Origin of the sequence: Streptomyces sp. NPDC087440, from assembly GCF_044744005.1 — a bacterium.
Taxonomy (GTDB): Bacteria; Actinomycetota; Actinomycetes; order Streptomycetales; family Streptomycetaceae; genus Streptomyces.
In genome coordinates this window covers 56,545-113,613 of record NZ_JBIUXN010000016.1, presented here as the reverse complement: position 1 = coordinate 113,613, position 57,069 = coordinate 56,545, and the positions used below count along the sequence as shown (strand labels likewise).

The 57,069-nt window shown below is 71.8% G+C and carries 50 protein-coding genes and 1 tRNA gene (1 of these 51 only partly in view); 31 read left to right on the top strand and 20 right to left on the bottom strand.

From position 1 onward, the window contains the following. The 8 genes from ACIO3O_RS28340 to ACIO3O_RS28305 form a co-directional block, all read left to right on the top strand. On the top strand, positions 1-1,170 hold the 3' end of the coding sequence (locus ACIO3O_RS28340; RefSeq protein WP_401750605.1) for a sodium-translocating pyrophosphatase. 1,287 nt of this gene lie to the left of the window's left edge; 1,170 of the gene's 2,457 nt are visible here — the last part of the coding sequence; its start codon lies off the left edge, out of view; its stop codon occupies positions 1,168-1,170. A gap of 212 nt (positions 1,171-1,382) precedes the next feature. Beyond that, on the top strand, positions 1,383-1,904 hold the full coding sequence (locus tag ACIO3O_RS28335) for a small secreted protein (RefSeq protein ID WP_401750602.1): 522 nt from the start codon (positions 1,383-1,385) through the stop codon (positions 1,902-1,904). Positions 1,905-2,011: 107 nt separating this feature from the next. After that, positions 2,012-3,541 carry a methyltransferase gene (locus ACIO3O_RS28330; RefSeq protein WP_401750598.1) on the top strand — a complete coding sequence of 510 codons (1,530 nt, stop codon included), beginning with the start codon at positions 2,012-2,014 and terminating at the stop codon, positions 3,539-3,541. A 690-nt stretch (positions 3,542-4,231) separates the two neighbouring features. Then, positions 4,232-7,048, top strand: coding sequence for a type I DNA topoisomerase (gene topA / locus ACIO3O_RS28325; protein WP_401750596.1), 2,817 nt, complete (start codon positions 4,232-4,234; stop codon positions 7,046-7,048). A 308-nt stretch (positions 7,049-7,356) separates the two neighbouring features. Next, a complete protein-coding gene (gene tmk, locus ACIO3O_RS28320; protein ID WP_401750593.1) occupies positions 7,357-10,491 on the top strand; it encodes a dTMP kinase in 3,135 nt (1,044 codons plus the stop codon). Between the two features lie 445 nt (positions 10,492-10,936). Next, the gene (locus ACIO3O_RS28315) at positions 10,937-12,142 is read left to right on the top strand and encodes a DNA polymerase III subunit delta' (protein WP_401750591.1); all 1,206 of its coding nucleotides are present in this window, start codon (positions 10,937-10,939) and stop codon (positions 12,140-12,142) included. A gap of 144 nt (positions 12,143-12,286) precedes the next feature. After that, the gene (locus ACIO3O_RS28310) at positions 12,287-13,849 is read left to right on the top strand and encodes an alpha/beta hydrolase (RefSeq protein ID WP_401750587.1); all 1,563 of its coding nucleotides are present in this window, start codon (positions 12,287-12,289) and stop codon (positions 13,847-13,849) included. Between the two features lie 144 nt (positions 13,850-13,993). Then, positions 13,994-14,067 (top strand) — tRNA-Thr (locus ACIO3O_RS28305). Between the two features lie 121 nt (positions 14,068-14,188). On the opposite strand, the gene ACIO3O_RS28300 is transcribed toward ACIO3O_RS28305, so the two are convergent. The 4 genes from ACIO3O_RS28300 to ACIO3O_RS28285 all read right to left on the bottom strand — a co-directional run bounded on the left by ACIO3O_RS28300 (position 14,189) and on the right by ACIO3O_RS28285 (position 16,554). Next, positions 14,189-14,824 (bottom strand): GNAT family N-acetyltransferase, encoded by a 636-nt coding sequence (locus tag ACIO3O_RS28300; RefSeq protein ID WP_401750584.1) that lies wholly within the window; start codon positions 14,822-14,824, stop codon positions 14,189-14,191. A 52-nt stretch (positions 14,825-14,876) separates the two neighbouring features. Next, positions 14,877-15,506: a DsbA family protein gene (locus ACIO3O_RS28295; RefSeq protein ID WP_401750582.1), complete on the bottom strand. Its 630-nt coding sequence runs from the start codon at positions 15,504-15,506 to the stop codon at positions 14,877-14,879. A gap of 116 nt (positions 15,507-15,622) precedes the next feature. Next, complete coding sequence (locus ACIO3O_RS28290; protein ID WP_401750837.1) at positions 15,623-16,087, bottom strand: Dps family protein; 465 nt, start codon at positions 16,085-16,087, stop codon at positions 15,623-15,625. Positions 16,088-16,236: 149 nt separating this feature from the next. Beyond that, positions 16,237-16,554 (bottom strand): DUF6479 family protein, encoded by a 318-nt coding sequence (locus ACIO3O_RS28285; protein ID WP_401750580.1) that lies wholly within the window; start codon positions 16,552-16,554, stop codon positions 16,237-16,239. A 104-nt stretch (positions 16,555-16,658) separates the two neighbouring features. Between ACIO3O_RS28285 and ACIO3O_RS28280 the strand changes: the two genes are divergently transcribed. Both ACIO3O_RS28280 and ACIO3O_RS28275 read left to right on the top strand, forming a co-directional pair. Beyond that, positions 16,659-17,171: a SigE family RNA polymerase sigma factor gene (locus ACIO3O_RS28280; protein ID WP_401750577.1), complete on the top strand. Its 513-nt coding sequence runs from the start codon at positions 16,659-16,661 to the stop codon at positions 17,169-17,171. 80 nt (positions 17,172-17,251) lie between these two features. Continuing rightward, on the top strand, positions 17,252-18,601 hold the full coding sequence (locus ACIO3O_RS28275) for a hypothetical protein (protein WP_401750575.1): 1,350 nt from the start codon (positions 17,252-17,254) through the stop codon (positions 18,599-18,601). 28 nt (positions 18,602-18,629) lie between these two features. Here the strand turns inward: ACIO3O_RS28275 and ACIO3O_RS28270 are convergent, their stop codons facing one another. Together ACIO3O_RS28270 and ACIO3O_RS28265 are read right to left on the bottom strand one after the other, a co-directional pair. Further along, positions 18,630-20,327 carry a bifunctional 3'-5' exonuclease/DNA polymerase gene (locus ACIO3O_RS28270; protein ID WP_401750573.1) on the bottom strand — a complete coding sequence of 566 codons (1,698 nt, stop codon included), beginning with the start codon at positions 20,325-20,327 and terminating at the stop codon, positions 18,630-18,632. 129 nt (positions 20,328-20,456) lie between these two features. Beyond that, the gene (locus ACIO3O_RS28265) at positions 20,457-21,767 is read right to left on the bottom strand and encodes a LuxR C-terminal-related transcriptional regulator (RefSeq protein WP_401750572.1); all 1,311 of its coding nucleotides are present in this window, start codon (positions 21,765-21,767) and stop codon (positions 20,457-20,459) included. A gap of 142 nt (positions 21,768-21,909) precedes the next feature. Here ACIO3O_RS28265 and ACIO3O_RS28260 point away from each other — a divergent pair, with 142 nt between their 5' ends. From ACIO3O_RS28260 to ACIO3O_RS28250, 3 genes are all read left to right on the top strand, one after another. Then, positions 21,910-22,821 carry an NADP-dependent oxidoreductase gene (locus ACIO3O_RS28260; RefSeq protein ID WP_401750570.1) on the top strand — a complete coding sequence of 304 codons (912 nt, stop codon included), beginning with the start codon at positions 21,910-21,912 and terminating at the stop codon, positions 22,819-22,821. 82 nt (positions 22,822-22,903) lie between these two features. Beyond that, positions 22,904-23,743 (top strand): nitrilase-related carbon-nitrogen hydrolase, encoded by an 840-nt coding sequence (locus ACIO3O_RS28255; protein WP_401750568.1) that lies wholly within the window; start codon positions 22,904-22,906, stop codon positions 23,741-23,743. A 63-nt stretch (positions 23,744-23,806) separates the two neighbouring features. Then, complete coding sequence (locus tag ACIO3O_RS28250) at positions 23,807-25,024, top strand: DUF2786 domain-containing protein (protein WP_401750566.1); 1,218 nt, start codon at positions 23,807-23,809, stop codon at positions 25,022-25,024. A 60-nt stretch (positions 25,025-25,084) separates the two neighbouring features. Here ACIO3O_RS28250 and ACIO3O_RS28245 read toward each other — a convergent pair whose 3' ends face one another. Genes ACIO3O_RS28245 through ACIO3O_RS28235 form a run of 3 tightly spaced genes read right to left on the bottom strand, consistent with a single transcriptional unit; the run spans position 25,085 to position 27,866 of the window. Continuing rightward, the gene (locus tag ACIO3O_RS28245) at positions 25,085-25,615 is read right to left on the bottom strand and encodes a hypothetical protein (RefSeq protein ID WP_401750565.1); all 531 of its coding nucleotides are present in this window, start codon (positions 25,613-25,615) and stop codon (positions 25,085-25,087) included. Further along, the gene (locus tag ACIO3O_RS28240; RefSeq protein ID WP_401750563.1) at positions 25,615-27,177 is read right to left on the bottom strand and encodes an ATP-binding protein; all 1,563 of its coding nucleotides are present in this window, start codon (positions 27,175-27,177) and stop codon (positions 25,615-25,617) included. The genes ACIO3O_RS28245 and ACIO3O_RS28240 overlap by 1 nt, the downstream gene beginning before the upstream one ends. Beyond that, positions 27,174-27,866 (bottom strand): response regulator, encoded by a 693-nt coding sequence (locus ACIO3O_RS28235; protein ID WP_401750561.1) that lies wholly within the window; start codon positions 27,864-27,866, stop codon positions 27,174-27,176. Before ACIO3O_RS28235 ends, ACIO3O_RS28240 begins: the two co-directional genes overlap by 4 nt. Positions 27,867-27,998: 132 nt before the next feature. On the opposite strand from ACIO3O_RS28235, the gene ACIO3O_RS28230 reads away from it, so the two are divergent. From ACIO3O_RS28230 to ACIO3O_RS28210, 5 genes are all read left to right on the top strand, one after another. Continuing rightward, a complete protein-coding gene (locus ACIO3O_RS28230; RefSeq protein WP_401750559.1) occupies positions 27,999-28,676 on the top strand; it encodes a hypothetical protein in 678 nt (225 codons plus the stop codon). Further along, positions 28,673-29,782, top strand: coding sequence for a peptidoglycan-binding protein (locus ACIO3O_RS28225; RefSeq protein ID WP_401750558.1), 1,110 nt, complete (start codon positions 28,673-28,675; stop codon positions 29,780-29,782). Before ACIO3O_RS28230 ends, ACIO3O_RS28225 begins: the two co-directional genes overlap by 4 nt. A gap of 167 nt (positions 29,783-29,949) precedes the next feature. Further along, complete coding sequence (locus tag ACIO3O_RS28220; RefSeq protein ID WP_401750557.1) at positions 29,950-30,633, top strand: ABC transporter ATP-binding protein; 684 nt, start codon at positions 29,950-29,952, stop codon at positions 30,631-30,633. A gap of 119 nt (positions 30,634-30,752) precedes the next feature. Then, positions 30,753-31,919 carry an ABC transporter permease gene (locus ACIO3O_RS28215; RefSeq protein WP_401750836.1) on the top strand — a complete coding sequence of 389 codons (1,167 nt, stop codon included), beginning with the start codon at positions 30,753-30,755 and terminating at the stop codon, positions 31,917-31,919. Between the two features lie 211 nt (positions 31,920-32,130). After that, positions 32,131-34,338: an FUSC family protein gene (locus tag ACIO3O_RS28210; protein WP_401750554.1), complete on the top strand. Its 2,208-nt coding sequence runs from the start codon at positions 32,131-32,133 to the stop codon at positions 34,336-34,338. Between the two features lie 19 nt (positions 34,339-34,357). Here the strand turns inward: ACIO3O_RS28210 and ACIO3O_RS28205 are convergent, their stop codons facing one another. Beyond that, positions 34,358-34,870: a hypothetical protein gene (locus tag ACIO3O_RS28205; protein WP_401750551.1), complete on the bottom strand. Its 513-nt coding sequence runs from the start codon at positions 34,868-34,870 to the stop codon at positions 34,358-34,360. 290 nt (positions 34,871-35,160) lie between these two features. Here ACIO3O_RS28205 and ACIO3O_RS28200 point away from each other — a divergent pair, with 290 nt between their 5' ends. Then, positions 35,161-35,400 (top strand): DUF397 domain-containing protein, encoded by a 240-nt coding sequence (locus tag ACIO3O_RS28200; RefSeq protein ID WP_189826919.1) that lies wholly within the window; start codon positions 35,161-35,163, stop codon positions 35,398-35,400. Between the two features lie 99 nt (positions 35,401-35,499). Here the strand turns inward: ACIO3O_RS28200 and ACIO3O_RS28195 are convergent, their stop codons facing one another. Further along, positions 35,500-35,991 (bottom strand): ATP-binding protein, encoded by a 492-nt coding sequence (locus ACIO3O_RS28195; RefSeq protein WP_401750548.1) that lies wholly within the window; start codon positions 35,989-35,991, stop codon positions 35,500-35,502. Positions 35,992-36,331: 340 nt separating this feature from the next. Here ACIO3O_RS28195 and ACIO3O_RS28190 point away from each other — a divergent pair, with 340 nt between their 5' ends. The 4 genes from ACIO3O_RS28190 to ACIO3O_RS28175 all read left to right on the top strand — a co-directional run bounded on the left by ACIO3O_RS28190 (position 36,332) and on the right by ACIO3O_RS28175 (position 40,296). Continuing rightward, positions 36,332-37,195 carry a helix-turn-helix domain-containing protein gene (locus tag ACIO3O_RS28190; RefSeq protein ID WP_401750546.1) on the top strand — a complete coding sequence of 288 codons (864 nt, stop codon included), beginning with the start codon at positions 36,332-36,334 and terminating at the stop codon, positions 37,193-37,195. A 139-nt stretch (positions 37,196-37,334) separates the two neighbouring features. Beyond that, entirely contained in the window at positions 37,335-38,792 is a 1,458-nt protein-coding gene (locus ACIO3O_RS28185) for an aldehyde dehydrogenase family protein (RefSeq protein WP_401750544.1), read from the top strand. A gap of 106 nt (positions 38,793-38,898) precedes the next feature. Further along, positions 38,899-39,423: a DinB family protein gene (locus tag ACIO3O_RS28180; protein ID WP_401750541.1), complete on the top strand. Its 525-nt coding sequence runs from the start codon at positions 38,899-38,901 to the stop codon at positions 39,421-39,423. A gap of 114 nt (positions 39,424-39,537) precedes the next feature. Then, complete coding sequence (locus tag ACIO3O_RS28175) at positions 39,538-40,296, top strand: MerR family transcriptional regulator (protein WP_401750538.1); 759 nt, start codon at positions 39,538-39,540, stop codon at positions 40,294-40,296. 51 nt (positions 40,297-40,347) lie between these two features. On the opposite strand, the gene ACIO3O_RS28170 is transcribed toward ACIO3O_RS28175, so the two are convergent. Next, a complete protein-coding gene (locus ACIO3O_RS28170; RefSeq protein ID WP_401750535.1) occupies positions 40,348-40,713 on the bottom strand; it encodes a YbjQ family protein in 366 nt (121 codons plus the stop codon). A 177-nt stretch (positions 40,714-40,890) separates the two neighbouring features. Between ACIO3O_RS28170 and ACIO3O_RS28165 the strand changes: the two genes are divergently transcribed. Next, a complete protein-coding gene (locus ACIO3O_RS28165; protein WP_401750532.1) occupies positions 40,891-41,682 on the top strand; it encodes a DedA family protein in 792 nt (263 codons plus the stop codon). Between the two features lie 72 nt (positions 41,683-41,754). Here the strand turns inward: ACIO3O_RS28165 and ACIO3O_RS28160 are convergent, their stop codons facing one another. Continuing rightward, complete coding sequence (locus tag ACIO3O_RS28160) at positions 41,755-43,476, bottom strand: threonine/serine exporter ThrE family protein (protein ID WP_401750834.1); 1,722 nt, start codon at positions 43,474-43,476, stop codon at positions 41,755-41,757. A 566-nt stretch (positions 43,477-44,042) separates the two neighbouring features. After that, positions 44,043-44,537, bottom strand: a complete 495-nt coding sequence (locus ACIO3O_RS28155; RefSeq protein WP_185034151.1) for an inorganic diphosphatase — start codon at positions 44,535-44,537, stop codon at positions 44,043-44,045. A gap of 181 nt (positions 44,538-44,718) precedes the next feature. Here ACIO3O_RS28155 and dacB point away from each other — a divergent pair, with 181 nt between their 5' ends. The 6 genes from dacB (at position 44,719) to folE (ending at position 52,211) form a co-directional block, all read left to right on the top strand. Then, entirely contained in the window at positions 44,719-46,131 is a 1,413-nt protein-coding gene (dacB, locus tag ACIO3O_RS28150; protein WP_401750530.1) for a D-alanyl-D-alanine carboxypeptidase/D-alanyl-D-alanine-endopeptidase, read from the top strand. A gap of 87 nt (positions 46,132-46,218) precedes the next feature. Beyond that, a complete protein-coding gene (locus ACIO3O_RS28145) occupies positions 46,219-47,358 on the top strand; it encodes a zinc-dependent metalloprotease (RefSeq protein WP_401750527.1) in 1,140 nt (379 codons plus the stop codon). A gap of 187 nt (positions 47,359-47,545) precedes the next feature. Next, positions 47,546-48,580: a tRNA lysidine(34) synthetase TilS gene (gene tilS / locus ACIO3O_RS28140; protein ID WP_401750524.1), complete on the top strand. Its 1,035-nt coding sequence runs from the start codon at positions 47,546-47,548 to the stop codon at positions 48,578-48,580. Between the two features lie 29 nt (positions 48,581-48,609). After that, the gene (gene hpt / locus ACIO3O_RS28135; RefSeq protein WP_266664910.1) at positions 48,610-49,170 is read left to right on the top strand and encodes a hypoxanthine phosphoribosyltransferase; all 561 of its coding nucleotides are present in this window, start codon (positions 48,610-48,612) and stop codon (positions 49,168-49,170) included. Positions 49,171-49,412: 242 nt separating this feature from the next. Further along, on the top strand, positions 49,413-51,446 hold the full coding sequence (gene ftsH, locus ACIO3O_RS28130; RefSeq protein ID WP_401750520.1) for an ATP-dependent zinc metalloprotease FtsH: 2,034 nt from the start codon (positions 49,413-49,415) through the stop codon (positions 51,444-51,446). A 159-nt stretch (positions 51,447-51,605) separates the two neighbouring features. Further along, the gene (gene folE, locus ACIO3O_RS28125; RefSeq protein ID WP_189827004.1) at positions 51,606-52,211 is read left to right on the top strand and encodes a GTP cyclohydrolase I FolE; all 606 of its coding nucleotides are present in this window, start codon (positions 51,606-51,608) and stop codon (positions 52,209-52,211) included. A 28-nt stretch (positions 52,212-52,239) separates the two neighbouring features. On the opposite strand, the gene ACIO3O_RS28120 is transcribed toward folE, so the two are convergent. From ACIO3O_RS28120 to ACIO3O_RS28095, 6 genes are all read right to left on the bottom strand, one after another. Next, positions 52,240-52,725 (bottom strand): DUF3180 domain-containing protein, encoded by a 486-nt coding sequence (locus ACIO3O_RS28120; protein ID WP_401750517.1) that lies wholly within the window; start codon positions 52,723-52,725, stop codon positions 52,240-52,242. Positions 52,726-52,811: 86 nt separating this feature from the next. Further along, positions 52,812-53,411 (bottom strand): 2-amino-4-hydroxy-6-hydroxymethyldihydropteridine diphosphokinase, encoded by a 600-nt coding sequence (folK, locus tag ACIO3O_RS28115; protein ID WP_401750514.1) that lies wholly within the window; start codon positions 53,409-53,411, stop codon positions 52,812-52,814. Then, positions 53,408-53,767 (bottom strand): dihydroneopterin aldolase, encoded by a 360-nt coding sequence (folB, locus tag ACIO3O_RS28110; RefSeq protein ID WP_401750511.1) that lies wholly within the window; start codon positions 53,765-53,767, stop codon positions 53,408-53,410. The genes folK and folB overlap by 4 nt, the downstream gene beginning before the upstream one ends. A 212-nt stretch (positions 53,768-53,979) precedes the next feature. Further along, entirely contained in the window at positions 53,980-54,423 is a 444-nt protein-coding gene (locus ACIO3O_RS28105) for a nuclear transport factor 2 family protein (protein WP_401750509.1), read from the bottom strand. Further along, entirely contained in the window at positions 54,420-55,253 is an 834-nt protein-coding gene (folP, locus tag ACIO3O_RS28100) for a dihydropteroate synthase (RefSeq protein WP_401750831.1), read from the bottom strand. The genes ACIO3O_RS28105 and folP overlap by 4 nt, the downstream gene beginning before the upstream one ends. Before the next feature lie 121 nt (positions 55,254-55,374). Then, positions 55,375-55,860 carry a MarR family winged helix-turn-helix transcriptional regulator gene (locus ACIO3O_RS28095; protein WP_401750506.1) on the bottom strand — a complete coding sequence of 162 codons (486 nt, stop codon included), beginning with the start codon at positions 55,858-55,860 and terminating at the stop codon, positions 55,375-55,377. A 111-nt stretch (positions 55,861-55,971) separates the two neighbouring features. On the opposite strand from ACIO3O_RS28095, the gene ACIO3O_RS28090 reads away from it, so the two are divergent. Continuing rightward, entirely contained in the window at positions 55,972-56,898 is a 927-nt protein-coding gene (locus tag ACIO3O_RS28090) for an NADP-dependent oxidoreductase (RefSeq protein WP_401750503.1), read from the top strand. The last annotated feature ends 171 nt before the right edge of the window (positions 56,899-57,069 follow it).

The following is a 57,069-nucleotide window of genomic DNA, read 5'->3' as shown; positions in this document are numbered from 1 at the left end:
ACCGCGCTGCTCATCGGACTCGGTGTGTACGGAGCCTTCCTGCTCGGCGGCACGTCGATCATCCTGGCCCTCTTCGCGGTCGCCCTGGCCGGGACCGGGCTGCTCACCACCGTCGGCGTCATCGTCGCCATGGACACCTTCGGGCCGGTCTCCGACAACGCGCAGGGCATCGCCGAGATGTCCGGCGACGTGACGGGTGCGGGCGCGCAGGTGCTCACCGACCTGGACGCCGTCGGCAACACGACGAAGGCCATCACCAAGGGCATCGCCATCGCGACGGCCGTGCTCGCCGCGGCCGCGCTCTTCGGCTCGTACCGGGACGCCATCCTGGGCGCGGCGAAGAAGGCGGGCATCGTGACCGGCGGCCAGGGCACCCCGGTCAACCTCTCCATGGACATCTCGCAGCCCAACAACCTGGTCGGGCTGATGCTCGGCGCCGCGGTCGTCTTCCTCTTCTCAGGGCTGGCGATCAACGCGGTGTCCCGATCGGCGGGGGCCGTGGTCTACGAGGTGCGCAGGCAGTTCCGCGAGCACCCCGGGATCATGGACTACACCGAGAAACCGGAGTACGGACGGGTCGTCGACATCTGCACGAAGGACGCGCTGCGGGAGCTGGCGACGCCCGGACTGCTGGCCGTCATGGCGCCGATCGCGGTCGGCTTCACCTTCGGCGTCGGCGCGCTCGGCTCGTACCTCGCGGGCGCGATCGGCGCGGGCACGCTGATGGCGGTCTTCCTGGCGAACTCCGGCGGTGCCTGGGACAACGCCAAGAAGCTCGTGGAGGACGGGCACCACGGCGGCAAGGGCAGCGAGGCGCACGAGGCGACGGTGATCGGCGACACCGTCGGCGACCCCTTCAAGGACACCGCGGGCCCGGCCATCAACCCGCTGCTGAAGGTGATGAACCTGGTGGCGCTGCTGATCGCGCCCGCCGTGGTGCAGTTCAGCTTCGGCGTCGACGCGAATCCGTGGGTACGGGCCGTCGTCGCGGTCATCGCCTTCGGGGTGATCGTCGGTGCGGTGTACGTGTCCAAGCGGCGCGGCATCGTGATGGGCGACGAGGCCGGCGGCGACACGGCCGCCGGCGGTGCGGCCGGTGGTGACGAAGGCAACTCGGCGGCCGTTCCCGTGCAGGCCGAGCCCTCCGTGACGACGAAGGCGGTGCCGTAGAGGATCACGTAACGGCAGGTCAGAGAGCGGGCGGGCGGCGCGTGTTGACGTGCCGTCCGTTCGTGCGTCCGGGAGCACGGAAGGGGGCGCGCACCCGGCGCACTCTTGGTGCAAATGGCTTCAATGCCGGAGGAATGGGAAGCCCGACACGCGGGCGTAGGCCACTTGGCGTGTATGTTCCGGGGCCGAGAACCTTGGAAGGGACCAATCCGGTGAACAAGAAGCTTGCGGCCGCGCTGTCCGGCGGTGCGGTACTCGTGATGATGGCGACCCTCTCGGGCTGCGGGGACGACGCCGAGGACAAGGCCAAGGAATGGTCCAAGTCGTACTGCCCCAAGGAGAAGGCGGCCGTCGAGAAGGCCACCAAGGCCGAGAAGCTGATCAGCTCCGTCGCCGCCGACGGCAAGCCCGAAGAGCTCAAGAAGGTCGACATCCAGGCCTTCCAGATGTACGGCGACGCCGCCCGGGACAGGATCAAGGCGCTCAAGGAGGCCGGGGTTCCGCCGGTCGACAACGGTGAGCGCGACCACAAGGAAATGATCAAGAACCTGGACGCGAAGGCGAAGGCCTACGACGAGCTGAAGAAGCAGGCCGAGGCGCTGGACCCGGCGTCGAAGGAGTTCCCGAAGGCGCTGGACAAGATCGGCGCGGACCTCGGCAAGGCGGACAAGCTGCCCGCGCCGAAGATCTTCTGCCCGAGCTCGAACGCGGGGGCGACGACGAGCCCGTCGTAGCCCGGGGAGCCGTGGCAGGGCTCCTTCGTGGCCCTTCGTGGCCCGAGGGGCCGTGGCAGGGATGCGGGCGTACCGCGATTGTCAGTGGCAGCGGCGACAATGGCCGGGTGAGTCAGACCAGCCTTTCCGCGCCCCTGCCCGAGTCCCTGCCCGCCGCCGGGAGTGCCGCCCGCCTCCGGGAGGCCCTGCTCGCGGCGGCCTTCACCGCCGACGGGCTGCTCGACCTGCTCGGCGCGCCCGCCTACAGTGCGCTGGCGCGCGGCGAGACCGTGCCCGCGCTGCGGGCGACCAGGGCGGAGGGGGCCCTCTCGGCTCTCGTACGGGTCTTCCTGCTCCAGGAGTCGGTCCCGGCCGCCCGCCTCGCCGGGGTGCTCCCGGTGGACCTGTGCGTGGCCGACGGCTGGCTGGTCCGCGAGGGCGACGAGCTGCGCGCCACCGTCGACGTCCGGCCGTACGGCGGGGACGAGGGCCAGGACTGGTTCATCGTGTCCGACCTGGGGCGCGCGGTCGGTGGTGCGGGCGGCGCCGGGACCCGTCAGGAGGGCGTCGTGCTCGGCGTCGGCGGCGCGTCCACCACGCTCGCCGGAATCACCGTACGCACGCCTGTCGGCTCCGCCCTGGACCTCGGTACGGGCTCGGGCATCCAGGCGCTGCACGCCGCGCAGCACGCGGTGCGGGTCACCGCCACCGACCTCAACCCCCGTGCGCTGGACTTCACCCGGCTGACCCTGGCCCTGTCCGGGGCGACGGAGGCCGAGCTGGTGGAGGGCTCGCTGTTCGAGCCGGTCGGGGAGGCGACGTACGACCTGATCGTCTCGAATCCGCCGTTCGTCATCTCGCCGGGTGCCCGACTGACGTACCGCGACGGCGGCATGAGCGGCGACGACCTGTGCCGGACGCTCGTCCAGGAGGCGGGGGCGCGGCTGAACGAGGGCGGGTACGCGCAGTTCCTGGCCAACTGGGAGCACGTCGAGGGCGAGGAGTGGAAGGACCGCCTCCGCTCCTGGGTGCCGCGTGGGTGCGACGCGTGGGTCGTGCAGCGGGAGGTCCAGGACATCACGCAGTACGCGGAGTTGTGGCTGCGGGACGGGGGCGATCACCGCAGCGATCCGGCCGAGTACGCGGCGCGGTACGAGGCGTGGCTGGACGAGTTCGAGGCGCGCAAGACGGTGGGGGTCGGCTTCGGCTGGATCACGCTGCGGAAGTCGGCTGCGGCGTGGGACACGCCGTCGGTGGTGGTGGAGGAGTGGCCGCATCCGGTCGAGCAGCCGCTCGGGGAGGTCGTACGGCGGCACTTCGAGCTCCAGGACTACCTGCGGGCGCACGACGACGCGGCCCTGCTGGCCGGGCACTTCGAGCTGGCCGACGAGGTCGTGCAGGAGCAGATCGGGGCGCCGGGGACGGAGGACCCGGAGCACGTGGTGCTGCGTCAGCACCGGGGGATGCGGCGGGCGACGCGGGTCGACACGGTCGGGGCGGGCTTCGCGGGGGTCTGTGACGGGTCGCTGAGTGCGGGGCAGATTCTGGATGCGATCGCGCAGTTGCTGGGGGAGGACGAGGTGGTCCTGCGGGACCGGACGCCGGAAGCGATCCGGTCCCTGGTGGAGGAGGGCTTCCTACTCCCCGTGCCCCGTTGAGGGGCGCGGGGAACTGCGCGAGCAACCACGACGGATCTGCACGGAACCGTGCAATAGCCGCGCGGCGAGCGCTTTAGGGAAAGGGGCGGGTCCGGGGCCTCTCTTGCCCGGGCCGGGCGGGGCCGCATGTCCGGTACGGGGGCGGGCCGGGCCCCTTTGGACGCGCGTCCGGTACAGGGGCTGGGCCAGGGGCGGCACCCGGGTGGGCCGGGAGCGGGAGGGGCCGCCCCCTTGCCCGCCCGTCCCGCCCCCGGGGGGCGGCCCCGCCGCCCAAGGGGGCTACGGGGGAAGCGGGGGGGAGGGTGGCCCCGCCGCCCAAGGGGGCTAGGGGAAGAGGGGGGCGGAGCCCAGGGAGGATGGCGAACGGGAGCCCGAGGGGGATGAGGGCGGAGCCCGAGGGGTGGTGTGGCCGTGTCGGAGCGGCCGTGATGAGGGGGCTTGCCCTCCTGCGGCGGGCCGCCCAGGAGGGACCCGTACGGGGGCGGTGGGGCGGTCCGGGCGGCAGGAATGGCGATTGTCGGGTTACCGTCTCTCAGGTGGCCGTTGCGGGCTTTCGGGCTTTTGCCGTTTGACACGAGGACGGGATGTACCGTCACACTCCGCAGCGTTAAGCGTCCGGACGGGTCCGTCCGCCGGGCGCACACGACCACGACTGTGACCACTGAGTGTCGACCGGAGAGAAGAGCCAAGTTGTCCCCGACCAGCGAGACCGCACAGGGCGGCCGCCGACTCGTCATCGTCGAGTCGCCTGCCAAGGCGAAGACGATCAAGGGCTACCTCGGCCCCGGATACGTAGTCGAGGCGAGCGTCGGGCACATCCGTGACCTCCCGAACGGCGCCGCCGAGGTGCCCGACAAGTACACGGGCGAGGTGCGCCGCCTGGGCGTGGACGTCGAGCACGACTTCCAGCCCATCTACGTCGTGAACTCCGACAAGAAGGCACAGGTCAAGAAGCTCAAGGACCTGCTGGCCGAGTCGGACGAACTCTTCCTCGCCACCGATGAGGACCGCGAGGGCGAAGCCATCGCGTGGCACCTGCAGGAAGTCCTGAAGCCCAAGGTCCCGGTCCACCGGATGGTCTTCCACGAGATCACCAAGGACGCGATCCGCGAGGCGGTGTCGAACCCGCGCGAGCTGAACAAGCCGATGGTCGACGCCCAGGAAACGCGCCGCATCCTCGACCGGCTGTACGGCTACGAGGTCTCGCCGGTCCTGTGGAAGAAGGTCATGCCGAAGCTCTCGGCGGGCCGTGTCCAGTCCGTCGCGACACGCCTCGTGGTCGCCCGGGAACGCGAGCGCATCGCTTTTCGTTCTGCTGAGTACTGGGACCTCACCGGTACGTTCTCCACCGGACGCGCCGGGGACGCCTCCGACCCGTCCTCTCTGGTCGCCCGCCTGACGACGGTCGACGGCAGGCGCGTCGCCCAGGGCCGTGACTTCAGCGCGGCCGGACAACTGAAGAGCGACGTCCTGCACCTGGACGAGGCGAACGCCCGCGCGCTGGCCGCCGCCCTCGCCGACTCCTCCTTCGCGGTGCGCTCGGTCGAGTCCAAGCCGTACCGCCGCTCGCCGTACGCCCCGTTCCGTACGACGACCCTCCAGCAGGAGGCGTCCCGCAAGCTCGGGTTCGGCGCGAAGTCGACCATGCAGGTGGCCCAGAAGCTGTACGAGAACGGCTTCATCACCTACATGCGTACGGACTCCACCACCCTGTCGGACACGGCGATCACCGCCGCCCGCGCCCAGGTGACGCAGCTCTACGGCGCCGCGTACCTGCCGGACAAGCCGCGCACGTACGCCGGGAAGGTCAAGAACGCGCAGGAGGCGCACGAGGCGATCCGCCCGTCGGGTGATCGTTTCCGCACCCCCGCCGAGACGGGTCTGACCGGCGACCAGTTCAAGCTGTACGAGCTGATCTGGAAGCGGACCGTCGCCTCCCAGATGAAGGACGCGGTCGGCAACTCGGTCACGGTCAAGATCGCTGGGCAGGCCTCCGACGGCCGCACCGCCGAGTTCTCCGCCTCCGGCAAGACGATCACCTTCCACGGCTTCATGAAGGCGTACGTCGAAGGCGCCGACGACCCGAACGCGGAGCTGGACGACCGCGAGCGCCGGCTGCCGCAGGTCGCCGAGGGCGACGCGCTGGCCGCCGAGGAGATCACGGTCGACGGCCACGCGACCAAGCCGCCTGCGCGGTACACCGAGGCCTCGCTGGTCAAGGAGCTGGAAGAGCGCGAGATCGGGCGTCCTTCGACGTACGCCTCGATCATCGGGACGATCCTGGACCGCGGGTACGTGTTCAAGAAGGGGACGGCGCTGGTTCCGTCGTTCCTGTCGTTCGCCGTGGTCAACCTGCTGGAGAAGCACTTCGGGCGGCTCGTCGACTACGACTTCACCGCCAAGATGGAGGACGACCTCGACCGCATCGCGCGGGGCGAGGCCCAGTCCGTGCCGTGGCTGAAGCGGTTCTACTTCGGTGAGGGCGAGGCCACGGGCGCCGCCTCGGACGCCGGGAACGGCGACGGCGACCACCTCGGCGGTCTCAAGGAGCTGGTGACGGACCTCGGGGCGATCGACGCCCGCGAGATCTCGTCGTTCCCCGTCGGCGACGGGATCGTGCTGCGCGTCGGCCGGTACGGGCCGTACATCGAGCGTGGTGAGAAGGACGCCGAGGGCCACCAGCGCGCCGACGTTCCGGACGACATGGCTCCGGACGAGCTGACCGTGGAGTACGCGGAGGAGCTGCTGGCCAAGCCGAGCGGCGACTTCGAGCTGGGCGCGGACCCGGAGACCGGGCGGCAGATCGTCGCGAAGGCCGGGCGTTACGGCCCGTACGTGACGGAGATCCTGCCCGAGGGAACGCCGAAGACCGGCAAGAACGCGGTGAAGCCGCGGACCGCCTCGCTGTTCAAGTCGATGTCGCTGGACACGGTGACGCTGGTCGAGGCGCTGAAGCTGATGTCGCTGCCGCGCGTGGTCGGTGCCGACGCCGAGGGCGTCGAGATCACCGCACAGAACGGGCGGTACGGGCCGTACCTCAAGAAGGGCACGGACTCGCGGTCGCTGGAGACCGAGGACCAGCTCTTCTCGATCACGGTCGAGGAGGCCCTCGCGATCTACGCGCAGCCCAAGCAGCGCGGGCGGGCGGCCGCGAAGCCGCCGCTCAAGGAGCTGGGCACGGACCCGGTGAGCGAGCGTCCGGTCGTGGTCAAGGACGGTCGTTTCGGCCCGTACGTGACCGACGGCGAGACGAACGCGACGCTGCGGTCCGGCGACAGTGTGGAGGAGATCACTCCCGAGCGCGGGTACGAGCTGCTGGCGGAGAAGCGGGCGAAGGGGCCGGCGAAGAAGGTCGCCAAGAAGGCGGCGAAGAAGGCTCCGGCGAAGAAGGCTGCCGCGAAGAAGACGGCGGCGAAGAAGACGGCCTCTTCTGCGACGGCGGCGAAGAAGACCGCTGCCGCGAAGAAGGCGCCGGCGAAGAAGGCGACGGCGGCGCCCGCGGAGTAGGGCTCGGCCCCCTGTGGGGTGCGGGCAGAGGGCGGAATCGGGGCGGGCCCGTATCGGGCGGGCCGCCCCCTTGCCCGCCCGTCCCGCCCCCGGGGGGCGGCCCCGCCGCCCAAGGGGGCGGGGGATGGTTGCCCGGAGGGCATGCCATCAGGGGCGCGGGGATCTGCGCGACCAGCCACGGCGCACCCGCACGGAACCTCCGCCCCGTGCAGCGGCCTGAACCGCACCCCGCCCCACCCCACTCCGCACGCACACATCCGTTCGAAGACCCGCGCATGTGCCCCGCGCACTGCGGATAGGCTGGCGGGATGACGCGAGCCGAGCAGCCAACGGTCGTGAGCCCCACCTCCGACGCACTAGCCGCAGACTCACGCGAGCGAGCCGTACGGGCTCTTCTGCGCCACCAGCCGTTGAAACGGCTGTGGAGCGCACAGCTCGTCAGCGGTGTCGGGGATGCTCTCGCCCTACTCGTACTTGTCCTGCTGACGCTGGAGGCCGCCGGCCCCCGGGCGGTGTTCGGCGGTGACTATCGCGGTGCCGCCTTCGTGGTCGCCGCGGTCTTCGGCGCGCGTCTGCTCGCCACGTTGCTGTTCGGCGCCGTACTGCTCGGCCCCGTCTCCGCACTGGTCGCCCCCGGCGGCCCGCTCGACCGGCGCTGGGCCATGCTCGCCGCCGACGGCCTGCGGCTCGCGCTGCTGGTGGTCGCGCCGCTGTGGATCGGCTGGATGCCGGACAGGGCGACGCCGATGCTGCTGGTGACGGTGTTCATCGCGGGTGTCGCCGAGCGGTTCTGGTCGGTGGCGCACGAGAGCGCCGCCCCGGCCCTGCTGCCCACCCCGCCCATCGAGGGCGATGCGGTACGTCCGCTTCCGGATCACCTGGGGGCGCTGCGCCGCCTCACGCTCCGTACGAACTTCGCGGCGATCCCCCTCGCCGCAGCCGCGCTCCTCGTCGCGACGCTGCTCGGACGACTGCTCGGCACCGGGCTCGGGTGGTTCTCCAGCCACCAGGCGGCCCTTGCCTCGTACGTCGCGGCGGGCCTCTTCGCGGCCTCCCTCTCCACCCTCGTCTTCCTGGAGCTGCCCGACGCGCACACCCCGCGTCCGCGCTCCCCGCTGGAGGGCCTGCGCAGGCCCAGCACCGGCAACGGCCCCGACAAGGGCCGCACCGGCGCCATTCCGCTTCTGGTGCTGGCGGGCGGTGCCGTGACCGGGGCGATCGCCGCCGCGGCCGCCGTCTCCGTACTGCACGCGCAGGACCTCGGCGGCGGGGGCGCGACCTTCGCGCTGCTGGTGCTGGCGCTCGCCGCGGGCACCGGGCTCGGCATTCGTACGGCCGCCAAGGTCCTCCCCACGTTCTCGCGCCGCCGTCTGCTGTCCCTCGCGGTCGCCGTCGCCGGTGTCGCGCTGCTGGCCATGGGCCTGGTGCCGGACACCACCACCGTGCTCCTCCTCGCGCTGCTCGCGGGGTACGCCGCCGGGGTCGCCGCCAACAGCGCGCACACCCTGCTCGACCTGGAGACCGAGGACTTCCGGCAGGCCCGCACCACCGAGCACCTCCAGGCCGTCGTACGGGTCAGCGGGGCGCTCGGCATGCTCGCCGGGCCCCTGCTGGCCGCCGCGATCGGGCTGCACCGGCTGGAGAGCGGAAGCTTCGTCTTCGTACAAGGAGGCGGGGCCGGGTACACGTTGATGCTGGTCGGGGCGTTGCTCCTGCCCGTGGCCGCACTCGTACTCGCAAAAACGGACGACCGGCAGGGCGTACCGCTGCGCCGGGACCTGCGCGAGGCGCTGCGGGGCGGCGAGCCCGAGCAGGCACCGTCCACGACCGGGTTCTTCATCGCCCTGGAGGGCGGCGACGGTGCCGGAAAGTCGACACAGGCGAAGGCGCTGGCCGACTGGATAAGGGCCAAGGGCCACGAGGTCGTCGTCACCCGGGAGCCGGGCGCGACGCCGATCGGCAAGCGGCTGCGGTCGATCCTGCTGGACGTGTCGAGCGCGGGCCTGTCGAACCGCGCGGAGGCGCTGCTGTACGCCGCCGACCGGGCCGAGCACGTGGATTCCGTCGTACGTCCGGCGCTGGAGCGCGGTGCCGTAGTGATCACCGACCGGTACATCGACTCGTCCGTGGCCTATCAGGGCGCGGGCCGTGACCTGGCGCCGACCGAGATCGCCCGCATGTCGCGCTGGGCGACCCACGGACTCGTACCGCATCTGACGGTTCTGCTGGACGTGTCGCCGGAGACGGCGCGCGAGCGGTTCACCGAGGCGCCGGACCGGCTGGAGTCGGAGCCGCCGGAGTTCCACGCGCGCGTGCGCGCCGGATTCCTGACGCTGGCGGCGTCCGACGCGAGCCGCTACCTGGTCGTCGACGCAGGTCAGGAGCCCGAGGCGGTCACCACGGTGGTACGTCACCGGCTCGACCGGATGCTGCCGATGTCGGAGCAGGAGATCGCCGCCGCCGAGGCCGCGCGCAAGGCCGCCGAGGAGGAGGCGCGACGCCTCGCCGAGGAGGAGGCCGCCCGCAAGGCCGAGGAGGAGCGCATCGAGCGCGAGCGGCAGGAACAGCTCGCCCGGCTGCGCGCCGAGGAGGAGGAGCGCAAGCGCCGCGAGATCGAGGAGGCGCGGCGCCGCGAGGCGGAGCGTCAGGCCGAGGAGGCCAGGCAGCGTGCCGAGGAGGCGCGTCGGCAGGCCGAGGAGGAGCGGGTGCGCCGCGAGGCCGAGGCCAAGGCGCGCGCGGCCGAGCAGGAGCGCCTGCGCAAGCAGGCCGAGGAGGAGGCGCGGCTGCGCGCCGAGGCGGAGGAACGCCGCCGGGAGAAGCAGCGCAAGGCGGAGGAGGCGCTGCTGAAGGCGGAGGAGGCCCGCGCGGCTGCGGCCGCTGCGGCGGCGGCCTCCGCGGCTGCGGCGACTGCTTCGGCGACGGCGGCCGCTGTGGCGCCCCGCCCCCAGCAGCGGGTGCCGGAGACGGACAACGAGACCACCGTGCCGACGCCGATCGTCCGGCTGGACCTGACGAAGGGCCCTGCGGACTCGGCGACGGAGACGACGGTGCTTCCTGCGGTACGGGACGGGGGTGCGGCGGACGAGACCACCGTGCTTCCTGCGGTACGGGAGGGGGGACCGGCGGCGGACGAGACCACGGTGCTGCCTCCCGTACGGGACGCGGGCCCGGCGGCGGACGAGACCGCCGTGCTGCCTCCTGTACGGGACGCGGGACCGGCGGACCGGGTGCCCCCGGGGTACTTCCGGGACGAGCCCGAGGAGGACCGTACGCGGGAGCTGCCGCAGGTCGACCCGGACGAGGCGGAACGTCGGCCGCGGCGGCGCTCGGACTGGGCGGAGGAGACCCCGCTGGACGACCTGCCGTCGCTGGCGGACGAGCTGCTCGGAGGGTCCCCGAAGGACGACGAGGGCAAGGGCCCCAAGGGCCGCGGCCGGAGGTAGGTGCGGCGCTGCCCGGTGCCTGCGGGGTGTGGGTGGGCTGCTGTTCCTGATGGGGCTACGCCCTGATGGGGCTAAGCCCCCCACGCCCTGCCCGGGCTGATGTGCCTGGCGCCCCTGGAATGCCGCCCGAAGGGCAGGCATTCCAGGGGCGCGGGGAACTGCGCGACCAGCCACAACGCACCCGCACGGAACCGTGCAACAGCCCCGCAGGGTTACGGGAAGGGGCGGGGAGGGGAGAAATCCGCCCCGGCACCGGGTGCCGCCCCGACCGAGCCCTCACGCAGCATCCCGCCCCGACCCGGGCCCCCGCCCCACCCGGGCCCCGGGGGCCCTCGGGGTGCCACCGAACCGCCCGCGCCCAAGCGGCCCGTCCCCGACTGTCAGTGCCGTCACCCACAATGGGAACCCAGCCCCACCCCGGGGCCCGCAAGTGCAGGGAGCGGCCATGACCGTATGGGACGACCTCGTCGGCCAAGAGCGCGTCCAGAAGCAGCTGGCCGGCGCGGCCAAGGACGCCGACGCCCAGGTCACCGCCCAGTCCGCGGGCGAAACGGCCGCCGAGGCGTCGAAGATGACACACGCCTGGCTGTTCACCGGCCCCCCCGGCTCCGGCCGCTCCACCGCCGCCCGCGCGTTCGCCGCCGCCCTCCAGTGCACGAGCCCGGACCGCGCCCTGGGCGCCGACCCGGGCTGCGGGTTCTGCGACGGCTGCCACACCACCCTCATCGGCACGCACGCGGACGTCGAGATCGTCCGCACCGACCTGCTCTCCATCGGCGTCAAGGAGACCCGCGACCTGGTCCGCCGCGCCCAGCTTTCCCCTGCAGTGGGCCGCTGGCAGGTCATCGTCCTGGAGGACGCCGACCGCCTCACCGAGGGCGCGGGCAACGTCCTCCTGAAGGCCGTCGAGGAGCCCGCCCCCCGCACGGTGTGGCTGCTCTGCGCGCCCTCCCTCGAAGACGTGCTGCCCACCATCCGCTCCCGCTGCCGCCACCTCACCCTCACCACCCCCTCCGTCGCCGCCGTCGCCGACGTCCTCGTCCGCCGGGACGGCATCGAGCCCGACGCCGCCATGACCGCGGCCCGCGCCACCCAGGGCCACATCGGCCGCGCCCGCCGCCTGGCCACCGACGAACGGGCCCGCAGCCGCCGCGCCACCGTCCTGCGCCTCCCGCTGCGCGTGGACGACATCGGCGGCTGCCTCAAGGCCGCCCAGGAGCTGGTCGATGCGGCCGGTGAGGACGCCAAGCAGGTCGCGGAGGACGTGGACGAGAAGGAGACCGAGGACCTGAAGGCCGCCCTCGGCGCGGCCGCCGGGGGCCGGATGCCGCGCGGCACGGCGGGCGCGATGAAGGAGCTCGCCGACCGCCAGAAGCGCCGCTCCACCCGTACCCAGCGCGACAGCCTCGACCTGGCCCTCTCCGACCTCACCGGCTTCTACCGCGACGTCCTCGCCCTCCAGCTGGGCTCCTCGGTCGCCCTCGCCAACGAGGACGTACGCGAATCGCTGGACCGCATCGCCCGCGACTCCACCCCCGAGCGCACGCTGCGCCGCATCGAGGCGATCATCGCCTGCCGCCGCGCCCTGGACCGCAACGTCGCCCCCCTCCTCGCCGTCGAAGCCATGGCGGTGTCCCTGCGGGCGGGCTGAGGAGGCACGGGCGGCGGGCCCGGACGGACGACGCCCCGGACCGACGACGCCCCAGCTTCGGCCCCGGGTTGACGGCCTCACTCGTACGGGCAACTGACCGCCTCCAGGACGCACCCCAGGTAACAATCCCACTACGCTCCGAACATGAACTCCAGGCGCCTGCTCCGCTCCTCCGCCACCCTGTTCGCCGCGACCGGTCTGCTGATCGCGGGCTGCTCCACCGGTTCGGGGGCCTCGTCGCCGCCGAGCCGGACGGTGTCGACCGCCGCGCAGAGTACGGGGAAGGCCGTCGACCGGGCGGCCCTGGCCCCGTACTACTCCCAAAAGCTGAGCTGGCGGGAGTGCGGCGCCCCCGGTTTCGAGTGCGCGACGATGAAGGCGCCGCTCGACTACGCGAAGCCGTCCGCCGGCGACATCAAGCTGGCGGTCGCCCGCAAGAAGGCCACCGGGCCCGGCAAGCGGATCGGATCGCTGCTGGTCAACCCGGGCGGACCGGGCGGTTCCGCGATCGGCTACCTCCAGGCGTACGCGGCCCTCGGCTACCCGGCACCGGTCCGCGCCCGCTACGACATGGTCGCCGTCGACCCCCGCGGCGTCGCTCGCAGCGAGCCCGTCGAGTGCCTGACCGGCCCCGAGATGGACGCGCACACGCAGGTCGACCAGACGCCGGACGACGCGGCCGAGGTGACGAAGCTGACCACGGCGTACGAGAAGTTCTCGAAGGGCTGCGAGGAGCGCTCCGCGAAGATCCTCCCGCACGTCTCCACCGTCGAGGCGGCCCGCGACATGGACGTCCTGCGCGAGGTGCTCGGCGACAAGAAGCTCCAGTACGTCGGGGCCTCGTACGGCACCTTCCTGGGCGCGACGTACGCCGAACTCTTCCCCGACCGCACCGGCCGCCTCGTCCTCGACGGCGCGATGGACCCCTCCCTGGCCGCCCGGGACATGAACCGCGACCAGACCGCCGGGTTCGAGACCGCCTTCCAGTCCTTCGCCGCCGACTGCGTCAAGCAGAAGGACTGCCCGCTCGGCACCGGCACCCCCGCCGAGGCCGGCACCCGCCTGAAGACCCTCTTCAAGGCGCTCGACGCCAAGCCCGTCCCCACCAAGGACAAGAACCGCCCGCTCGGCGAGGCCCTCGCCACCACGGGCGCGATCGCCGCGATGTACGACGAAGGGGCCTGGCCGCAGCTCCGCGACGGCATCGCCTCCGCCCAGCAGGGCGACGGCAACGGCCTGCTCGCCCTCGCCGACAGCTACTACGAGCGCGACGGCAGCGGCAAGTACGCCAACCTCATGTACGCCAACACCGCCGTCAACTGCCTCGACCTGCCCCCCGCCTTCACCTCCCCCGACGACGTGAAGTCCGCCCTCCCCGCCTTCGAGAAGGCCTCCCCGGTCTTCGGCGAGGGCCTCGCCTGGGCCTCCCTGAACTGCGCGTCCTGGCCGATCAAGCCCACCGGCTCCGCCCACCGCATCGAGGCGAAGGGCGCCGCCCCGCTCGTCGTGGTCGGCACCACCCGCGACCCGGCCACCCCGTACAAGTGGGCCAAGTCCCTCGCCAACCAGCTCGCCACCGGCACTCTCCTCACCTACGACGGCGACGGCCACACCGCGTACGGCCGGGGCAGCGACTGCATCGACACGGCGATCAACACCTACCTCCTGGAGGGCACCCCTCCGAAGGACGGCAAGCAGTGCTCCTGACCCGCCACTGACCCGCCACTGAGCCGTCAGTGACCCGTCACTGACCTGCACGGAGTCCCCGATTCCGGGGGTGTGCGGAGCACCCCCGGAAACTGTGTAGACTTGGCTCCGCTGCTGATCGCACCATGGTGTGAACGCAGCGGTGCCGCCTTAGCTCAGTTGGCCAGAGCAACGCACTCGTAATGCGTAGGTCTCGGGTTCGAATCCCGAAGGCGGCTCAGAAGAACCCCAGGTCGGAAGTTTCCGACCTGGGGTTTTCTGTTGTGTGCCGGTTGTGTGCCGGAGCGCCACCCAGTGCGGCCCGGGTCGGGGGCGGCGGGGTTTTGCCCGCTGTGCCGGTCAATGCTGGGTGTGGGGGCGGGGCGGGCGGGTCCAGACTTCCAGGGCGGGGCGGCCGTTGGCGGCGGGGAGGGTGTCGGTGGGGTGCCAGTGCCAGGATTCGTAGGCCGCTTTGGCCACCGTGTTGGTGGGTTCGATGAGGGTGGTGACGAGCTCGGCGTCGACGCGTACGAGCAGGCGGTCCTGGAGTTCCTCGGCCACGCCTCGGCGGCGGTGGGAAGGGGCGACCATCAGTTCCGCGACGTTGAAGATCCGGCCGGAGTCGGCGAGTTGGCCGAGCGTTGCGGGGGCGATGTCGTGGCGGCCGTACCACCAGGAGCCCTGTCGGTCGGGCAGGTAGCCGTAGATGCAGCCGACCAGCACGGTCGCCGAGCTCGCGATGAGCATGTCGAAGCCGGGGCGTTGGACGTCGGCGGAGAAGCGGTCGAGGAAGGCGGTGCGGTCGTGGAAGGCCTGGGTGGGGGCGGTTGCGCGGGGGCTTTTGTCGTATGAGATGCGGGCGCCTGTGGACGGCGGACGGGGCGGGGCGCCGGTCTCGCGGTACGTTTTCTCGTACAAGTCGGCGATGGATTCCCGCTGTTGGTCCGCCTGCCACCTGCTCAGCCGACGGAAGAAGACCTCTGCCACTGCTGCCATGTACACAGAGTGTCAGGGGGCGGCGGGGAGTGGAACAGCCCGGTGCCTCTCCCTAGCGGGTCAGTGCCGCCTCGATCTGGGTGGTGATCTCGGGTGCCGGGAGCGGTCGGCCCGTGCGGTCGAAGCCGTGGATCGACGTCTCACCCAGGCGGACGGTCGGCGTGCCGCGTACGCCGCTGCGGCCGAAGGCGTCGGCGACGGACGCGGCCCACGGGGCGTAGGTGCCGGACGAGACGGCTTCGCGGAAGGCGGGGGCGGTGAGGCCCGTCGATTCCGCGACGCGGAGCAGGACGGACGGGTCGCCGTAGGAGTCGACGCTTTCGTCGGGCTGCTGGGCGTAGAGAGCCTCGTGCAGGGTCTTGAAATCGGCCTGGCTCTCGTTGATCGCGGCGCCCGCCGCACTCAGGGCCGTCGCGGAGCCGCGCCCGCCGAGCATTCCGTCCAGGAACGCCGCGAAGTGGTACTCCAGGCGCAGCCGCCCCGCGTCCGCGAAGCCCCGGATCACCTGGCCCGACGTCTGCTCCAGGGCGGCGCAGTACGGGCAGCGGAAATCCTCGTACAGGGCGAGAACCGGCAGGTCACCGGCCTGTCCGTACGGGATTACCAGGCCGGAGTCGCCGGTGGTGTGGGCGGGGACCAGCGGTTGCTGCGGCAGGGGCTGCGAAGACGTCTGCTGCGACATGGGGCGGGCTCCTTTTCCGTCCCTCCCAGGTACGCACAGGGGCGTGGGCCGCGCATCCTCAGCGTGCGCGGCCCACGGGGCGAGGTGCTGCGGGCGGGGGCCTGCTGCCCGGTGCCTCAGCGGTTTTCCGCCTGGAACATCCAGTGCTGCTTCTCCAGCTCTGCCGTCAGGGAGATGAAGAGGTCCTGGGTCACCGGGTCCTGCTTGTCGGTCGCGGCGATGCGCTCGCGCATCCGCTCGATGATGCCGCCCAGTGCTTCGACCAGCAGGGATACCACGTCGTTGTCGGCTATCCAGCCCGCCTCGGGCTGCGGCAGCTTGCTGCTCGCGGCGACGGATCCCGCCCGGCCGTCGGGGGCGATGCCGATGGCGGAGGCGCGTTCGGCGACGGTGTCCGCGTAGGAGCGTGCCGTGGCGACGATCTCGTCGAGCTGGAGGTGCAGCGAGCGGAAGCGCGGGCCGACGATCGTCCAGTGCGCCTGCTTGGCCAGCAGGGAGAGGTCCAGCAGGTCGACCAGCGCGCCCTGGAGCGCGATGCCGGTGATCTGGCGGGCGGTCTCGGGGAGCGTGCTCTTGATCATGGGGGCGGTGTGGGTGGGGCGGGTGGTGTGGGCGGGGGTGTGGGTGGAGGTGGTGGGAGTGTGGGTGGGGGTGGCCATGGTGGTGGTCCTCCTGTGGTTCGTGTTGTTCGTGTCGTTCACGTTGTTGGGCTTGGGCCCGGGGCGGCCGGTCAGGCGTCGGGGCCGGGGCCGCCCAGATGATGCGGGGTGCGGCGGACGCCGTCCTGCGGGAGCTCGTGCGGCTCCGGGTGCTCGTGCACCACGCCGGGCGGATGGTCCCGCTCGGGGGCGCGCGGCTGTTCCTCCGGGCGCGGTGCGGCGGGCTCACGCTTCTTGACGCGGATACCCAGCACCACGGCACCTATGAGCACCGCCACGATCACAAGACCGATCACGAACGGGGCGATGCCCACCATCAGGTCGCGGGACGCGGCGAGCCCGGTGGTGGCGAGCTCCGTTTGGATGCTTTCGGTGCCGTGTGCGTGCATGCGTCCCGCGTACCCCACACGTCGCCGCGAATGCGGGTGAAACATTCCGCCGGGCCCATCGCGTCAATGAAGTGTGGGCGGGCGGCGCGGAAGGGTGGGGACCGATGCGGGGGATGCGGCGCGACGCGGAGTATCTGGAGTTCGCGACGGTCAGGAGCGGTCATCTCTACCGGTCGGCATGCCTGTTGACCAGCGGTGACACCCACTTCGCCGAGGACCTCACCCAGGAGACGCTGGGTCGGATGTACGCCCTGTGGGGCCGGATCTCGCGGATAGACAATCCCGCGGCGTACGCCCAGACCGTTCTCGTACGGACCTTCCTCAGCCAGCAGCGACGGCGCGCGGCGTCCGAGCGTCCGGTGGGCGAACTCCCGGACGGAGCGGGCCCTCCGGGTGGTGATCCGGAGCTGCGGCTGACCCTCCTTGAGGCGCTGGGGCGGCTCGCGCCGAAGGACCGGGCGGTGATCGTGCTGCGGTACTGGGAGGACTGCAGCATCGAGGAGACCGCCAACGCGATGAATGTGAGCTCGGCGGCGGTACGGACCCGGACCACGCGGGCGCTGGCGAAACTGCGCGAGCAGCTGGGCGGCAGCCTGGTCGCGTTCGCCTCGGGGTGACGGGACCCCGCCCCACCCACTTCCCGACCAGGGCTTTCCATGACGACAGGACGACACGACACCCATGACGGGGGTTTGCCATGCCACCTTTCGAGGACGAACTCGGTCAGGCGCTGCGGCGCACCGGCGACAGTTTCCCCACCGACCAGCAGCGCCTCGCCGACACCGGCCTGGCCAAGGGCCGGCGCACCCTGCGCCGCCGCCGGGCCGGCGCGATCGCCGGCAGCGTGGCCGCGCTGGCGCTGGTGGGCGTGGGCGGGGCGTGGGCGGGCGGCCTGATCGGGGGCTCCGGCGGTCGGGGGGAGGTGGCGGCACCCGTGCCGTCGGTGGAGCGGACCTCGGGCGAGGGCAAGGCCGAGGGGGGCGGCAGGAACGAGACGGGTAAGGCCGAGGGCTCGGGCAAGGGCGACGGCAACGGCGACGGCAAGGGCGACGGCAAGGGCGACGGCAACGGCAAGGCGGACAAGGCGACCGGCACCACGCACCCCATCACTCGCGCCTGGATGACCGACACCTTCAAGCGCCTGATGCCGCGCGGCGAACTGACCCAGGTGGAGGCCCGGGGGACGGAATCGACGCAGGGGATCGCGGACAGCCCGATGGTCTCCGCGGTCTTCGACGAGGGGAAGGGCAAGGCGGCCGTCATGCTCGGCATCACGCGGACCGACCCCAAGAGCCAGATGGCCCGAGACATGGTTACCTGCCCGGCCAGGGCCTACGTGCGCTTCGACGCGTGCAGGAGCGAAAAGCTCTCCGACGGCTCGGACTTCATGCTGCTCCAGAGGTACGTGCGCAACACCGGCGAGGCCAAGGAGTGGCGGGCCACCCTGGTCACCCCGGACGGTCTGGTCGTCGACGTGAGCGAGCACAACGCGCCCGCCGAGAAGGACAAGCCGGTCAGCCGCATCGACCCGCCCCTGGACCCGGGCCGGTTGAAGAAGCTGACGACGGACGGTGCGTGGCGCACCGTCACGGACGCCCTCCCCGCGGCGAAGCCCGCAGGTGACGTCGGTATACCGGGCGAGCCGAGCGTCGAGAAGATGCAGAGGTCCCTGGCCGCCCTGTTGCCGCAGGGGATGACGCTCAGCGACAAGTCCGGCCAGGACGGGTTCGCCAGTGTGGTCGTCAACGACGGCAGGGGCGGCAGCCTCGTCGAGGTCAACGCGCAGGTCGGCATGGGCGACGCGCTCGGCGGCCAGACCCCGACCGAGCCGGACGGTACCGCCGTCACCGTGACCCGGGGCGACGGCGACAAGGGCGTCCCGGGGATCGTGCAGCTCACCGTCGACACCATCAAGCCGGACGGCCGACGCGTCGTGATCTCCGCCTTCAACTCCGACACCCAGCACTCCGCGCCCACCCGCAAACAGCCCGCACTCACCGCCGAGCAGCTCAAGGCGATCGCGCTCAGCTCCACCTGGTGGAAGTGACCGTCGCACCGGGGATGGCCGTACGAGCTCACTTGGCGTCGGCATAACACTCCACCTCCGCCACCGTGAACGGGAACCGCACCGGTGTCTCCCCGAAGGCGATCCGTCCGGCCAGATCACCGGCCGCGCGGATCGCCTCCGCGACCGCCTGCGCCTCCTCGGCGGGGCAGTGCACGATCACCTCGTCGTGCTGGAAGAAGACCAGCTGGGCCTTCATCCCGGCCTGGTGCAGTGACTGCCGCAGGGCCGCGAGCACCAGCAGCGCCCAGTCCGCAGCACTGCCCTGGACGACGAAGTTGCGGGTGAAGCGGCCCCGGGCGCGGTTGTTCCGGGAGGCGTATCCCGGGGTGAACTCCGCATCCCCCGAGGCTGGTTCGAGGTCGGCCTCCTGAGGCAGGCCCGCCTCGCCGACATCGTCGTCCGCCCCCGCCGCCGGAGGGCAGGTCCGGCCGAGCCAGGTCCGTACGAGACGGCCCTCCTCGCCCGCGCGGGCCGCGTCGTCCACGTACGCGACGGCGCGCGGGAATCTTCGGCGCATCGCGGCCAGGTTCTTCAGGCCGTCGCCCGAGGTCTGGCCGTATATGGCGCCCAGCACCGCGATCTTGGCCGCTTCGCGGTCGCCGGAGAAGGCCCGGTCGGAGACCGCCTTGTAGAGGTCGCCGCTCTGTCCGGCCACGTCCATCAGGCCGGGGTCGCGGGAGATCGCGGCCAGCACGCGCGGCTCCATCTGGTCGGCGTCGGCCACCACCAGCCGCCAGCCGGGGTCGGCGACCACCGCACGGCGGATCACCTTGGGGATCTGGAGGGCGCCGCCGCCGTTGGTCACCCAGCGTCCGGTGACCGTGCCGCCCGGCAGGTATTCCGGGTGGAAGCGGCCGTCGCGCACCCAGTCCTGGAGCCAGCCCCAGCCGTGCGCGGTCATGATGCGGTAGAGCTTCTTGTACGCGATCAGGGGCTCCACCGCCGGGTGGTCGACGGACTCCAGCTCCCAGCGCCGGGTCGACTTCACCTTGATCCCGGCCTGCCCGAACGCCTTGATCACGTCGGCCGGCAGCTCGGGCCGCACCCGGCGGCCGAACGCCCGCGACACCTCGTCCGCCAGTTCCGCCATCCGGCGTGGGTCGCCGCCGCCCGTGTACCGCTCGCCGAGGAGTTCGTCCAGGAGGGCCCGGTGGACGTCGGCCCGCCAGGGCAGGCCGGACCGGTTCAGCTCGGCGGCGACGAGCATCCCGGCGGACTCGGAGGCGGTCAACAGGCGCATCCTGCCGGGGTGTTCGGCCTCGTCGTGGCGTCGGTGCTGGTCGGCGTACACCTCCAGGAGGGCGTCGAAGGGTACGTGCACGGGCTGCGGCTCGAAGAGGGAGGACTGCGAGCCGGGGTCGACGGAGCGCACCGGCGGGTCGGGCGGTACGGGGCGGTGGTGCAGCCGGGCGTGCGCGGCGGCGGCCGAACGGGGCTCGCCCCAGCGGCCCGCGTGGCCCAGCAGGAGGAGCTCGGCGTCCTCGATGTCGTAACAGCGCTCCACCCGCACCCCGGCGGCCAGCAGGCGCGGGTAGATCTCGGCGGTGGACCGCCACACCCAGCGGCCGACCTCCGGGCGGGAGCGGACCGCCTCGGCGAGGTCGCTTTCGTGGCGCACCTCGGCGGCGGGGCGGCCGTCCCGGTCGAGCGGGACGAGCAGTGCCCCGCCCCCCTCTGCCGCGGCGACGGCCCACCGGTCGTTCATGGGTGCGAGTGTGGCAGGGGGGTCTGACAATCGGGCCGAAGCTGCGCGTTTGCGCAGGTCAGGCCGGTCAGGTAGGTGAGGTGGGTCGGGCGGGCAGGCAAGTGGTCAGGGTCAGGCGAGTGGTCCGGGTCAGGCGACCACGTGGAGCGTGTGGGCCAGGGCCGCCGCCTCGCCCCGCGTCGCCACGCTCAGCTTGCTGAGGATGTTCTTCACGTGGAACTTCACGGTCGACTCGCTGATGTGCAGCGCCTCGGCGATGGCCCGGTTGCGGTGGCCCCGGGCCAGCTGCGCCAGGACTTCCAGCTCGCGCGGGCCGAGCGCGGACAGCGGGTCGGACTCCGGCAGGCCGGGCGTGCCCAGCGGCAGGGCCGCCGTCACCGTGGTGCCCCAGCCCGGCACCGCGTCGACCTCCAGGCGGCCGCCGAGCGCGGTCAGCCGCTCCTCCGCCCGGCGCACCGTGAACGCCTCGCGGCCCAGCGTGCCGGGCCCGTCGTCCCGTACCGTCGCCCGCAGTTCGTCCGTACCGGCGTCCAGCTGCCAGCCGACCTGCACACGCGTGACCTGCTCCTGCTCCAGCGCCACCAGCAGCACCGTGCGCATCACCGCCCGCGCGGTGCGGGCCACGTCCGCGGGCAGCGAGCGGTCCTCGGCGGGCGGGGCCAGCTCAAGGCGCACCGGACCGTGCCGCAGCAGGGGGCGCAGCGAATCGGCGAGCCGGTCGAAGGCCTGGGCCGCGGGTTCCTCGGTCAGGGCCTGGTCGCGTTCGGCGACGGTGCGCAGTTCCACCAAGGAGTCCACGGCCAGCTCGACGGCACGCGCGCGTGCCGTTGCGTCGTCCAGGGCGCGACTGCGCAGGGTGCCCAGCAGCCCGGTCAGCGTCGCCGTGTGCACCTCGCTCAACTCCGCGATGGCGCGCGCCCGTTCGCCCGCCACCGCCCGCGACTGCGACATCATCCCCGGCAGTGCCTCCGTGGCCACCCGGTCCAGGTGCGCGGTCACCAGGTCCCACACTCCCTGTACGAGGGCGAGCGTCCCGGCGGGCAGGGGCGGGGCGTCCCTGGCGAGCACCAGGGCGAGCAGGGTGGGCCGCAGGCCGCTGAAGGCGCTGCTGACCGCCAGCACCGGATGCACGCCGCCCGCGAGCGGCACGGTGCCCTGCCACGGGTGGCCGGGGCGCACCGAGGTGGCGAGGGCGTCCAGCTCCGCGCCGGTGATGCGGGAGGTCAGCGCCTCCTCGCCGTACGCCTTGACGGGGGAGTGCGCACAGTGCGTACTCATCTCCGCGACGGCACGGTGCGGCACCAGGGGGCGCAGCGCCGCCGACAACCGGTGCTGGAGCTCGTGCAGCGGGCCCTGGACCACCTGTGCGGCGGAGGCGAGGGCGGTGTGGACAGCGGGTGATTCCGCCTCCGCGACGGTGAAGCGGTCTGTCTCCGGCATGCAGCCAGCGTACGTACAGGCGCGGTGCGGGGGCGGCCCTCCCTTCGGGCAGGTGGAACTGTCCGAAGGGAGGGCCGGACGGGAGCCGGGGGCACACCAGGCTGGGGGGCATCCAGAACGGCACGCAAGAGGAGACACAGCTGTGGAAGCGATCGTTTTTGACCGGTTCGGTGGTCCCGAGGTACTGACCGCGCGCACTGTAGCGGACGTGCACGCCGGGCCCGGACAGGTACGCATCAAGGTGGCCGCCGCCGGAGTGAACCCGATCGACGGAAAGATCCGCAGCGGTGCGATGCGGGACTTCATCCCGACGGAACTGCCCGCCGTGCCGGGCATCGACGTCGCGGGCGTCGTCGACGAGGTCGGCGAGGGCGTCACCGGCATCGCGGTCGGCGACGAGGTGCTGGGCTGGGCGGAGGGCGGCTCCTACGCCCAGTACGCGGTGGCCTCGCAGGTGGTGCACAAGCCCGCCGGGCTCACCTGGGAGCAGGCCGCCTCGCTGCCCGTCGCGGGCGAGACCGCCCAGCGCGTGCTGGACCTGCTGGGGGTGCGCGCGGGGGAGACGCTCCTGGTCAACGGGGCGGCCGGGGCCGTCGGCTCGGTCGCCGTGCAGCTCGCGGTGGCGGCGGGCGTCACCGTGGTCGGCACGGCGTCCGAGGCCAACCACGCGTACGTCCGCGGCCTGGGGGCGAGCGCGGTCGTGACGTACGGGGAAGGGCTCGTGGCACGGGTGCGCGAGGTCGCCCCGCAGGGCGTGGACGCGGTCTACGACACGGCCGGGTACGGGGTGCTGCCGGACGCGATCGAGCTGCTCGGCGGCACGACCGACCGCGTGATCACCATCGCGGACCAGGCGGCGGAGTCCCTCGGGGTGGTCTTTTCCGGCGGCGTCACGGGCGACCCGCGCCCGGCGCTGGCCGAGCAGGCGCGGCTGGCGGCCGAGGGACGGCTGACGGTGCGGGTGGCGGAGGTGCTGCCGCTGGGGCGGGCCGCGAAGGCCCACGAGATCAGCGACGGCGGCCACGCACGCGGAAAGCTGCTGCTGCTGCCCTGACGCAGTGGTGGGGCGCTGCTGCCCCGACGGGGCGGCGGGGCTCGGGATGCCGAGGCACGGGACCGCTGGCAGGCTCGACCCCATGCGAGTCGCACTGGCACAGACCGACTGCGTCCTCGGCGACGTCGACGCCAACCTGGAGCACGCCCGGGACCAGATCCGGCAGGCCGTCGCCCAGGGCGCCGACCTCGTCGTGTTCCCCGAGCTCAGCCTGCACGGCTATCACCTGGGGGCGCTGAAACAGGACACCTCCGTGGAGGCGCGCGACCCGAGGCTGATGGAACTGAGCACCCTGGGGGCGGACGTCGTGGTGGGCTTCCACGAGTACACCTCCATGCGGGCGTACAACACCTCCGCGTACTACACCGCCGGCACCCTCCTGCATGCCCACCGCAAGCTGTACCTCCCCAACTACCTCGCCTGGGAGGAGCGCAAGCACGTCAGCCCCGGGCAGTCGTTGCGCGCGTACGACCTCCCCGGCGGGCGGGGCCGGGCCGCCACCCTGGTGTGCAACGACGCCTGGCAGCCGGTGCTGCCCTGGATCGCCGTCCAGGACGGTGCGGAGGTCGTCGTGGTGCCCGCCAACAGTGCCGCCTCGCTCGACCCGGAGGCCATGGACACCGGCCTGTACTGGGACAGCCTCCTCGCGTACACCGCGCGCATGCTCCAGTGCTGGGTGGTGTTCGTGAACCGGGTGGGCAGTGAGAACGGTGCATCGTTCTGGGGCGGATCGCGGGTGGTCGACCCGCGCGGGATGGTCGTCGCGCAGGCGCCCAAGTGGGAGAGCGCCCTGGTGACGGCGGACATCTCGGTGCACGAGGCACGGCGGCAGCGGCGTGCGGTGCCCCTGGTCGCGGAGGCCAGGCTCGGGCTCGTGGCGCGCGAGGTGAGCCGCCTCATCGAGGAGGGCGGGGACAGCTGAGCGACGGCTCCGCGGCCGGGCGAGGTATACCAGGGGGGTGAGCCCGACCGAGGAGAGACGACGTTGACCGAAGAGGCCTTTCCGGGGGCGGACCAGGCATTTTCCGCCCTGTACGGCACCGGCGACGACGACCTCGACCTCGGCGCCTCCCTGCTGGCCGCCGCCCCCTGGCCGGACGCGGGGCGCGAAGTGCTGCGCCGGGGCGAGGAGTTCGTACGCAGGGCCTGGGACCGGGGCTGGCAGCCCGCCGACGTCGCCCGTCTCGTACGCCGCGACCTCGACGACGTGCACGTGCGGCTGCTGGGGGACCTGGTCGCCGCCGAGCAGCGCGCGCACCCCGAGGAACAGCTTCCGCCGCGCTGGCGGGCACAACTGCGCGAGCTGGGCGCCCTGGACGCCGTCTGGTGGAAGCGGGACGAGGCGTACGGGGACGCGCTCGCCCGGCGCGAGAAGGCCGACCGGTTCTCCCTGGCGACGGCCGCCCTGGAACTGTTGCGGCTGCTGATCCGGCTGCCGTCGATCGAACCCGTCGGGCCTGCGCCCGGTGCCGGTGCTCGCGTACGACAGGCGCAGGCGTCGCCCGACGAGCCGCGCATGCTCACCCGCATCCGCGCCCTGCTCGCCAAGGCGGAGGCCACCGACTACCCGGAGGAGGCGGAGGCGCTCACCGGGAAGGCGCAGGAGCTGATGGCCCGGCACAGCATTGACGAGGCCGTCCTCGCCGCACAGGGGGCGGGTGCGTCCGGTCCTGGTGCGTGCCGGATCGGTGTGGACGCACCGTACGAGACGGCGAAGGCGATCCTCCTGGACGCCGTCGCGACGGCCAACCGGTGCCGGGCGGTGTGGAACAGCGAGTTCGGGTTCTCCACAGTGGTCGGTTTCGAGGCCGACCTGGATGCGGTGGAGCTGCTGTACACCTCCCTGCTGGTGCAGGGGACGGCCGCGATGACCCGTGCGGAGGCGGCCCAGCGCGCGGGCGGCAGGAAGCGCACCAAGTCCTTCCGGCAGTCCTTCCTGACGGCGTACGCCAGCAGGCTCGGCACCCGTCTGGCGGAGGCCACCGAACACGTGGTGGAGGAGACGGCCGGATCCCTGCTGCCGGTGCTGGCGGCCCGGGACGTCGCCGTGACGGACCGCGCGGAGCAGATGTTCCCCCGGACGACGTCCACACGGGTGCGCGGGGTGAACGACCTGGCGGGGTGGGAGCACGGGACGGCCGCCGCCGACCGTGCGTCCGTGCCGGGGCGGCAGACGCCGCAGCGGGGCCGCATCCGGCAGTGAGCGCCGTGCGGGGCGTGCTCGGCCCGTGCGGGGCGTGCTCAGCCTGTTGCGGGGTGCGCCTCAGCCCGCCAGGTACGCCGCACAGCGGTACGGGCCCGCCGTCGGTCCGTCGCCCTCGAACGTCACCTGTACGTCGTCCGGGCGCACCCCCTTGGCCAGCACCGACTGCGCGCGCGCCAGGGTGCACACCAGTTGGCCGGTGGCGAGCTGCGACAGGCTGTCCGCGGGGGAGCCGGGGTTGCGCAGGACGACCCTGGCGCCGGTGCCCTGCACGTCGTACGAGGGCGGGTAGTCCATCGCGGAGGTGAGCCCCTCCTTTCGCTCCTCGGCGGTGGGCCCCGAGCCCAGGAGCTTCAGCGCACCCTGGAGATCCGTCAGCCGCTGGTCCGGGCGCGACACCCCCTCCAGCCGTCCCGCACGGGAGACGAAGTAGATCCGCAGCCCTTTCGTCAGTCCCGTCGCCGATTCGCCCGCCCCTATGACACCCGTCGGCTGCACACCACAAGCGGTGAGCGACAGGAGGAGGCCGCAGGCGACAGCGAAAGTCACACTTGCGCCGGTGGCACCGGCACCGGTGCGCGTACGGGTCATCAGGACTGCTCCTCTGTGGGGTGACGGTGCGGCAGGCGCAGGGTGAACACCGCACCGGTGCCACCGTCCCCGCGGTTGGCGACCTCCACGGTGCCTCCGTGCAGGCGCGCGTTCTCCAGGGCGATCGCGGTGCCGAGACCGCTGCCGCCCTCGTCCCGTGCCGCCGTGCGCGTACGGGACGCGTCCGCCTTGTAGAAGCGCTCGAAGACGTGCGGCAGCACCTCGGGCGGCAGACCGGGTCCGGAGTCCGTGACGGTCACCGTCACCCAGTCCCACTCGGCGCCCACCGCGACCGTCACCGGGGGCGCGCCGTGCCGCAGCGCGTTGCCGACCAGGTTGGCGACGATCACGTCGATGCGCCGCCGGTCGGCCACCGTCCGTACGCTCTCCGGGAGTTCGACGCGCACCGCGTCCGTCCAGCCGCGCAGCGCGAGCGAGAAGCGCACGGTCTCGCCCAGGTCGATCTCGGCGGCGTTCAGTGCTGCCGCGCCCGAGTCGAAGCGCGACATCTCCATCAGGTCGTCCACCAGCCGCGACAGCCGGGCCGTCTCCGCGCTCACCGTGCGGGCCGCGTGCGCGGCGTCCGGCGGGAGCTGGTCGGCGTCCTCGTCGAGGACGGTGGCTACCATCGTCATCGCGGCCAGCGGGGTGCGCAGTTCGTGCGATACGTCGGCGACGAAGCGGCGGGCGCGGGCCTCCTGCTCGCGCAGTTCGCCCACCGAGGTGCGCAGTTCCTCGGCGGTGTGGTTGAAGTCGCGGGCCAGGTCGGCGAGTTCGTCGCCGCCCCGGACGGCGACCCGGCTGTCGAGGTCGCCCTCGGCGAGCCTGCGGGTGGCCCGGCCCAGCTCCCGCACCGGCCGCAGCACCGTCCTGGCGGCCAGCAGCGCCAGTATCGCGGCGAGCAGCACCACCGGCAGGATGCCGCCGCGCACGGCGTCCAGCACGCCCGTCGTGTCGTCCTGTTCGGGGCGCAGCGAGGTCGCGGCGTACACCTCCAGGCCGGAGGACTGCTTGTTCTCGTACGTCACCGGGGTGCCCACCACGAGGTACGGCTCGCCCTCGTACTGGACGCGCTGGAAGCTCGTGCGGTCCTGCGAGGCGACGGCGGCCCGCAGTTGCGGGGAGATCCGCGAGTCGTCCGCCAGCGAGTCGGAGGTGGCCTTGAGGTCCTGGTAGCGGGCGACGACCAGCGGGGCGCCGCCGAGCCCCTCGGAGACGCGCGTCGCGAGGGAGGCGAGGCTGCGCACGTCCGGCGGCATGACGACCTCGGGGACGACGGTGTTCACCCGGGCCAGGAAGTCCTTCTGGAAGGAGTCCTGGGCGCGCTGGAGGACGGCGGTGCGTGACTCCCGGTAGGCGAGTGCCGTGCTGGTGACCGCGCTCACCAGGGCGACCAGCACAAAGGCGACCACCAGGCGGGTGCGCAGACCGCCGAGGAGGCGCAACCGTCTTTGAGGAGTGCCGTTTTTCGGGGCGTTGGTCGGAACGCCGGCCGGGGTGCCGTTCTTCGGGGTGCTCTTCGGGGCGCGCCTCTTCGCGGTGCGCGGGGAAGCGCGCGTCACAGCGGGCCGTACCGGTAGCCGAAACCGCGCACCGTCTGCACGTACCTCGGCTTCGCCGGTACGTCCTCCAGCTTGGCGCGCAGCCGTCCGACCGCCGCGTCCACCAGCCGGGAGTCGCCCAGGAAGGTGTGCTCCCAGACCGATGCGAGGAGCTGCTCACGGCTGAACACCCGGCCGGGCGACGCCGACAGCTCCAGGAGGAGCCGCAGTTCGGTGGGAGGCAACGGCACCGGTGTGCCGTTCTTGGTGACGACCAGGCCCGCCCGGTCGATGTGCAGCCCGCCCCCGTCGGCCGCTTCGGGCACCGGCGGCGACGGTTCCGCACGCCGCAGCGCCGCCCGGATGCGGGCCTCCAGCACCGGTGCGGTGACCGGCTTGACCACGTAGTCGTCGGCGCCCGCCTCCAGGCCGGTGACGATGTCCTGGTCGTCGCCGCGCGCCGTCAACATGATGACCGGCAGCGTCGTCGTACGGGTGCGGATGCGGCGGCACACCTCGAAGCCGTCCAGGCCGGGCAGCATCAGGTCCAGCACCACCAGCTCCACCTTCGCGCCCCGGTCGCCGTCCAGCAGGGCGAGGGCCTCCTCGCCGGTGGCGGCCGTGTCCACGTCGTACCCGTGACGGCGCAGCACCAGCTCCATTCCGTCCCGTACGGACGCGTCGTCCTCGATCAGAAGCACATGCGGCATGGGGCGATCATGCCGCACGAGAGGGCCGGTCCCGGGGGCTCACGCGGGTCCCGTGCGCAGGTCGGGGGCATTGTTACATTCCCATCATGTGGTCATGGACGGGCCATCATCCGGGGCCTCGACCGTAGGGGCATGAGCTTCCTCAAGGCCTCTCCCCGCGCCACCGCCCGGCTCCGCCTGGCCTCCCTCGTGGCCGTGCCCGTCCTCGCTCTCTCCGTCGCCTGCGGCGGCACCGACGCCCCCACGAAGGACGACGCCATCGCCGACGTCCCCGCCGCGACCGGCGCCGGCGAGGCGAAGAGCGAGAAGACGCCCGACTCCAAGCCCGATTCCACGTCCGACTCCGCGTCCGGCTCCCAGCCCGCCGCCAAGAGCGCCTTCTACGACGCCCAGCTGAAGTACGTCCAGTGCATGCGTGCCAAGGGCGGTTACCCGGACTTCCCCGACCCCCACCTCGACGGTTACCCGGACTGGGACAAGATCAACGAGATCGGCTCGCAGCCTGGCCGCAACGAGGGCATCAAGGGCGGCAAGAACGGCGTCTGCGTCACCGAACTCCAGGGCGTCATGACGGCGGAGCCCAAGCGCGACGATCAGAAGGACTACGAATCGATGCTCGCGCACGCCAAGTGCATGCGCGACAACGGCGTCTCCCGCTTCACCAACCCGCAGATGAACGGCGGCAACGCCATCCCCGGCGGCGACCCGAACCCCGCCAACCCGGCCCTCGACCAGAACTCCCCGGCGTACAAGAAGGCCCGCAACGCCTGCAAGACCAAGCTGCTCCCCGGTCTGGACGGCATGCAGTGACGAAGCGCCGCACCGCCTTCCTCGCCCTCGGCGCGCTGACTGCGGCCGCCGCCGTCACCACGGGCGTCCTCGTCCTCGGTGACGGCGGCGCCGCGGACGCCCAGGCCGGACCCGCGCTGCCGAACGGGACCGCGACCGTCGTGCGCACCGACCTGGTGCAGTCCAAGACCGTCGACGGCAAGCTGGACTTCGCCCAGCGCCGCCCCGTCAAGGCCGTCGTCGAGGGCACCGTCACGGTGGCCGCCGCGGAGGGGCGCACCCTCGGCCTCGGCGACGCCCTCTACGAGCTGAACGACAAGCCGGTCACGCTGCTGTACGGGCCGGTGCCGATGTTCCGCGAGATGAAGGTGGGCGACAAGGGCAGCGACGTGCTCCAGCTGGAGCGCAACCTCCGTGACCTGGGATACGGGGCGAAGGTGTACGTCGACACGCGGTACGACAAGGACACCGAGGCCGCCGTCAAGCGGTGGCAGAAGTCCTTGAACCGGGAGCCCACCGGCAGGGTCGGCATGGGCGACGTCGTCTTCCAGCGCGGCAAGGTGAAGGTCGTCGCCGCCGACGCCGTCCTCGCCGACCAGGTGGGCCCGGACAAGGCGGTGCTCACCGTCGCGTCCACCAAGCCCGTCGTACGCGCCCGGCTCGACCAGGGCGACGGGGCGCTCACCGCCAAGGGCACCAAGGTCGAGATCACCCTGCCGAGCGGGAAGACCGCCGCCGGAAGGGTGCTCGGGACGGTGGACCCGCAGGAGGACGCGGGCGGCGCTCCCGCCGGCGCCGGTGCTGGTGCCGGTGCGGGCGACGGCATCACCGTGGAGGTCGAGCTGACCGACAGCGGCAGGGCGGCGTCGGGGGAGGACCCCAAGGCGTCCGCGAGCGTGAAGTTCGTCAGCGAGAGCCGCAAGGGCGTCCTCGCGGTGCCCGTCGAGGCGGTGCTCGCGCTGCGCGGCGAGCGCGGTGGCTACGGGCTCCAGGTGATCGGGGGCAGCGGCTCCGGCCGTACGTCCACGATGGTGCGCGTCGAGACGGGCATGACCGCCGACGGACAGATCGAGGTCTCCGGCGCCGGTGTGCGCGAGGGCATGAAGGTCGGAGTGGCGACGTCATGACGGCGGACACTCCGGCACAGGCATCCGGGGGAGCACCGGCAGAGGTGCTCGCGGAAGCATCAGCACCGGTGCTCGCGAACACACAGGCAGAGGTGCTCGCGGGAGCACCAGCGCCGGTGCTCGCGAGCGCACCAGCACCGAGCGCGCCAGTCCCAGCACCGGTACCGGTGATCGAATTGCGCGACGCCACCAAGTCGTACCCCGGTGGTGTGCACGCCCTGCGCGGAGTGGACCTGACGGTGCGCGAGGGCGAACTCCTCGCCATCGTCGGCCCGTCCGGCTCCGGCAAGTCCACGATGCTCAACATCATGGGCACCCTCGACAAGCCCACGTCGGGCACCGTCAGAGTGGCCGGTTACGACGTCGACGAGCTCTCCGACGCACAGCTGTCCGCGCTGCGCGCCCGCCACATCGGCTTCGTCTTCCAGCACTTCCACCTGGCGGCGGGCCGCGACGCGGTCGACAACGTCGCCGACGGGCTGCTGTACGCGGGCGCCTCCTTGAAGGAGCGCAGGGCTCGGGCCCGGGAAGCGCTCGCCAAGGTGCGCCTGGACCACCGGTTCTCGCACACGCCGAACGAGCTGTCCGGCGGGGAGAAGCAGCGGGTGGCCATCGCGCGCGCCCTGGTGGGCGACCCCCGGCTGCTGCTCGCGGACGAACCGACCGGGGCGCTGGACACCGCGTCCGGCGAGATCGTCATGGAGTTGCTGCACGAGCTGAACGCGGCGGGCACCACGATCTGCGTCATCACCCACGACAACGAGATCGCGGAATCGCTGCCGCGCAGAGTGCGCTTCAGGGACGGGGAGATCGTGGCGGACACGTCCGTCGGAGGGGCGGTTTCCCGGTGAACGCCACACAGACCACGAACGCCAAGAGCGCGACGAACACCAAGAGCACGACGAGTGCCAAGAGCGCCACGAACACCAAGAGCGCCACGAACGCCAAGAAGGACCTCCGCCCCTCACGGCTGTCCCCCCGCGACATCCTCCGCGTCGGCGCCGTCGGCCTCCGCGCGCGTCGCGCACGCGTGGTGCTCTCCGCGCTTGGCATCGCCATCGGCATCGCGACGATGGTCGCGGTGGTCGGCCTCTCCGAGTCCAGCCGGGCCGACCTGATGGCCCAGCTCGACCGCCTCGGCACGAACCTGCTGACCGCCGACGTGGGTGAGGCGGCCGGGGGCCAGCAGGTCAAACTGCCCAAGAACGCCGTCGCGATGGTCGAACGCATCGGACCCGTCCAGCACGCCACCGCCACCGGCGAGGTCACCGCCCGCATCCGGCGCAGCGACCTGGTGCCCGTGGAACGCACTGCCGGCGTCACCACCCAGGCCGCCCGCACCGATCTGCTGACCACCCTCGGCGGCCGCGTCGACCAGGGCGTCTGGCTGAACCCGGCCAACGAACGCCTCCCCGTGACCGTCCTCGGCGCCGTGGCCGCCGAACGCATCGGCGTCACCCGCCCCGGCGAGACGATCATGATGAACGGCGTCCGCGTGGTCGTCGTCGGCATCCTCCACCCGATCGAACTCGTCCCCACCCTGGACCGCGTCGCCCTGGTCGGCTTCCCGGCCGCCGAACGGTACTTCGGCTTCGACGGCCACCCCACGACGATCTTCGAGCGGTCCACCGACGCGTCCGTGGAGGACGTACGGGCGATCCTGGCCCGCACCATCAACCCCGGCGCCGAGGGCACGGTCAAGGTCTCCCGGCCCTCCGACGCGCTGGCGGCCAGGGCCGCCACCGACAAGGGGCTCACCACGCTGATGCTCGGGCTCGGCGCGGTGGCGCTGCTGGTCGGCGGCGTGGGCGTCGCCAACACCATGGTGATCTCCGTGCTGGAGCGGCGGCAGGAGATCGGCCTGCGCAGGTCGCTGGGCGCGACCCGGGGGTCGATCCGGCTCCAGTTCCTGACGGAGTCGCTGCTGCTGTCCGCGCTGGGCGGGGCGACGGGGGCGGTGCTCGGGGCGCTGGCGACGTACGCCTTCGCCCGGGCACAGGGGTGGACGGCGGTGGTCCCGCCCTGGTCGCTGGCGGGAGGCCTGGCAGCCACCCTCCTGATCGGCATGGTCGCGGGCCTCTACCCGGCGATCCGCGCGGCCCGCCTGCACCCGACGGTCGCCCTGAACGCGACCTGATCCCGGGGTCCGAACGCGACCTGAGCTGGCGGACCTATCACGACCCGATCCGGGGGGCCGGTCCCCCCCCGGGGTCCCAGGGACCCCCCTCCTGGCCCCGCCGTCCCCCCATGCGACGGGGCCGCCCCGCGGGGCCCGCCCACTGCGGGCGGGCCCCGCGCCTCCCTGGCCACCCCGGCAAAACCCCCCTGACCAGCTAATGTCGGTGACCATGAGCTGGCTCCACGCCCTGAAGCACACCGCCCGCTCCGGACTCACCGTCGAACGGCAGCGCCTCGACCCCCTCGTGGCCGTCCGGGCCGCCGTCGGGCTCGCCCTCGTCGTCGGCGCCGCCCTGTACCTCTTCGGCCCCGCCGTCGCCGCAAGTTCCGCCTTCGGCGCCTTCCAGGCCGCCCTGGCGACCTTCCAGCGCTCCTGGCGCACCCGGCCCGTCCTCGCCCTCGCCTCGGGCGCCAGCCTCGCCGTCACGACCTTCGTGGGGTATCTGACCGGCGCTCACCCGGCCCTGTTCATCAGCCTCCTGGCGGTATGGACCTTCCTCGCCGGGCTGGCCTGGGCGGTCGGCCCCACGGCAGGCATGATCGCCAGCTCGAACGTGGCGATCATGCTGGTCACCGTCACCCTGCCGACGTCCGTGGGCGCCGCCGCCCAGCACGCCGGAATGATCATGGTCGGCGGGCTGGTCCAGGCGGCCCTGATCGTCCTGTTCCCGGTACGTCGCTGGGGCGCCCAGCGCGACGCCCTCGCCGACGCGCTCGCCGCCGAGGCCGACTACGCGCGCCGCCTGCGCCACGACCCCGTCGCCCCGTTCGACCCCGAGCCCCTGATGAACGCCCGCAACGCCGCCGCCATCACCCCCCGGCAGGCCCGCCGCCGCCCCGCCGAACTCCACGGCGCCCGCGGCCTCGCGGAGCGCATCCGCCCCGTCCTCGCCTCCCTCGCCGACCCCGCCCTCGGCGTCCCGGCCGAGGGCGAGCAGCGGGCCCGGGTGCGCGAGCTGCTCGCCGCCGCCGGGTCCACCCTGGACGCCGCCGCCCGCGCGGTGCGGCACGGCGAACCCGTCACCATGTCCCCGGCCGCCCGCGCGGTGCTCGCCGTGCCCAAGGAGGGCGCGGTGCTCACCGGGCCCGCCCGGCGCGCCGAGTCCCGGCTCATCAGCCTGCTGCGCGACGTCATCGAGACCGCCCAGGGCAGCGGCACCGACAACGCCGAGCGCACCGCCCCCGACCGCAACCCGCACGAGGACACCGCCTACCGCACCGCCCGCCGCCTCGCCGCCGGTGCCGCCCGCAAGGTCGCCCGGCGTCCCGAGCACCGCGCGGACCCGCACGACCACCTGCACCGGCCCACCGTCCCCGGGCTCGTCCCGGTCGCCCTGCGCGCCATGCGCGCGGAACTGCGCCGCGACTCACCGGTGTTCCGGCACGCCGTGCGCGTCGCCGTCGTCGCCGCCACCGGGTACGGCGTCGGCGCCTCCCTGCCGCTCGGGCACGGCTACTGGGCGCCCATGGCCGCCGTCATGGTGATGCGGCCCGACTTCTCCCAGACGTACTCCCGCGCGGTGGCCCGTTTCGGCGGCACCCTGCTGGGCGTCGCCCTCGCGACGGGCCTGGTGCAACTCTCGCACCCAGACACCCGGCTGTCCGCCGCGCTCGCCGTCGGATGCGCGTTCCTGATGTTCCTGCTGCTGCGCACCGGTTACGCCGTCACGCAGGTGTGCGTCTCCGGGTACGTCGTCTTCCTGCTCGGCATGGGCGGCCTCCAGTGGACCCAGACCGTCCCCGAACGCGTCGTGCTCACCCTGGCGGGCGGACTTCTCGCCATGCTCGCGTACGCCGTCTACCCGGCCTGGGAGACCCCGCGCCTGCGCACCCGGCTCGCCGACTGGCTGATCGCCGACGGCCGGTACGCCACCGCCGTCCTCCAGCGGTACGCCGATCCCGCGGGCGCCCCTCGTGACGCCGTGCGGGAGACCCTGCTGGCCACCCGCGAGGCCCGGGTCGCCTGGCAGGACGCCCTGGAGCGGGCCGCCAACGAGCCCGTACGCAGCCGGGGCCTGTCCCGCACCGCCGCCGACGACGCCCCGCACGCGCTCGCCCAGCTCGCCCGGGTGGCGATGCTGATGGAGGCCCACCTCCCGGCCCGCGACACCACCCCGGTACCGGCCGCCGCCGCCCTCGCGGAGGCGCTGCGCACCGACACCGAGGCCGCCGCCCGTGCCGTACGGGAACGCCGCACCCCGCGCTGGGACGCCTTCCGGGCGGCCCTGGAGGCGTGGGACGCCGAGGACGCGGCAGGCGACGACAAGGTCGTACGCAAGGGGGCGGGCCTCCTGGTGGAGGCGCTGGACGAGCTCACCCAGGCCCTGGACGCGGAAGGGCCGCGCCCCCGGGGGAGCGCGGCCCGCACCGGCGCGTAGGGCCCGGAGGCCCGGAGACCTACAGCTTCGGCAGGTCCGAGGGCAGCTTGGTCGGGATGTCCGAGGGCAGCCCGCCCGACGGGGCCTTGGTGAACGTGTCCTCGATGCCGCTGCCCTCCCACTTCACCGTGAGGGTCTTGCCGTCGGCGCCGGGCGTCACCGTGCCCTTGGCGCGGTCGGTGTTGCCGTTCGCGCACTTGAGGTTCAGCGTGACGGTGCCCTGCCGGGCCACCGTGCCGGTGCACATGTTCTCGCCCGCGATGCCCGCCATCCCGTCGTGGATGGACAGGGCGACCATCTTGCCGTCCTTGGTGGCGGCCCATTCGCCGTCGACGGAACCGGCCCCGGCGTCACCCGGCGGCGGCGTGCTGGTGCCCGCGCTGTCACCAGTGCCGGTGCTCGGAGCGCCGCTCGGCGCCTTCCCCTTGTCGGCTGCGCCGTCGCCCTTGCCGCTGTCGCTGCTGCAACCGGTCAGCAGGAGCACCGCTGCGAGAGCGGCCGTTCCGGCGGCGGTGCGTACGTAGGTGTGCACTCCGGTTTCTCCCCATGTGCTGTCGTACGGCGGCCAATTGGCAGCCGGAAGGAACGGGTCAAGCTACCAGGGCGTCTACAGAAGAAGTTCGCACGGTCGGGGCGCCATTACGGCCGACCGGTTCTGTAGTCAAGAGGCAACGCCGCGTGCACGTGCATCTGCCCATGCATCGGCAAGTGAACGCAGCTATGATCCGGGTCAGTTGACAGTTCGGCAGTGGTTGACAGCTCGACAGCGGTCGACAGTTCGGCAGTAGCAGTAGTTGACACCAGTACATCCGGGAGCGACCTGTGCACCACGCGTACAACGGCATGGCGGCCACAGAGCTTCACGGGGTGGTCTGGCAGAAGAGCAGGCACAGCAACTCGCAGGGCACCTGCGTGGAATTCGCGAAGCTGCCCGGTGGCAACGTTGCCGTGCGCAATTCGCGGCACCCCGAAGGGCCCGCACTCGTCTACACGCCCGCGGAGATAGAGGCGATGCTCCTGGGCATCAAGGACGGCGAGTTCGACCACCTCATCGGCAACTGACGCACGGCGCGACAGCGGGCCGGGGGCCGTCCCCCTCGCCCGCGACCCCCGTCTGAAGCCCCTAGCGCCCGCCCCGGCCCGCGGCACCCACGCGAAGCCCTAACGTTCGTCCCGCAGCAGGAACAGCGCCCACACGACCTTGCCGTGCAGCGTGCCCGCGAGCGGGTGCCAGCCCCAGCTGTCGCTGAAGGAGTCCACCAGGAACAGCCCGCGCCCCGACTCCGCCGAGAAGTCGTCGCTCGCCCGCGCCGCCGGACCGTGGTGACTGGGGTCGCGCACCGCGCACACCAGTCTCCCGTTCCAGTGCATCAGGTGCAGCCGCACCGGAGGCTCGTTCTCGCGCGGGGTGTCCGCCGGAAGGGCGTGCCGCAGCGCGTTGGTGACGAGCTCCGAGACGACCAGGGCGACGTCGTCGAAACGGTTCTCCAGGTTCCACTGGCACAGCGTGCTGCGGGTGAACTTCCGTGCCCCGCGCACCGCTTCGTACCGCGGCGGCAGTGCGCACGAGGCCGAGGAGGACGCGTCGTCGGGTCCGACGGGGGGAAGGCCCTGCCGTAACGGCACGAGCATGGTCGATCCATTCGTCCCCATGCGGGCACTCCCGGGTGTCACGGTCGCGGCGAACAGCGGCGGCCGAACGCCGGCGTCCACGAAGGACGGAAGCGAGGGACGAACGCTGGTGGTCATACGTGCGCGCGGACCATGGTTCCGAATGCGTACAGCAGATGCAAGGGCAGATGCACGTGCACGCGCCTGACTTGGACAACAGAGTGCCGTTTCTTGCTCATTTCTTCCTCCGGCCACTTTCGGACCCCTGCCATTTCCGTAACCGAATGCGTACAGGGTGAAGCGTTTTGGTGGCAGACTTCGCCCTCTCGGGACCTTGGGGGAGGGCCTCGCACACAGATGACCGAGAGGGAGGGCCGGAGAGGTGACCGCAGGCGAGTCGAGCGGATCGGTGGTCCGACGCATCCTGTTGGGCTCACAGCTCAGGCGCCTGCGCGAATCGCGCGGCATCACCCGTGAGGCGGCCGGCTACTCGATCCGCGCATCCGAATCGAAGATCAGCCGCATGGAGTTGGGACGGGTGAGCTTCAAGGCCAGGGACGTCGAGGACCTGCTCACGCTCTACGGCGTGAGCGACAGCGCCGAGCGCGAGTCGCTCCTCGCACTGGCGCGGGAGGCCAACCTCGCGGGCTGGTGGCACAGTTACGGCGACGTCCTGCCCGGCTGGTTCCAGACGTACGTCGGTCTGGAGGGGGCGGCGTCCCTGATCCGCATCTACGAGGTCCAGTTCGTCCACGGCCTGCTCCAGACCGAGGCCTACGCCCACGCGGTGGTCTCGCGCGGCATCCCGCACGCCGGCGCCGCCGAGGTCGACCGCAGGGTGGCCCTGCGCCTGGACCGGCAGAAGGTCCTGGTCGCCGAGCGCTCCCCGCACTTCCACGCCGTACTGGACGAAGCGGCCCTGCGCCGCCCCTACGGCGACCGGGACGTCATGCGGGGGCAGTTGCAGCACCTCATCGAGATCTCCGAGCGGGAGAACGTCACGCTCCAGGTGATGCCGTTCAACTTCGGCGGCCACGCGGGCGAGTCCGGCGCCTTCACCCTGCTGCGCTTCCCCGAGTCCGACCTGTCCGACCTCGTGTACCTGGAGCAGCTCACCAGCGCGCTCTACCTGGACAAGCGCGAGGAGGTGGCCCAGTACGAACGCGTCATGGACCGCCTCCAGAGCGACTGCCCGAGCCCCTCGGCCACCCGTGACGTCCTGCGCGGACTCCTTCAACTGCTGTGATCCGGATGTACGTTGACGGAACCTTCGCCCGCGCATGAACATCAGAGGTGACGGGGAACACCAGCACCGGAGGCACCATGCGCCGGACGGCACCACTCAGCGGCGACGCGACGGAGCGGAAGCAGAGCTAAGGGATCACATGTCCTTCTTCACCGACCTGGCCCACCAGTACATCGACGGCGCGTGGCGGCCCGGCAGCGGCTCGTGGGACATCATCGACTTCAACCCGTACAACGGGGAGAAGCTGGCCGCCATCACCGTCGCCTCCGTCGCCGAGGTGGACGACGCCTACCGCGCCGCCGAGCGCGCCCAGCGCGCCTGGGCCGCGGCGGGCGCGTACGCCCGCAGGGACGTCGTGGAGCGGGTGCTGCGGCTGGTGGAGGAGCGCGAGGACGAGATCGTCGCCGCGATCACCGAGGAGGTCGGCGGCACCCTGGTGAAGGCCCGCTTCGAGGTGCGCCTGGCGAAGGAGTTCCTGCGCGAGGCAACCCAGTTGGCCACCCTCCCCGAGGGGCGCATCCTCGCCTCCCCGATCCCCGGCAAGGAGAACCGCGTCCACCGGCTCCCGGTCGGTGTCGTCGGGGTCATCAGCCCCTTCAACTTCCCCTTCCTCACCGCCGTCAAAGCGGCGGCACCGGCGCTGGCGCTCGGCAACGCCGTCGTCATCAAGCCGAACCAGAACACCCCCGTGGTCGGCGGCGGACTCATCGCGCACCTCTTCGAGGAGGCGGGGCTCCCGGCGGGATTGTTGAACGTTCTGATCACCGACATAGCGGAGATAGGCGACGCTCTGCTGGAGCACCCGGTCCCGAAGGTCATCTCCTTCACCGGCTCCGACCGCACCGGCCGCCATGTGGCCGCCGTCGCCGGAGCCCGTTTCAAGCGCACGATCCTCTCCCTCAGCGGCAACAGCGCCCTGGTCGTCCTGGACGACGCGGACCTCGACTACGCGGTCGACGCGGCCGTCTTCAGCCGCTTCGTCTCCCAGGGCCAGGTCTGCATGGCGGCCAACCGGATTCTCGTCGACCGGTCCGTGGAGCGGGAGTTCACCGAGAAGTTCGTCGCACGGGTACGTGCCCTGCGCACCGGCGACCCGGCCGACCCCGCCACCCAGCTCGGCCCCGTCATCAACACCTTCCACGCCGAGGCCCTCACCGGCCTCGTCGACCAGGCCCTCGCCGAGGGCGCCACCGCTCTCGTGCGGGGCGCTACGCGCGGCAACCTGGTGGAACCCACGGTGCTCGCGGGCCTCCCGGAGGGCTCGCCCATCCTGGAGCAGGAGATCTTCGGCCCCGTTGCCCTGCTGCTGGCCTTCGACGGCGAGGAGGAGGCCGTACGCATGGCCAACGACAGCCCGTACGGCCTCAGCGGCGCGGTGATGACCCGCAACGTGGAGCGCGGCGTGCGCTTCGCCCAGCGCATCGAGACCGGGATGATGCACATCAACGACTCCACCATCCAGGACGACCCGCTGGTCGCCTTCGGCGGCGAGAAGGCCTCCGGCATCGGACGCATGAACGGCGAGTCGACCGTCGACGTCTTCACCACCCAGAAGTGGATCTCGGTGCAGCACGGCCGCTCGGAATTCCCCTTCTGAGGCAGCCGTATTGCGGACAGAAGTTGTCCGCAAGCCCTCCTAGCGTAGTCCTTGTTCCGCACAGAGCTCCGCTCAGCACAGTGACTCCACCGAAGGACGGCCCGCCATGGTCCTGCACGTCAGCGCCGAGAACTGCACCGACGAGGTCTCCACCCTCCTCGCCTTCCTGGACGAGCAGCGCCAGGGCATCCGCAACGCCCTGGGCGGCCTCACCGACGAGCAGGCGGCCACCACCCCCAGCGCCAGCGAGTTGTCCCTCTCCGGGCTCCTCAAGCACGTCGCCGAGGTCGAGCAGAACTGGCTCGCCCTGGCCGGCTGCGACATCGCGCCGATCGAGCGCACCGAGGCCGACTGGGACGAGAGCTTCCGGCTGGTCCCGGAGAAGGGCGAGACGGTCGCCTCGATGCTGGAGCAGTGGACCGAGGTCGCCCGCAAGGGCGCCGAGTTCAACCGCGCATCCGACCTGAACACCACCTTCTCGCTGCCCGACGCCCCCTGGTTCCCCAAGGAGGACGTCTCGCTGCGCTGGGTCCTGCTGCGCCTGATCACCGAAATGGGCCGCCACGCGGGCCACGCCGACATCATCCGCGAGTCCCTCGACGGCAAGAATTCCTACGAACTGGGCGAGTAGCCGCCGCTGCGGTGGACCCGGGGGACGGGCCGGGCTTGCACCTCACGCGACGTGAGGGCGCAGGCTGAGGACGTACCGAAGGAAAACCCACCGCAGAGAGGGCAGCGGGCAGTCATGAGTCATTCCGTGGGGAAGGTCGCCGAGGTCGCCGGTGTGACCGTGCGCACCCTGCACCACTACGACACCATCGGCCTGCTCTCCCCGAGCGCGCGCAGCAGCGCGGGGCACCGCCGCTACAGCGACAGTGACCTCGACCGGTTGCAGCAGATCCTGTTCTACCGGGAGCTCGGCTTCCCTCTCGACCGGGTGGCGGCACTTCTGGACGATCCGGCGACCGACCCGCGGGAGCACCTGCGGCGTCAGCACACCCTGCTGACCGAACGGATCGCAAGGCTCCAGGAGATGGCCGCCGCCGTCGAAACGGCCATGGAGGCACGGAAGATGGGCATCAATCTCACGCCCGAGGAGAAGTTCGAGGTCTTCGGCGACTTCGACCCCGACGACCACGCGGAGGAGGCCGAACGCCGCTGGGGCGGCACCGACGCCTGGCGCGAGTCGCAGCGCAGGACCGCCGCGTTCACCAAGGAGGACTGGAAGCGGTTCACCGAGGAGTTCGACGCGATCCACCGCCGGATGGCCGATCTGCTCGCCGAGGGCGTTCCGGCGGTCGACGAGCGGGCGATGGACGTCGCGGAGGAACACCGCAGGTTCATCTCCGGCAGTCAGTACGAGTGCGGATACGAGATGCACACGAACCTCGGGGAGATGTACGTCGCCGACGAGCGGTTCACGGCCACCTACGAGGCGATCCGGCCCGGACTCGCCGTCTACCTGCGCGACGCGATACTGGCGAACGCACTCCGGCACGTGTGAGGTGTGCGGTGTAAGGGGCAGGCTCCCAGGAGTCTGCCCCTTACCGATGCGTCAGAGACTGCTGATGACGACGGCCGTGCCGTAAGCGCACACCTCGGTCCCGACGTCCGCGGCCTCCGTGACGTCGAAGCGCATCGCGAGCACGGCGTTCGCGCCGCGGGCCCTGGCCTGCTCGGTCAGCCGTTCCATCGCCTGGTTGCGGGTCTCCACCAGGGTCTTGGTGAGGCCCCGCAGCTCGCCGCCGACCAGCGACTTCAGGCCCGCACCGATCTGGCTGCCCAGGTGGCGCGACCGGACGGTGAGGCCGAAGACCTCCCCGATGACCTGGTCCACCCGGTGACCGGGGACGTCATTGGTCGTGACGATCAGAATGTCCGACTTGCTGCTCTGGCCGCCGCCGTACTCCTCGATGCCCATGGGGCCTCCCTTTCCAGCCGCCGAAGCTCCGGAACCCCTTCGGTTCCTACGGAGAGCTTTGCGCCGGTCTGGGCAGAGTGCACCCTGGGAGGGCCGGGGGAACCCGGAAGTACCCACGGGCGTTGATACTTTTGCCCAGCCCCCCGCATCCCCCATCCCCCCAGGAGTCCGGAACCCGTGAATACGCTTGCGCTCGGACCGAGCTGGCTGGACCCGGACTATCTGCTGAACACGTTCGGCCCCTGGGGCCTGCTGGCTATCGTCTTCGCGGAGTCGGGGCTGCTGATCGGCTTCTTCCTGCCCGGTGACTCCCTGCTGTTCACGGCGGGACTGCTGGTCACCACCGGCAAGCTGGACATGCCGCTGTGGCTGCTGTGCACGCTGATCGTGCTGGCGGCGATCCTCGGCGACCAGGTCGGCTACCTCTTCGGGCGGAAGGTGGGGCCCGCGCTCTTCCGGCGGCCGGACTCCAAGATCTTCAAGCAGGAGAACGTACAGAAGGCGCACGAGTTCTTCGAGAAGCACGGGCCGAAGGCGCTGATCCTGGCCCGCTTCGTGCCGATCGTGCGGACGTTCACGCCGATCATCGTCGGCGTCAGCAAGATGAACTACCGGGTGTTCATCACGTACAACATCATCGGCGGCGTGCTGTGGGGCGCCGGGGTGACGCTGCTGGGCGCGGCGCTCGGCAATGTGGAGTTCGTGCACAAGCACATCGAGTTCATCCTGGTCGGCATCGTGCTGATCTCGGTCGTGCCGATCGTGATCGAGGTGCTGAGGGCGCGCAGCCAGTCGAAGAAGAACCCGCCGGCCCCGGCCGCGACCACCGAGAACACCCCGGAGCACTCGGTCCACCCGGGCGGCCCCACCGCCCCCTACGGCGCCGAGCAGGACCAGGCCACCCAGATCCTGCGCCCCCAGAACCCCCCGAACAACCCGCCCCAGCGCGGCCGCCACGCCAAGCGCTGACCCCGCACCACCCCGAAGGGGCGCCCCGGACCGCACGGTCCCGGACGCCCCTTCGGCGTACTGCCGTACTTCCTAGAAGCCCCGCGTCCGCTTCGCCGCCCGCCGGTTGCCCCCGTCGCGCCCCGCCCCCGGCAGCCGCAGGAAGAGCCGGGAGATCTCGCCACCCAGGTTCACCCCGATCGCGATGGCCAGGGCGATCGCCGCCGCCTTGGAGAGCGAGCCCAGGCCCGCGCTCAGGTTGTTCTGGGCGATGCCCAGCAGTCCGTAGTACGTCGCCGAGCCCGGCAGCAGCGGGCCGATCGCCGCAGTGACGTACGGCAGCGCCGACGCGTACTGGTAGCGCGAGAAGAGCTGCCCGAAGAGGCCGACCAGACCGGCCGCGACGGCGGTCGCGGCGACCGCCGAGATGTTGCCCGTCGTGTTCATCGCGCCGAAGACGACCCAGGCCACCCCGCCGTTCAGCGCCACCATGATCACCGTGTTCCGCTCCTGCTGGAGCAGGATCGCGAAGGCGAAGCACAGGACGATCGAGGCGAGGATCTGGATCACCGGTCGCGACTGCACGTGCATCGTGGCGTCCGGGTGGAGGTTCGGGTTCAGCCCGGCCCCCGCGTACAGCACGATCAGCACGCCCAGCACGATCGCGATGAAGAAGTACATGACTTCGAGCAGCCGGGCGGACGCGGTGATGTAGTAGCCGGTCAGGCCGTCCTGCACGCCCGCGACCAGCGCCCGCCCCGGCAGCAGCGCGAAGAGCCCACCGGTGATCACCGCGGAGGGCAGGATTCCGCTCACCGCGCTCTCGGGCACAAAGGCCAGCCCGATGCCCATCGCGGCCGGAGGCATCGCCGCCGCCACGAACTGGTAGAACTCCGGCAGCCCGCGCCCCGCGCACAACCACGCCAGCCGGTCGCCCAGGATCGCCCCGATCGCCGCCGCGATGAACACGAGGACCCCACCGCCGACCAGGACGGAGGCGGACCCCGCGAGCAGTCCGCTGGCCGCGGTCAGCGCCCAGCCCGGGTACGGGTGGCGGTTGCGCCGGATCTCCGCGAGGCGGCGGTACGCCTCCTCCAGCGTGACGTCCGTGTCCTCGGCCGTGATGTCCGCGATCAGCCGGTAGACGCCCGCCAGGCGGGTGTAGTCGGTGCCCCGGCGGCGGACGGTACGGCTCGCCGTGACCGGGTCGTCGATCAGGGAGGGCTGGTACGAGATGGACAGGAGCGTGAAGGTGACGTTCGGCTCGCAGCGGTCGAGCCCGTAGGCCCGGCACACCGCGAACATGGCCGCCTCGACGTCCTCGGCCCCCTCGCCGCCCGCGAGCAGCAGCTCGCCGATGCGCAGGGTCAGGTCGAGCACGCGGGGGACTGCCGGACCCGAGTCCTCGTCGTCCCCGTGCCGCTGCACGCTGTCCGGTACGGGGCGGTCGCCGACCGGCATGCGCAGCAGCGTGCGCATCCGGTCCTGCCAGGGGGCCTCTTTGGTCAGCTTGACCATGGGTATCCCGTGCGCGGGCGTGAACGCCGGGGGCGAATGCCGTGCGCTGTACGTCTTCGGGGTGTCGAAACCGCTCGTGCTGCGCTTCTGTGCCGCCGTCTTCGGCACGTCGAAGGCGGAACCTTCCTGCGCGGGCTGCGTCTCGGGCGTCAGCCCCTGCGGAAGCTGGAATTCCGAGGTCGGCTGGTCCTCCTCGACCGGCGGAGCGGCCTTCAGCCCCTGCGGCAGGGCGAACTCCGAGGTCACCGACTGGTCCTCGTCCAGGGTCACCACGGGTATCGCCTGGGTGGCGCCGATCCCGGAGGTGGTGCCGGACGGATTGCGTGGCGCGCGCGGGGCCGGCTTCGCGCCGGACGTCGCGCTGGACTGTGAACCGGACGCCGTGCCGGTCTTCGTGCTGGACGTCGCGCTGGACTGCGAACGGGATGCCGTGCCGGACTTCGCTCCGGACGCCGTGCCGGTCTTAGCGCCGGGCACTGCGTCGGACTTCGCGCTGGGCACTGCGCCGGACTTCACGCCGGACGGCGGTGTGAACGCGCTCCGTGCCTCGTCCGACTGCGGCTTGCGGTCCTCGACCTCCTCGGCCCGTGACCCGCCCTTGCCGCCCTGCGCCTCCGCCACCACTCGCCTCGCTCCCGCCGCTCCAGGCTCCGACATTCCCGCCCGCCCAGTATGTCCATGCTCAACCCATTACCGCCCCCTTGGGGCCACCCCTGGGCGCCCTCGACACCGCCCCTACCCGCACACCCGTACCGCTGCACCCCCCAGCCCCGGGCGACCCGGCCCCGTACAAGCAAACGGGCGGTCTCCTCGTCAGAGGAAACCGCCCGCCGCACGGGATCTGCCTGGCGCATGTGCGCAGGTCAGTGAGCCCCGCCCTGCGCCTCAAGGCGCTTGTAGGAGGCCTCGATCTCGGCCTCCGCCTCGGTGCGGCCGACCCAGTCCGCGCCCTCGACCGACTTGCCCGGCTCCAGGTCCTTGTAGACCTCGAAGAAGTGCTGGATCTCCAGGCGGTCGAACTCCGACACGTGGTGGATGTCGCGCAGGTGCTCCACGCGCGGGTCCGACGCCGGGACGCACAGCAGCTTGTCGTCGCCGCCGGCCTCGTCCGTCATGCGGAACATGCCGATGGCGCGGCACTTGATGACGCAGCCCGGGAACGTGGGCTCGTCCAGGATGACCAGCGCGTCCAGCGGGTCACCGTCCTCGCCGAGGGTGTTCTCGACGAAGCCGTAGTCCGCGGGGTAGCTGGTCGAGGTGAAGAGCCGACGGTCCAGACGAATCCGGCCGGTCTCGTGGTCCACCTCGTACTTGTTCCGCGAACCCTTCGGAATCTCGATGGTGACGTCGAACTCCACGGGTGGCTCCTCCATGATCAACACAGTCTTGTGGGAAATCTGCGTCCCCCCGGAGGAAACCGACCCCCGGAGCCCCGGCCGAATGGGTCGGAAGTGCCCCGCGGGGTGCCGTGCTCGCGCAAGACGCAGTGATTAAGTGTCCCTCACGCAGACCTGTGATCGCGAAAGGGGCTGGTCCGCAGTGCCCAAGCTCAAGACCTGGCAGCTCACGGCGGGCTCCGCCGTCGCCGGACTGGCGCTTGCGGCCGGTGCCGTGGCCGTGGCGGGGCCCTGGGACTCCGGTCAGCGTAAGGCCGAGCGCGACCTCGCGGCCGCACAGGACCGTACGGGTGGCGCACATCACGAAGCCGCGCGTCCCGATCCGGCCGATCCGGCCCCCGCACCCAGCGCACGCGGCGTCCTGAGCGCACTCGGCGCTCCCGCCGGCGCCGGTGCTCCGTCCGGGCACCTCAAAGAGGTGCTGGAACCGCTGCTCGGCAGCGCCGCCCTCGGCTCCGTGCAGTCCGCCTCCGTCGTGGACGCCGCCACGGGCACCCAGCTGTACGGCAGCGGGGAGCGGACCGTGATGACGCCCGCCTCCACGGTGAAGATCGCCACCACGGTCGCCGCCCTCTCCGCACTCGGCCCCGACCACCGCATCGCCACCACGGTGCTCGCCACGCCCGACGCCAGGAAGGTCGTCCTCAAGGGCGGCGGCGACCCCACCCTGGAGAAGGAGGGCCTGCGCACCCTCGCCGCCGACACGGCGCGCGCCCTGCGCGACAAGGGCGCCGGGCCGGTCTCCGTCGCGTACGACACCAGCCTGTACGCGGGCCCCGACATCCACCCCATCGGCAAGGGCAACGAGAACCTCGCCCGGGTCACCTCCCTGATGGTGAACGAGGGCCGTACCAACGGCTCCAGCAGCGGCACCGCCGACCGCACGCCCGACCCGGCCGGGGACGCCGCCCGCGCCTTCGCGGACGAGCTGCGCGGCGCGGGCGTCGAGGTGACCGGGCGGCCCGCCGCGGAGAAGGCCCCCGCCGACGCCGAACCCGTCGCCAAGGTGCTCTCCGCACCGCTGTCCGCCCTGGTCGAGCGCACCCTCACCAACAGCGACAACGACATCGCCGAGGCCCTCGCCCGGCAGACCGCGCTCGCCGCGGGCGAAGAGGTCAGCTTCGCGGGTGCGGGCAAGGCCGTGTACGACCGGCTGGCGAAGCTGGACCTCCCGGCCCAGGGCGCGCTGAACGGGGCGCACTTCGCCGACGGCAGCGGCCTCGACCGCGCCGACAAGGTGTCCGCCGCCCTGCTGACCGGCCTGCTGGCACGGGCGGCCGACCCGGCCCACCCCGAACTGCGCCCGGTCCTCACCGGCCTGCCGGTCGCGGGCTTCAGCGGGACGCTCAGCACCCGGTACTCCGGCGCGGCCGGCCCCGGCCTGGTGCGGGCCAAGACGGGCACGCTCTCCGGAGTGAACACGCTCGCCGGGACCGCCGTCACGAAGGGCGGCCGCCTGGTCGCCTTCGCCTTCCTCGCGGGCGACACCGTCGACGCCGACGCCGCCCAGAAGGCCCTCGACGCCCTGGCCTCCGCGCTGACGACGGCGCCCTGACCCCGCAGGGAGCGGACCGCGGGGCTCCACTTCGAGAGGGGCCCGCATCAACTCCCCCCGCACCACTCGACAACGTACGGTTGACGCATGACGAGCCTCGGTGGTGCAGCCTCATCAGGGATGGTCGACTGGAAGCTCGCGGTCGCGACCGCGGCCCGATTCGTACGGCCCGGACCGGACATCAGCCGGGAAGAGGCGCGCGCCGTCGTCGCGGAGCTGCGCCGGCACGCGAAGGCCTCCGAGGAACACGTGCGCGCGTTCACCCGGATGATTCCCGAGGGGCACGAGCCCGAGGACACCCCGGTCCTGGTCGTCGACCGCACCGGCTGGGTGAAGGCCAACGTCGCGGGCTTCCGGGAGCTGCTCAAGCCGCTCCTGAAGAAGATGGAGGAGCGGCGCGGGTCCACCCCCGGCGGCGCCGTGCTCGGCGCGGTCGGCGGCAAGGTCACCGGCGTCGAGGTAGGGATGCTGCTGTCGTTCCTGTCCTCCCGGGTGCTCGGCCAGTACGAGACCTTCGCGCCCGCCACCCGCGAGCTGCCGTCCGGCGAGAACGGCGGCGGACGGCTGCTGCTGGTCGCGCCGAACATCGTGCACGTGGAGCGGGAGCTGGAGGTCGACCCGCACGACTTCCGGCTGTGGGTGTGCCTGCACGAGGAGACCCACCGCACCCAGTTCACCGCCGTCCCGTGGCTGCGCGACCACCTGGAGGGCGAGATCCAGGCCTTCCTGAGCGAGACCGACGTCGACCCGATGACCCTCCTGGAGCGGGTGCGCGACGCCGTGCAGTCCTTCTCGGGCAGCCGCCCCGAAGGCGAGGAGGACGAGGGCGGGCGCAGCCTGGTCGAGCTGGTGCAGAGCCCGGCGCAGCGCGAGATCCTCGGGCGCCTCACCGCCGTGATGTCGCTGCTCGAAGGGCACGCGGACTACGTCATGGACGGCGTCGGCCCGCAGGTCGTGCCCTCCGTCGCGGAGATCCGGGAGAAGTTCCAGCAGCGCCGCGCCAAGGGGGCCTCCCGGCTCGACCTCGCGCTGCGCAGGCTGCTGGGCATGGACGCCAAGCTGCGCCAGTACCGGGATGGCGAAAGGTTTGTCCGCGCGGTCGTCGACGAGGTCGGGATGGACGGCTTCAACCGGATCTGGACCTCTCCGAACACGCTCCCGACCAAGTCCGAGATCGCCAAACCGGCGGACTGGGTCGCGAGGGTGCACCGTAAGGGAGAAGCGTGAAACCGGTGTGTGCGACGGCAGGAACGGTAAGAGAAACGCCCCCTAAATCACCCATCTGAGGGACCGTAAGCGCTGGGTAGGCGTGCAATGCTCGGGTAACCGCTCGTTTCTGTCACCATCTACGCACTCTCAGTGACAGAGGCGTCCTCCTCCCGAGGCACCCCAACTCCACCGAAGGGCACCGGACATGGGTCCCCATCCTGCGGTCGCGGCGATACGCCTGGCGGTCCGCCGCGTACTCCACGACGTTTTGAACGACCACAGCCTGAACGACCACCGCGCACATCACGACCCGCACGAGACGGCCACCGCGCCGCTCGTGCTCGTGGCCTGCTCCGGCGGCGCCGACTCCATGGCGCTCGCCTCCGCGCTCGCCTTCGAGGCGCCCAAGCTGGGCGTCCGCGCGGGCGGCATCACCGTCGACCACAACCTCCAGGCGGGCTCCGGCACCCGGGCCGCCGAGGTGGTCTCCCGCATGACCGCGCTCGGCCTCACCCCCGCCGAGTCCGTCTCGGTGACCGTCGGACGGGCCGGAGGCCCCGAGGCCGCCGCCCGCGACGCCCGCTACGCCGCCCTCGACGGCGCCGCCCAGCGGCACGGAGCGGCCGCGATCCTCCTCGGGCACACCCGCGACGACCAGGCCGAGACCGTCCTCCTCGGCCTCGCCCGCGGCTCCGGCACCCGGTCCCTGTCCGGAATGGCGGCCGTCTCGGGGGCGGCCGGGCGCTACCGCCGTCCCTTCCTCCAGCTCGACCGGCAGACCGCCCGCAAGGCCTGCATGGTCCAGTCCCTGCCCGTCTGGGACGACCCGCACAACGCCGACCCCGCCTACACCCGCTCCCGGCTCCGCCAGGAAGGCCTCCCGGCCCTGGAGAAGGCGCTCGGCAAGGGCGTCGTCGAAGCCCTCGCCCGGACGGCCCAGCTCTCCCGCGACGACGCGGACGCCCTCGACCACTGGGCCGCCGAGGCCGAGCGGTCCGTGCGCGACGACACCGGCCGCCTGGAGTGCGCCAAGCTCTACGCGCTGCCGCCCGCGGTGCGCCGCAGGGTGCTCCGCAAAGCGGTCATCGAGGTGGGCTCGCCCGCCGGATCACTCTTCGCCCGGCACATCGAGGAGGTGGACCGACTGATCACCGGATGGCGGGGGCAGGGGGTCATCAACCTCCCCGGCCGGGTGGAGGCTCAGCGGCAGGGTGGCAGACTGGTCATTCGGCAGGGCTGATTCGGCAGGGCCGAAGTTCTACGAAAGTGATGCGGGTGGACGCGAACGACATGGGCACCGACCTCAAGTCGGTGCTCATCACCAAGGAAGAGATCGACGCGAAGCTGGCCGAGCTGGCCGCCGAGGTCGACGCGGAGTACGCGGGCAAGGACCTGCTCATCGTCGGAGTCCTCAAGGGCGCCGTGATGGTGATGGCGGACCTGGCGCGTGCGCTGTCCACCCCGCTCACCATGGACTGGATGGCGGTGTCGTCGTACGGCGCGGGCACCCAGTCCTCCGGCGTGGTCCGGATCCTCAAGGACCTGGACACCGACATCAAGGGCAAGCACGTCCTGATCGTCGAGGACATCATCGACTCCGGCCTGACGCTGTCGTGGCTGCTGTCGAACCTCGGCTCGCGCGAGCCGGCCTCCCTCAACGTGTGCACTCTGCTGCGCAAGCCGGAGGCCGCAAAGGTCGCCATCGACGTGAAGTGGGTCGGTTTCGACATTCCGAATGAGTTTGTCGTCGGATACGGCCTGGATTACGCGGAGAAGTACCGCAATCTCCCCTTCGTCGGGACCCTCGCGCCCCACGTCTACGGGGGCTGAACCCAGCAGGACCCCGGCAGGACCCCGGCAGTCGGGCCCCCGTCCGGCCCCCCGGGGACACCTCAGGGCCATATCGGGGAACCCTCGCGCAATTCCCGCCGTTGGAGCAGGGGAAGGCAGCTTTGTCAGCCGTCCCCTGCGGCCGCGGGTGACAATGCTGGGGTACCGTCCGAAGAACAGTCTTTTATTCAGCGGCATTTACCTACGGGCAGGAGGGACGGGGCGCAGTTCGCCCCGTATGGATGGACGTGAAGCGATACTTCCGTGGGCCGGTCATGTGGATCGTGCTGGCCGTCCTCGCCGTGGTCGTGCTGATGCAGGTCGTCGGCTCGTCTGGCGGCTACAAGACGGTCGACACCGGCAAGGTCATCCAGGCGATCGACAAGGACCAGGCCCGTCAGGTCAAACTGACCACTGGTGACGAACAGATCATCAAGCTGGAGCTGAAGGGCGACCTCAAGGTCGACGACAGCTCCAAGATCCAGGCGAGCTACATCGGAGACCAGGGCTCCAAGCTCACCGCGAAGCTCGACCAGAAGTTCGAAGAGGGCAAGCTCGAAAAGGGCTATACCGTCACCCCGACCAAGCAGAACGCCTTCGTCGGCATCCTGCTCTCCCTGCTGCCCTTCGTCCTGATCGTCGTCGTCTTCCTGTTTCTGATGAATCAGATGCAGGGCGGCGGCTCCCGGGTCATGCAGTTCGGGAAGTCCAAGGCGAAGCTCATCACCAAGGACACCCCGAAGACGACCTTCGCCGACGTGGCCGGGTCCGACGAGGCGGTCGAGGAGCTCCACGAGATCAAGGAGTTCCTCCAGGAGCCCGCGAAGTTCCAGGCCGTCGGCGCCAAGATCCCCAAGGGCGTACTGCTGTACGGCCCGCCCGGCACCGGCAAGACGCTCCTCGCGCGCGCCGTCGCCGGTGAGGCGGGGGTCCCCTTCTACTCCATCTCGGGCTCCGACTTCGTCGAGATGTTCGTGGGTGTCGGCGCCTCGCGTGTCCGTGACCTCTTCGAGCAGGCCAAGGCGAACGCCCCGGCGATCGTCTTCGTCGACGAGATCGACGCCGTCGGCCGCCACCGCGGCGCCGGCATGGGCGGCGGTCACGACGAGCGCGAGCAGACGCTCAACCAGCTGCTCGTCGAGATGGACGGCTTCGACGTGAAGGGCGGCGTCATCCTGATCGCCGCCACCAACCGCCCGGACATCCTCGACCCGGCGCTGCTGCGCCCGGGCCGTTTCGACCGGCAGATCGCGGTCGACCGTCCGGACATGCAGGGCCGTCTGGAGATCCTCAAGGTCCACCAGAAGGGCAAGCCGGTCGCCCCGGACGTCGACCTGGGCGCCGTCGCCCGTCGTACGCCCGGCTTCACGGGTGCGGACCTGTCGAACGTGCTGAACGAAGCGGCGCTGCTCACCGCGCGCAGCAACCAGAAGCTGATCGACAACCACATGCTGGACGAGGCGATCGACCGCGTCGTGGCGGGCCCGCAGAAGCGGACCCGGATCATGTCCGACAAGGAAAAGAAGATCACCGCGTACCACGAGGGCGGCCACGCCCTGGTCGCGGCGGCCTCCCCGAACTCGGACCCGGTCCACAAGATCACGATCCTGTCCCGCGGCCGGGCACTGGGCTACACCATGGTCCTGCCCGACGAGGACAAGTACTCGACCACCCGCAACGAGATGCTCGACCAGCTGGCGTACATGCTGGGTGGCCGCGCCGCCGAGGAACTGGTCTTCCACGACCCGACCACCGGCGCCGCGAACGACATCGAGAAGGCCACCGGTACGGCCCGCGCGATGGTCACGCAGTACGGCATGACCGAGCGCCTCGGCGCGATCAAGTTCGGCGGCGACAACACCGAGCCCTTCCTGGGCCGGGACATGACGCACCAGCGCGACTACTCGGAAGAGGTTGCCGCGCTCGTCGACGAAGAGGTCAAGAAGCTCATCGAGACCGCGCACAACGAGGCGTGGGAGATCCTGGTCGAGAACCGCGACGTCCTCGACAACCTCGTTCTGGCCCTCCTGGAGAAGGAGACGCTGAACAAGGAGCAGATCGCCGAGATCTTCCAGCCGATCGTGAAGCGCCCGGCCCGCCCCGCGTGGACCGGCTCTTCCCGCCGCACCCCCTCCACCCGCCCGCCGGTGCTCTCGCCCAAGGAGCTGGCCCTCACCAACGGTGCGGCCAACGGCACGACGCCCGCGATCACCTCGGTGACCAAGGACGCCACCCCGGCGGAGGCCGTCCCGGAGGACCGCCCGGAGAACAGCTAGTCCCTTCCCCAAGCTCTCAGCTTCGTTCGAGCAGGGGAGGACCCACCCGTCGCCGGTGTCACACCGGCCCGGAATGGATGCCGCGACCCCCAGGTTTTAGCCTGGGGGTCGCGGCATTTCCGTATGCCTGCGCGGATGAACCACAGGAACGAGGCACTGATGACCGACCCGGTGACGCTGGACGGCGAGGCCACCATCGGCGAGTTCGACGAGAAGCGCGCCGAGAACGCGGTGCGCGAGCTCCTCATCGCCGTCGGGGAGGACCCGGACCGCGAGGGCCTGCGGGCGACCCCGGGGCGGGTGGCACGGGCGTACAAGGAGATATACGCGGGTCTGTGGCAGAAGCCCGAGGACGTCCTGACGACGACGTTCGACCTGGGCCACGACGAGATGGTCCTGGTGAAGGACATCGAAGTCATGTCGAGCTGCGAGCACCACCTGGTCCCGTTCCACGGCGTGGCGCACGTCGGCTACATCCCGTCCTCCGACGGCAAGATCACCGGCCTGTCGAAGCTGGCCCGCCTGGTGGACGTCTTCGCGCGCCGCCCGCAGGTGCAGGAGCGGCTGACCACGCAGGTCGCCGACTCGCTGATGGAGATCCTGGAGCCGCGCGGCGTGATCGTCGTCGTGGAGTGCGAGCACATGTGCATGACCATGCGCGGGGTCCGCAAGCCGGGTGCGAAGACCATCACCTCGGCCGTGCGCGGCCAGCTCCGCGACCCGGCCACCCGGGCCGAGGCGATGAGCCTGATCATGGCCCGCTGACGTTTTCCGGGTACGTACGAAGAGGGGCTCAGGCGGCGTCGGCCGCCGGGGCCCCTTCGTCGTCGTCCGGGAGGCGCAGGACGCGCTCCAGGAAGAAGGCGGCGGCGACGACCGCCGCGCCCGCCAGGACCGAGAAGCCCGCGTAGAGGGCCTGGTCGCGGCGGGCGGGGAGGTCGAGGGCCTCGGTGAGCAGATGGACGCCCACGCCGCCGTACAGACCGGCGACGAGAGCGGCGACCAGGGCACTGGCCTGGCCGAAGACGACCGCGCGGGCGGCCATCATCGGGTCGACGCCCTTGGCGCCGGGCCTGCGCTCGCGCTGGGCGCGCAGCCGGGAGCGCATCGAGAGGGCCGTCGCCAGCAGCACGGCGGCGATCAGTGCCAGCACGATCGGCGCCGCGACGGGCACGCCGGGCAGCGTGTCGATCGAGGACCACAGGCGGGCCCCCGCCCAGGACAGCACCCCGGCCGCGGCGAACAGGCCGACCAGCACTCCGAGCCGTAGTTGCTTCACGAAGCTCCGCTTTCCGTCATGTCGTCGTCACGTCGTCAGTCGGTCACTGGTGTCCGTACGACACCAGTGTCGTATGACGTCAACGCTTACTCGGGCAGCCGGAGTTCCAGGTCGGCGCGGGCCTGTACGCCGTCGGTGGAGACGGCGGCGAGGAGTTCGGCGACCGTGCCCCGGCCGGGGACCTGCGCCTCGGGGTCCACGTCGTGCCAGGGGGCCAGCACGAAGCCGCGCTCGTGGGCGCGGGGGTGGGGGAGGGTGAGGACCGGGTCGTCGGAGACCACGCCCGCGTAGGACAGGATGTCGATGTCGATCGTGCGCGGGCCCCAGCGCTCCTCGCGGACCCGGTCGAAGGCCTCCTCGATGGCCTGGCCGCGCTCCAGCAGTGAGGCCGGGGGGAGGGTCGTCTTCACGAGGGCGACGGCGTTGAAGTACGAGGGCTGGGAGCCGGGGTCGACGCCCCACGGCTCCGTCTCGTACACCGGGGAGACCGCCTTGACGCGGATGCCGGGGGTGTCCTCCAGGAGGTCCACCGCGCCCTGGAGGGTCTCCAGGCGGTTGCCGAGGTTGGAGCCGAGGCCGATCACGGCCCATTTGGGGTTGGAGAGGGTGATGTCGGCGGCGTCGACCTGCTCCGTGACCGAGGTGGGAACCGGCTGGACGGTGGGGTCGCTCTGCATGGGCTTCATACACGGCTCCGGGTGATGGTGATGGTCACGTCGTCGAAGGGGACGGTGATCGGGGCGTCGGGCTTGTGGACCGTCACCTCGATCTCCTCGACCCCGTCGTGCTTGAGGCACTGTTGGGCGATCCGCTCGGCGAGGGTCTCGATCAGGTTGACCGGCTCGCCCTGGACGACCTCGACGACCTCTTCGGCGACCACGCCGTAGTGGACGGTCTTCGTCAGGTCGTCGTCGGCCGCGGCAGGACGGGTGTCCAGGCCGAGGACGAGGTCCACGATGAAGGTCTGGCCCTCTTCGCGTTCCCTGGGGAACACGCCGTGGTGCCCACGGGCCTTGAGGCCGCGCAGCGCGACACGATCCACGCGAATCACTCCTGCTGTTCGTAGTCATCGGGGGTCCGTGCCGTATGCGGGCGGCACATCACCTGGGAACCGAATCTACCTGCGAGCACTGACAGGCCCCGCCCGCGGGTCTCGGGTTCTTCGGTGCCCCTACCCACTCGGCATGGGGATTCGCCGTCCCTCAGGAGGAGGAATCGAAGGGAGAGACCTTCACGCGGTGTACGACGGGGCCTTCACGCGTCGTCGTCCTCGTCGGCGTCGGCCAGCACCGGCGAGCCGTGGTGCGCCCACAGCCGCCAGCCGTCCGGGGTGCGCCGGAAGGCGTTGGTGGCGACGACCAGCTGGCCGACCAGCGGTCCCAGCTCGCCGCTCTCCTCGTCGGCGGGGCCGCCGCTGAGGATGTTCTCGGTGCAGGTCACCAGGGCGGTGTCGCCCATCACGGAGACCTTCACGTCGGTCAGGAAGAACTGGATGTAGTCCGTGTGCGCCATGATCAGCGCGTACGAGCGCAGCACTTCGCCGCGCCCGGAGAGCACCGGCCAGCCGGGGTGCACGCAGGAGATCTCGTCGTCCAGCCAGAGCGCGGACAGCTCCTCGAAGTCGCCGCGCTCCAGGCACTCGTAGAACGCCGTGTTGGCCAGTTCGACCTGCTCGACGTCGGTGCCCCGGGGCGTCACCGGGGGCCTGCCGCTGATGTGCTCGTACGGTGCCGGCGTGCGCCGGAGACGGCGCGTGCGACCCGTACCGCGTCGGCGGTGGCCCGCACCTCGTGCACCCGGACCGCCCAGGCGCCCTCGTGCGCGGCGATCGCGGAGACGGCGGCGGTGGCGGCGTCGCGCTCCCGGGCGGGCGGCGGGGCGGCCCCCTCACCGGCCAGGACGTGGCCGAGGAAGCGCTTGCGGGAGGCGGCGACCAGGAGCGGGAAGCCGAGGGTGCGCAGGTCTTCGAGGTGGGCGAGGAGGGCGAGGTCGTGCTCGGCGCGCTTGGCGAAGCCGAGGCCGGGGTCGACGACGATGCGGGCCGGGTCGATGCCGCCCGCGACGACGGCGTCCACCCGGGTGCGCAGTTCCGTCACGACTTCGGCGACCACGTCGTCGTACACCGCGAGGCTGTTCATGTTCTCGCTGAAGCCGCGCCAGTGCATGACGACGAAGGGGGCGCCGGTGGCGGCGACGGCGGGCACCATGGCGGGGTCGGCGAGGCCGCCGCTGACGTCGTTGACGAGGACCGCTCCGGCGGCGACGGCCTGCTCGGCGACGGTGGCGCGCATGGTGTCCACGGAGACGGTGACGCCCTCGGCGACCAGGCCGCGCACCACGGGCACGACCCGCTTCAGCTCCTCGTCGGCGTCGACGCGGCTGGCGCCGGGGCGGGTGGACTCGCCGCCCACGTCGACCAGGTCGGCGCCCTCCGCGACGAGCGCGAGGCCCCGCTTGACGGCCGCCGCGGTGTCGAACCAGCGGCCGCCGTCGGAGAAGGAGTCCGGGGTGACGTTGACGACCCCCATGACCGCGCAGCGGTCCCACTGGGGAAGTCCGGTGGGAGAGGCCGCGGAGCCCTCGGGGAGTCCTTCCGGCAGTCCATCGGCGGGGCGCGTGCGCAACGTACTCATGCGCCAAGCGTAGGCGTCAGCGGGTGTTCTCCGGACCGCCTCGACCGCCCGGGAAGACCCGGCCCAGGAGCGTGAAGAGGGCGGTGCGGTCCGAGTCGTCCAGGGTGTCCAGAGCGTCCAGTGTGGCGTGCATACGGGCCCGGATGGCGTCGATGGTGACCTCGCCGGCCACGGTCAGGACGACGTTCTTCACACGGCGGTCGGTGGGGCTGGGTTCGCGGCGCACCAGTTCGCGCTTCTCCAGCCGGTCGACGATGCCGGTGATGTTGGAGGCGTCACAGGCCAGGAGGGTGGCGAGGGCGCGCATCGGGGCAGGCGAGAAGCGCAGCACGCTCAGTGCCTTGGCCTGGCTGGGGGTGAGTCCCTCGGTGGCGGCGGCGACGGTGAAGTCGCCGTAGTAGTGGCCAAAGGCCCCGGCCAGCCGGTCGACGAGCTCGGCCTTGGTGGGCGGGGCGGTTCCGTCCTGGGATGCGGGGGCCGGGTGCGGCGGGTTGGCTGGCATGGAGACGAGTGTACGCCCGGAAACTTGACCATCTCAATGATTGAGGCTTACCGTCGGACGGTATTGCTTGAGATGTTCAAGTATTGAGATCGCGGAGTTTGGAGTATTTCGATGAAGGCCATGACGTACAGCTCCTACGGCAGCCCCGACGTCCTGGAGTACGTCGAGCGGCCCGAGCCCAAGCTGGGGCCGGACTCCGTGCTGATCAAGGTGAAGGCGGCCTCGGTCAACCCGGTCGACTGGAAGATCCTCGGCGGATACCTGGACCCGGTGCTGGACGCCGTCTTCCCCGTCGTGCCCGGGTGGGACGTGGCGGGTGTCGTCGAGAAGGCCGGTGCGGCCGTGACCGAGTACGCGCCGGGGGACGAGGTCGTCGGTTACGTACGGGAGGACCTCGTGGGGCGGGGGACCTTCGCGGAGTACGTGGCCGCGCCCGTCCGCACGCTGGCGCGCAAGCCGGCGAACGTGGGCTTCGAGGAGGCCGCGGGCCTGCCGCTGGCCGGGCTCACGGCGTACCAGGCGCTGGTGAAGAGCCTGCGGGTGAAGGCCGGGGAGACCGTGCTCGTGCATGCGGCGGCCGGTGGGGTGGGGTCGCTGGCCGTGCAGATCGCGCGGGCGCTGGGGGCGAAGGTCATCGGCACGGCCAGTGAGCGCAACCACGACTACCTGCGGTCGCTCGGGGCGGTGCCCGTCGCGTACGGGGACGGCCTGGCGGAGCGGGTGCGTCAGGTCGCGCCCGGTGGCGTGGACGCGGTGCTCGACCTGGTGGGTGGCGAGGCGCTCCAGGTGTCGCCGTCGCTGCTGGCCGCGGGCGGGCGGCTGGCGTCCGTCGCGGACGGGGCGGTGACGGGGCTCGGCGGGACGTACGTCTTCGTGCGGCCGGACACGGCGGACCTCACCGAGCTGGGTGCGCTGGTGGAGCGGGGGGAGCTGAAGGTCGAGGTGGCGTCGGTGTATCCGCTGGAGAAGGCTGCGGATGCCTTTCGGGAGAGCATGGGCGGGCACACGCGGGGGAAGATCGTGATCCGGGTGGGGTGAGGGTGGGGGCGGGTTCGGGCGCGGGTGGGTGGGGGGTGCTGTTCGTGGGGGGGGGGGGGGGCCCCCGCCCCCCCCCGGGGGGCCCGGGCGCCCCCCCCCCCCCCCCGGCCGCCGGGGGGGGGCCCCCCCGAAAACGGCCACGGCGCCCCCCGGGCAAAAACCAAGGCAACC

Bases quoted from the DNA above. Each gene is read 5' to 3' on its own strand.
- tmk (WP_401750593.1), top strand. From the start codon at position 7,357: ATGACGCGAGCCGAGCAGCCAACGGTCGTGAGCCCCACCTCCGACGCA.
- ACIO3O_RS28315 (WP_401750591.1), top strand. From the start codon at position 10,937: ATGACCGTATGGGACGACCTCGTCGGCCAAGAGCGCGTCCAGAAGCAG.
- ACIO3O_RS28310 (WP_401750587.1), top strand. From the start codon at position 12,287: ATGAACTCCAGGCGCCTGCTCCGCTCCTCCGCCACCCTGTTCGCCGCG.
- ACIO3O_RS28300 (WP_401750584.1), bottom strand. From the start codon at position 14,824: ATGGCAGCAGTGGCAGAGGTCTTCTTCCGTCGGCTGAGCAGGTGGCAG.
- ACIO3O_RS28295 (WP_401750582.1), bottom strand. From the start codon at position 15,506: ATGTCGCAGCAGACGTCTTCGCAGCCCCTGCCGCAGCAACCGCTGGTC.
- ACIO3O_RS28290 (WP_401750837.1), bottom strand. From the start codon at position 16,087: ATGATCAAGAGCACGCTCCCCGAGACCGCCCGCCAGATCACCGGCATC.
- ACIO3O_RS28285 (WP_401750580.1), bottom strand. From the start codon at position 16,554: ATGCACGCACACGGCACCGAAAGCATCCAAACGGAGCTCGCCACCACC.
- ACIO3O_RS28280 (WP_401750577.1), top strand. From the start codon at position 16,659: ATGCGGGGGATGCGGCGCGACGCGGAGTATCTGGAGTTCGCGACGGTC.
- ACIO3O_RS28275 (WP_401750575.1), top strand. From the start codon at position 17,252: ATGCCACCTTTCGAGGACGAACTCGGTCAGGCGCTGCGGCGCACCGGC.
- ACIO3O_RS28270 (WP_401750573.1), bottom strand. From the start codon at position 20,327: ATGAACGACCGGTGGGCCGTCGCCGCGGCAGAGGGGGGCGGGGCACTG.
- ACIO3O_RS28265 (WP_401750572.1), bottom strand. From the start codon at position 21,767: ATGCCGGAGACAGACCGCTTCACCGTCGCGGAGGCGGAATCACCCGCT.
- ACIO3O_RS28255 (WP_401750568.1), top strand. From the start codon at position 22,904: ATGCGAGTCGCACTGGCACAGACCGACTGCGTCCTCGGCGACGTCGAC.
- ACIO3O_RS28245 (WP_401750565.1), bottom strand. From the start codon at position 25,615: ATGACCCGTACGCGCACCGGTGCCGGTGCCACCGGCGCAAGTGTGACT.
- ACIO3O_RS28235 (WP_401750561.1), bottom strand. From the start codon at position 27,866: ATGCCGCATGTGCTTCTGATCGAGGACGACGCGTCCGTACGGGACGGA.
- ACIO3O_RS28230 (WP_401750559.1), top strand. From the start codon at position 27,999: ATGAGCTTCCTCAAGGCCTCTCCCCGCGCCACCGCCCGGCTCCGCCTG.
- ACIO3O_RS28210 (WP_401750554.1), top strand. From the start codon at position 32,131: ATGAGCTGGCTCCACGCCCTGAAGCACACCGCCCGCTCCGGACTCACC.
- ACIO3O_RS28195 (WP_401750548.1), bottom strand. From the start codon at position 35,991: ATGGGGACGAATGGATCGACCATGCTCGTGCCGTTACGGCAGGGCCTT.
- ACIO3O_RS28185 (WP_401750544.1), top strand. From the start codon at position 37,335: ATGTCCTTCTTCACCGACCTGGCCCACCAGTACATCGACGGCGCGTGG.
- ACIO3O_RS28180 (WP_401750541.1), top strand. From the start codon at position 38,899: ATGGTCCTGCACGTCAGCGCCGAGAACTGCACCGACGAGGTCTCCACC.
- ACIO3O_RS28175 (WP_401750538.1), top strand. From the start codon at position 39,538: ATGAGTCATTCCGTGGGGAAGGTCGCCGAGGTCGCCGGTGTGACCGTG.
- ACIO3O_RS28170 (WP_401750535.1), bottom strand. From the start codon at position 40,713: ATGGGCATCGAGGAGTACGGCGGCGGCCAGAGCAGCAAGTCGGACATT.
- ACIO3O_RS28145 (WP_401750527.1), top strand. From the start codon at position 46,219: ATGACGAGCCTCGGTGGTGCAGCCTCATCAGGGATGGTCGACTGGAAG.
- tilS (WP_401750524.1), top strand. From the start codon at position 47,546: ATGGGTCCCCATCCTGCGGTCGCGGCGATACGCCTGGCGGTCCGCCGC.
- hpt (WP_266664910.1), top strand. From the start codon at position 48,610: ATGCGGGTGGACGCGAACGACATGGGCACCGACCTCAAGTCGGTGCTC.
- ftsH (WP_401750520.1), top strand. From the start codon at position 49,413: ATGGACGTGAAGCGATACTTCCGTGGGCCGGTCATGTGGATCGTGCTG.
- folE (WP_189827004.1), top strand. From the start codon at position 51,606: ATGACCGACCCGGTGACGCTGGACGGCGAGGCCACCATCGGCGAGTTC.
- folK (WP_401750514.1), bottom strand. From the start codon at position 53,411: ATGAAGCCCATGCAGAGCGACCCCACCGTCCAGCCGGTTCCCACCTCG.
- folP (WP_401750831.1), bottom strand. From the start codon at position 55,253: ATGGGGGTCGTCAACGTCACCCCGGACTCCTTCTCCGACGGCGGCCGC.
- ACIO3O_RS28095 (WP_401750506.1), bottom strand. From the start codon at position 55,860: ATGCCAGCCAACCCGCCGCACCCGGCCCCCGCATCCCAGGACGGAACC.
- ACIO3O_RS28090 (WP_401750503.1), top strand. From the start codon at position 55,972: ATGAAGGCCATGACGTACAGCTCCTACGGCAGCCCCGACGTCCTGGAG.